The 57,671-nt window shown below is 73.1% G+C and carries 42 protein-coding genes and 1 pseudogene (2 of these 43 only partly in view); 21 read left to right on the top strand and 22 right to left on the bottom strand.

Features of this window, described 5'->3' with window-relative positions; all coding sequences use genetic code 11:
• Positions 1 to 442 carry the 5' end (the start) of a glycoside hydrolase family 3 protein gene (locus C6W10_RS25555; protein WP_107261160.1) on the bottom strand. The gene continues 2,606 nt to the left of window position 1, outside the view, so only the first 442 of its 3,048 coding nucleotides appear in the window; it begins with the start codon at positions 440 to 442; its stop codon lies off the left edge, out of view.
• 344 nt (positions 443 to 786) lie between these two features.
• On the bottom strand, positions 787 to 2,199 hold the full coding sequence (locus C6W10_RS25550) for an ROK family transcriptional regulator (RefSeq protein ID WP_234361424.1): 1,413 nt from the start codon (positions 2,197 to 2,199) through the stop codon (positions 787 to 789).
• Positions 2,200 to 2,473: 274 nt separating this feature from the next.
• On the opposite strand from C6W10_RS25550, the gene C6W10_RS25545 reads away from it, so the two are divergent.
• From C6W10_RS25545 to C6W10_RS25525, 5 genes are all read left to right on the top strand, one after another.
• Positions 2,474 to 4,153, top strand: coding sequence for an extracellular solute-binding protein (locus C6W10_RS25545; RefSeq protein WP_107261158.1), 1,680 nt, complete (start codon positions 2,474 to 2,476; stop codon positions 4,151 to 4,153).
• Complete coding sequence (locus tag C6W10_RS25540; RefSeq protein ID WP_234359043.1) at positions 4,150 to 5,361, top strand: sugar ABC transporter permease; 1,212 nt, start codon at positions 4,150 to 4,152, stop codon at positions 5,359 to 5,361. The genes C6W10_RS25545 and C6W10_RS25540 overlap by 4 nt, the downstream gene beginning before the upstream one ends.
• Before the next feature lie 2 nt (positions 5,362 to 5,363).
• Positions 5,364 to 6,293, top strand: a complete 930-nt coding sequence (locus C6W10_RS25535; RefSeq protein ID WP_369936945.1) for a carbohydrate ABC transporter permease — start codon at positions 5,364 to 5,366, stop codon at positions 6,291 to 6,293.
• An 84-nt stretch (positions 6,294 to 6,377) separates the two neighbouring features.
• Positions 6,378 to 6,866, top strand: coding sequence for a MarR family winged helix-turn-helix transcriptional regulator (locus C6W10_RS25530; protein WP_107261155.1), 489 nt, complete (start codon positions 6,378 to 6,380; stop codon positions 6,864 to 6,866).
• 75 nt (positions 6,867 to 6,941) lie between these two features.
• Complete coding sequence (locus C6W10_RS25525) at positions 6,942 to 8,414, top strand: DHA2 family efflux MFS transporter permease subunit (RefSeq protein ID WP_234361423.1); 1,473 nt, start codon at positions 6,942 to 6,944, stop codon at positions 8,412 to 8,414.
• 60 nt (positions 8,415 to 8,474) lie between these two features.
• On the opposite strand, the gene C6W10_RS25520 is transcribed toward C6W10_RS25525, so the two are convergent.
• Together C6W10_RS25520 and C6W10_RS25515 are read right to left on the bottom strand one after the other, a co-directional pair.
• Positions 8,475 to 10,820 (bottom strand): TIM-barrel domain-containing protein, encoded by a 2,346-nt coding sequence (locus tag C6W10_RS25520; RefSeq protein ID WP_107261153.1) that lies wholly within the window; start codon positions 10,818 to 10,820, stop codon positions 8,475 to 8,477.
• 99 nt (positions 10,821 to 10,919) lie between these two features.
• Positions 10,920 to 13,217, bottom strand: a complete 2,298-nt coding sequence (locus C6W10_RS25515; RefSeq protein WP_159104741.1) for a glycoside hydrolase N-terminal domain-containing protein — start codon at positions 13,215 to 13,217, stop codon at positions 10,920 to 10,922.
• A 75-nt stretch (positions 13,218 to 13,292) separates the two neighbouring features.
• Here C6W10_RS25515 and C6W10_RS25510 point away from each other — a divergent pair, with 75 nt between their 5' ends.
• Positions 13,293 to 15,368: a beta-galactosidase gene (locus C6W10_RS25510; RefSeq protein ID WP_234361422.1), complete on the top strand. Its 2,076-nt coding sequence runs from the start codon at positions 13,293 to 13,295 to the stop codon at positions 15,366 to 15,368.
• 32 nt (positions 15,369 to 15,400) lie between these two features.
• On the top strand, positions 15,401 to 15,874 hold the full coding sequence (locus tag C6W10_RS25505) for a hypothetical protein (RefSeq protein WP_234361421.1): 474 nt from the start codon (positions 15,401 to 15,403) through the stop codon (positions 15,872 to 15,874).
• A gap of 153 nt (positions 15,875 to 16,027) precedes the next feature.
• Here C6W10_RS25505 and eis read toward each other — a convergent pair whose 3' ends face one another.
• The gene (eis, locus tag C6W10_RS25500) at positions 16,028 to 17,227 is read right to left on the bottom strand and encodes an enhanced intracellular survival protein Eis (RefSeq protein WP_234361420.1); all 1,200 of its coding nucleotides are present in this window, start codon (positions 17,225 to 17,227) and stop codon (positions 16,028 to 16,030) included.
• Positions 17,228 to 17,550: 323 nt separating this feature from the next.
• Here eis and C6W10_RS25495 point away from each other — a divergent pair, with 323 nt between their 5' ends.
• On the top strand, positions 17,551 to 19,824 hold the full coding sequence (locus C6W10_RS25495) for a cellulose binding domain-containing protein (RefSeq protein WP_107264275.1): 2,274 nt from the start codon (positions 17,551 to 17,553) through the stop codon (positions 19,822 to 19,824).
• Between the two features lie 274 nt (positions 19,825 to 20,098).
• Here the strand turns inward: C6W10_RS25495 and C6W10_RS25490 are convergent, their stop codons facing one another.
• Positions 20,099 to 21,109 (bottom strand): LLM class flavin-dependent oxidoreductase, encoded by a 1,011-nt coding sequence (locus tag C6W10_RS25490; protein ID WP_304598402.1) that lies wholly within the window; start codon positions 21,107 to 21,109, stop codon positions 20,099 to 20,101.
• Positions 21,110 to 21,293: 184 nt separating this feature from the next.
• On the opposite strand from C6W10_RS25490, the gene C6W10_RS25485 reads away from it, so the two are divergent.
• Entirely contained in the window at positions 21,294 to 22,493 is a 1,200-nt protein-coding gene (locus C6W10_RS25485; RefSeq protein WP_107261146.1) for a low temperature requirement protein A, read from the top strand.
• Positions 22,494 to 22,508: 15 nt separating this feature from the next.
• Here C6W10_RS25485 and C6W10_RS25480 read toward each other — a convergent pair whose 3' ends face one another.
• Entirely contained in the window at positions 22,509 to 23,090 is a 582-nt protein-coding gene (locus C6W10_RS25480) for a helix-turn-helix domain-containing protein (RefSeq protein ID WP_107261144.1), read from the bottom strand.
• 75 nt (positions 23,091 to 23,165) lie between these two features.
• Between C6W10_RS25480 and C6W10_RS25475 the strand changes: the two genes are divergently transcribed.
• Complete coding sequence (locus C6W10_RS25475; RefSeq protein ID WP_107261142.1) at positions 23,166 to 24,752, top strand: bifunctional NAD(P)/FAD-dependent oxidoreductase/class I SAM-dependent methyltransferase; 1,587 nt, start codon at positions 23,166 to 23,168, stop codon at positions 24,750 to 24,752.
• Positions 24,753 to 24,830: 78 nt separating this feature from the next.
• Here C6W10_RS25475 and C6W10_RS25470 read toward each other — a convergent pair whose 3' ends face one another.
• The 4 genes from C6W10_RS25470 to C6W10_RS25455 are packed head-to-tail and all read right to left on the bottom strand — an operon-like array spanning position 24,831 to position 28,792.
• On the bottom strand, positions 24,831 to 25,916 hold the full coding sequence (locus C6W10_RS25470; RefSeq protein ID WP_107261140.1) for an ABC transporter ATP-binding protein: 1,086 nt from the start codon (positions 25,914 to 25,916) through the stop codon (positions 24,831 to 24,833).
• Positions 25,913 to 26,737, bottom strand: coding sequence for an ABC transporter permease (locus C6W10_RS25465; RefSeq protein WP_234361418.1), 825 nt, complete (start codon positions 26,735 to 26,737; stop codon positions 25,913 to 25,915). The genes C6W10_RS25470 and C6W10_RS25465 overlap by 4 nt, the downstream gene beginning before the upstream one ends.
• Positions 26,725 to 27,654, bottom strand: coding sequence for an ABC transporter permease subunit (locus C6W10_RS25460; RefSeq protein WP_234361417.1), 930 nt, complete (start codon positions 27,652 to 27,654; stop codon positions 26,725 to 26,727). The genes C6W10_RS25465 and C6W10_RS25460 overlap by 13 nt, the downstream gene beginning before the upstream one ends.
• 7 nt (positions 27,655 to 27,661) lie before the next feature.
• Positions 27,662 to 28,792 carry an ABC transporter substrate-binding protein gene (locus tag C6W10_RS25455; RefSeq protein ID WP_234361416.1) on the bottom strand — a complete coding sequence of 377 codons (1,131 nt, stop codon included), beginning with the start codon at positions 28,790 to 28,792 and terminating at the stop codon, positions 27,662 to 27,664.
• An 834-nt stretch (positions 28,793 to 29,626) separates the two neighbouring features.
• On the opposite strand from C6W10_RS25455, the gene C6W10_RS25450 reads away from it, so the two are divergent.
• The 3 genes from C6W10_RS25450 (at position 29,627) to C6W10_RS25440 (ending at position 36,289) form a co-directional block, all read left to right on the top strand.
• The gene (locus C6W10_RS25450; RefSeq protein ID WP_234359035.1) at positions 29,627 to 30,412 is read left to right on the top strand and encodes a transcriptional regulator; all 786 of its coding nucleotides are present in this window, start codon (positions 29,627 to 29,629) and stop codon (positions 30,410 to 30,412) included.
• 160 nt (positions 30,413 to 30,572) lie between these two features.
• Positions 30,573 to 35,132: a non-ribosomal peptide synthetase gene (locus tag C6W10_RS25445; protein WP_159104740.1), complete on the top strand. Its 4,560-nt coding sequence runs from the start codon at positions 30,573 to 30,575 to the stop codon at positions 35,130 to 35,132.
• Positions 35,133 to 35,431: 299 nt separating this feature from the next.
• Positions 35,432 to 36,289: an alpha/beta hydrolase gene (locus tag C6W10_RS25440; protein ID WP_107261136.1), complete on the top strand. Its 858-nt coding sequence runs from the start codon at positions 35,432 to 35,434 to the stop codon at positions 36,287 to 36,289.
• Positions 36,290 to 36,302: 13 nt separating this feature from the next.
• On the opposite strand, the gene C6W10_RS25435 is transcribed toward C6W10_RS25440, so the two are convergent.
• Positions 36,303 to 36,590: a YciI family protein gene (locus tag C6W10_RS25435; RefSeq protein ID WP_107261134.1), complete on the bottom strand. Its 288-nt coding sequence runs from the start codon at positions 36,588 to 36,590 to the stop codon at positions 36,303 to 36,305.
• A gap of 104 nt (positions 36,591 to 36,694) precedes the next feature.
• On the opposite strand from C6W10_RS25435, the gene C6W10_RS25430 reads away from it, so the two are divergent.
• On the top strand, positions 36,695 to 37,372 hold the full coding sequence (locus tag C6W10_RS25430; protein WP_107261132.1) for a Crp/Fnr family transcriptional regulator: 678 nt from the start codon (positions 36,695 to 36,697) through the stop codon (positions 37,370 to 37,372).
• A 211-nt stretch (positions 37,373 to 37,583) separates the two neighbouring features.
• On the opposite strand, the gene C6W10_RS25425 is transcribed toward C6W10_RS25430, so the two are convergent.
• The 4 genes and pseudogenes from C6W10_RS25425 to C6W10_RS25410 all read right to left on the bottom strand — a co-directional run bounded on the left by C6W10_RS25425 (position 37,584) and on the right by C6W10_RS25410 (position 41,600).
• On the bottom strand, positions 37,584 to 38,477 hold the full coding sequence (locus C6W10_RS25425) for an NADP-dependent oxidoreductase (protein WP_199853743.1): 894 nt from the start codon (positions 38,475 to 38,477) through the stop codon (positions 37,584 to 37,586).
• Between the two features lie 265 nt (positions 38,478 to 38,742).
• Positions 38,743 to 39,465, bottom strand: coding sequence for a methyltransferase domain-containing protein (locus C6W10_RS25420; RefSeq protein ID WP_107264270.1), 723 nt, complete (start codon positions 39,463 to 39,465; stop codon positions 38,743 to 38,745).
• A 143-nt stretch (positions 39,466 to 39,608) separates the two neighbouring features.
• Positions 39,609 to 39,857 (bottom strand): annotated as a pseudogene (locus C6W10_RS25415) (hypothetical protein); the annotation flags it as partial.
• A 69-nt stretch (positions 39,858 to 39,926) separates the two neighbouring features.
• Complete coding sequence (locus C6W10_RS25410; protein ID WP_107261126.1) at positions 39,927 to 41,600, bottom strand: ABC-F family ATP-binding cassette domain-containing protein; 1,674 nt, start codon at positions 41,598 to 41,600, stop codon at positions 39,927 to 39,929.
• 64 nt (positions 41,601 to 41,664) lie between these two features.
• Here C6W10_RS25410 and C6W10_RS25405 point away from each other — a divergent pair, with 64 nt between their 5' ends.
• The 3 genes from C6W10_RS25405 (at position 41,665) to C6W10_RS25395 (ending at position 43,447) form a co-directional block, all read left to right on the top strand.
• Positions 41,665 to 42,423, top strand: a complete 759-nt coding sequence (locus tag C6W10_RS25405) for an ROK family protein (RefSeq protein ID WP_107261124.1) — start codon at positions 41,665 to 41,667, stop codon at positions 42,421 to 42,423.
• 336 nt (positions 42,424 to 42,759) lie between these two features.
• Positions 42,760 to 43,128 (top strand): M48 family metallopeptidase, encoded by a 369-nt coding sequence (locus C6W10_RS25400; RefSeq protein ID WP_107261122.1) that lies wholly within the window; start codon positions 42,760 to 42,762, stop codon positions 43,126 to 43,128.
• Between the two features lie 64 nt (positions 43,129 to 43,192).
• Complete coding sequence (locus C6W10_RS25395; protein ID WP_101368268.1) at positions 43,193 to 43,447, top strand: Smr/MutS family protein; 255 nt, start codon at positions 43,193 to 43,195, stop codon at positions 43,445 to 43,447.
• A 53-nt stretch (positions 43,448 to 43,500) separates the two neighbouring features.
• Here C6W10_RS25395 and C6W10_RS25390 read toward each other — a convergent pair whose 3' ends face one another.
• Complete coding sequence (locus tag C6W10_RS25390) at positions 43,501 to 43,923, bottom strand: GNAT family N-acetyltransferase (RefSeq protein ID WP_199853742.1); 423 nt, start codon at positions 43,921 to 43,923, stop codon at positions 43,501 to 43,503.
• A 155-nt stretch (positions 43,924 to 44,078) separates the two neighbouring features.
• On the opposite strand from C6W10_RS25390, the gene C6W10_RS25385 reads away from it, so the two are divergent.
• Positions 44,079 to 44,648, top strand: a complete 570-nt coding sequence (locus tag C6W10_RS25385; protein WP_107261118.1) for a dihydrofolate reductase family protein — start codon at positions 44,079 to 44,081, stop codon at positions 44,646 to 44,648.
• 15 nt (positions 44,649 to 44,663) lie between these two features.
• Here the strand turns inward: C6W10_RS25385 and C6W10_RS25380 are convergent, their stop codons facing one another.
• The 4 genes from C6W10_RS25380 to C6W10_RS25365 all read right to left on the bottom strand — a co-directional run bounded on the left by C6W10_RS25380 (position 44,664) and on the right by C6W10_RS25365 (position 50,341).
• The gene (locus tag C6W10_RS25380; protein WP_107261116.1) at positions 44,664 to 47,876 is read right to left on the bottom strand and encodes a BTAD domain-containing putative transcriptional regulator; all 3,213 of its coding nucleotides are present in this window, start codon (positions 47,874 to 47,876) and stop codon (positions 44,664 to 44,666) included.
• 73 nt (positions 47,877 to 47,949) lie between these two features.
• A complete protein-coding gene (locus C6W10_RS25375) occupies positions 47,950 to 48,606 on the bottom strand; it encodes an HNH endonuclease family protein (RefSeq protein ID WP_107261114.1) in 657 nt (218 codons plus the stop codon).
• Positions 48,607 to 48,782: 176 nt separating this feature from the next.
• Positions 48,783 to 49,166, bottom strand: coding sequence for a hypothetical protein (locus C6W10_RS25370; RefSeq protein WP_107261112.1), 384 nt, complete (start codon positions 49,164 to 49,166; stop codon positions 48,783 to 48,785).
• Between the two features lie 218 nt (positions 49,167 to 49,384).
• On the bottom strand, positions 49,385 to 50,341 hold the full coding sequence (locus C6W10_RS25365) for an FAD-dependent oxidoreductase (RefSeq protein ID WP_107261110.1): 957 nt from the start codon (positions 50,339 to 50,341) through the stop codon (positions 49,385 to 49,387).
• A gap of 586 nt (positions 50,342 to 50,927) precedes the next feature.
• Here C6W10_RS25365 and C6W10_RS25355 point away from each other — a divergent pair.
• Positions 50,928 to 53,219 (top strand): glycoside hydrolase family 9 protein, encoded by a 2,292-nt coding sequence (locus C6W10_RS25355; RefSeq protein WP_107261106.1) that lies wholly within the window; start codon positions 50,928 to 50,930, stop codon positions 53,217 to 53,219.
• Positions 53,220 to 53,487: 268 nt separating this feature from the next.
• On the opposite strand, the gene C6W10_RS25350 is transcribed toward C6W10_RS25355, so the two are convergent.
• Positions 53,488 to 55,881: a M28 family peptidase gene (locus C6W10_RS25350; RefSeq protein ID WP_234361415.1), complete on the bottom strand. Its 2,394-nt coding sequence runs from the start codon at positions 55,879 to 55,881 to the stop codon at positions 53,488 to 53,490.
• A gap of 102 nt (positions 55,882 to 55,983) precedes the next feature.
• Between C6W10_RS25350 and C6W10_RS25345 the strand changes: the two genes are divergently transcribed.
• Complete coding sequence (locus tag C6W10_RS25345) at positions 55,984 to 56,343, top strand: hypothetical protein (protein ID WP_107261102.1); 360 nt, start codon at positions 55,984 to 55,986, stop codon at positions 56,341 to 56,343.
• A 190-nt stretch (positions 56,344 to 56,533) separates the two neighbouring features.
• Positions 56,534 to 57,671, top strand: partial view of a PP2C family protein-serine/threonine phosphatase gene (locus C6W10_RS25340; protein ID WP_369930567.1) — the 5' portion only. It continues 89 nt past the right edge of the window; only the first 1,138 of its 1,227 coding nucleotides appear in the window; it begins with the start codon at positions 56,534 to 56,536; the stop codon falls past the right edge of the window.

Here is a 57,671-nt window from a genome sequence, read left to right as displayed (position 1 = left end):
CGCGCAGCCCCCGGGCGTACGCCGTGCCGAGCCAACTGGTCAACCACGGGTCCTCGGCGTAGCCCTCCTCGTTGCGGCCCCAGCGGGGGTCGCGCAGCGGGTTGACCACCGGCGCCCAGACGTTCAGCCCGACCCGGGTCGGGTCCTTCTGGTGCAGGCCCCGCACCTCGTCGCCGACTGCCGCGCCGACGGCCCGGATCAGTTCGGGGTTCCAGGTGCTGCCGAGCCCGAGCGCCTGCGGGAAGACCGTGGCCGGGCCGAGCCAGGCCAGCCCGTGCAACGCCTCGGTGCCGGTGCGGAACGCCGGCAGCCCGAGTCGGGGCACCGGGGCCTGGTGCTGGTGCAGCAGCGCGATCTTCTCCGCCCGGCTGAGCCGGCCGAGCAGGTCGGCGACGCGTACGTCGAGCGGCTGGTCGGGGTCGCGGAACGTCGGGTCGGTCATGGTCGATCACCTTCCATGATCTTCGACTAGCGCGGCGGCGGTGGGAACCGGGGTGGTGGCGAGTCGAAGCGCTTCGAATCCGGCGGGGACGGGATGGAGCGGCGGGTGCCCGGCCGTCAGCCCGGGAAGCTCGAAGCGCTTCGACGGCCAGGGAAAAGATACTCCACCGTGGATAGCGGTTTCCCGCTGGTCACGAGGGAGCATTTCGAGGCTTCCACCAGCCGCCGTACCGGTCAAGGGGTTGCGCCGAACGGATTGGTGGGTATCGGTTTCCACGGCGGATTCCCGCAGTCGGATCTGCACGGAGTTCCCGCCGTGGACGCGCCGTCGGCGCTGGTGGGTGGTCAGCGCTGGGCGGCCGGTTGCCGTGGCGGGTCGGTGGGCTGCGGTTCCGGCGAGGCGGACGCCTGCGCGGCGGCGGCCGGATCCGCCTTCGCCTCCGGCTCCGGGTCGCCGGGTGCGGTACTGGACCGGGTGGGGGTCTTCCGGGAGACCCGGGCCGACGGGCCCGGCTCCCGGGCGGCGCCACGATCCGGGTCGCGCAGCGGCAGCCGGCCGGCGTCGACGGTCTCCAGCGTCCGGGCCGCCCCACCGGACGCCGCCGCGCCGGTGCCCAGGGCCGAGGCGAGCAGCCGGGCCCCGCCGGCCTCCGGAGCCAGCGTGTGGGCGTGCAGTTCGGCCTCGGCGGCGGGGAGCAGCCACGGTGCCAGCGTCGCGTAATAGCCGCCGAGCAGGACGACCTCGGGGTTGACCAGGTTCGCCAGCAGCGCGACGCCCCGGCCCAGGTGCCGGCCGATCTCGGCCAGCGCGTCGAGGGTGGCGCGGTCACCCCGGCGGGCCTTGGTGCGGATCCGGTCGACCTCGGGGGCGAAGTCGGTGACCGGGCCGTCCTCGGCCGCGTCCGGCAGCGCCCGGCGGATCAGCGCCGGGATGCCGGCCACCACCTCCAGGCAGCCGCGCCGGCCGCACGGACAGAGCGGACCGTCCGGTTCGACCGGTACGTGTCCCAGCTCGCCGGCGAAGCCGCGTCCGCCGCGCAGCAGCCGGCCGTCGGCGACCACGCCCGCGCCGAGCCCGGCGCCGCCGGTCAGGTGCACCAGGTTGGCGGTGCCGGCCTGCGGACCGTGCCGGAATTCGGCCAGGGCGGCGAGGTTGGCGTCGTTGTCCACCACCACCTCGTAGCCGGGGTCGCGCAGCGCACGGCGCAGGTCGGCGCCGAGCGGCAGGTCACGCCAGCCGAGGGTGGTGGCGAGCCGGACGGTGCCACCGGCGTCGACCAGGCCGGGGACCGCGACGGTGAGGCCGAGCACCTCCCGGCCCTGGCCGCCGACCCGGTTGACGGCCCGGCCGGCGAGCGCCGCGATCGCGCTGACCGCCCGGCCGGGGGAGGCGGACGAGCCGTCGAAGGCGCGTCGCCAGGAAAGGAGTTCGGTGCCGGCGAGGTCGACGGCGACCACCGTCAGCTCGTCGATGCTCACCTCGATGCCGATCGCCGCGTACGGGGCGCCGTCGACCACCAGCATGGTGGCGGGGCGGCCGATCCGGTTCTCGGCCAGGCCGGTCTCCCGGACCAGACGCCGGTCGAGCAACTCGGCGACCAGGCTGGAGACGGTCGCCTTGTTCAACCCGGTCGAGGCGGCGATGTCAGCGCGTGAGCAGGGCGCGTGCGTCCGGACGAAGCGCAGGACGACGGCGAGATTCGTGGCCCGTACGTCGGCGAGATCGGCCGGCTGTGGCCCGGTCTGCGTCGTGAACAAGATCAGCCCCGCTCCCCGCGTTTCGGTCTCCGGGCCCGGTGTCGCGCCGGTTGCCGACGGTGCGCCCATCATGCCGCACCGCCACGCGCCGGGCCACGCTCGCCCGCCGCGCCATGATTCCGGTGTCTTGTGGCACCGGTCACCGTCGATTACGTTTGTTTAGTCAACCGACGAACTAACTCTACCCCATATCCACCCAGCAACCGAACGGGTTACTTTCCCGCGTCCCACGCGGGTCCGCGACCCGGTCGGCGATATCGAAGGGAGCGCCCCCGTGCAACCATCCGGCCCGGGCAGCGCCACCAACCGTAGGAACTTCCTGAGCCTGGTGGGCCTCGGTGCCGCGGCGACCGTCGGCAGTGGCCTGCTCGCCGGCTGCGGCGGCGAGGTGGCCTCCACCAGCAACGCGCAGGACCTGGACAAGCTCGCCGGCCTGCTGCCCAACCAGAAGGACCTGCCGCCCGGCATCCCCAAGCCGAGCATCGTCGGCACCCGCCCGGTGCCGGACGGCTACACCGAGTTCCCGAGCACGCTGGTCGACGCCATCACCGACAAGCCCGGAACCAGCGGCCAGCGGATCAGCGCGATGACCCCGGCCTGGGGGCCGGCTCCGCCCGGACTCGGCCAGAGCCAGTACCTCGCGGCGGTGAACGCCGAGCTGGGCGTCGAGGTCAACTTCAGCGTCCAGGACGGCAACACGTACGCCGACAAGCTCAACGCCATGCTCGGCGCCCGCGACGTACCGGACCTGCTCTGCGTACCGGAGTGGGAGGTCTCCAAGCTGCCGCGGTTCGCCGACGCCACCGCCGCGCTCTTCGAGGACCTCACCGACCACCTCAAGGGCGCCGGGATCGACCCGTACCCGATGTTGGCCACCTTCCCGGCCGGGGCCTGGCGCAACGCGTTCTGGAACGAGCGGCTGATGGCGGTGCCCTGCCCCAAGGACGGGCCGTTCCCCTGGGCGCTCTTCTACCGCAAGGACCTGCTCGACGCCGCCGGGCTCGGCTATCCGAAGACGATCGAGGAACTCTTCGAGGTCGGCAAGAAGGTGACCGACCCCGGCAAGGGGGTCTGGGCGTTCAACGACATCTTCGCGATGGTCCAGATGTTCCACAAGGTGCCGGGCACCGACGACGGCTGGCGGCTGAAGTCGGACGGCACCCCGGAGTTCAAGTACGAGACGCCGGAATACAAGCAGTCCGTCGAGTTCATGGCCAAGGTCTACCAGGCCGGTCTGGTCCACCCCGACCTGGTGGCCAGCAAGGGCGCCGACTCCAAGCAGCTGATCCAGAGTGGCAGGATCATCTTCTTCCAGGACGGTCCGGGCGCCTGGCAGGCGATGCAGGCCGAGCAGCAGCGGATCACCCCCGGCTTCAACATCCAGCCCGTGCCGATCTTCTCGGCCACCGGCGGTGACCCGCTGGTCTGGGGCGACGACAACCCGATCTCGTACACCTTCATCAAGAAGGGGCTGGGCAAGGCCCGGGTGGAGGAACTGCTGCGGGTGATCAACTGGTGCTCGGCACCCTTCGGCACCAAGGAGTTCGACCTGCGCGAGTACGGGGTGGAGGGCAAGCACCACAACCGGACCGCGACCGGCCCGGTCAAGACCGACCTCGGCTTCAAGGAGATCGTCAACCAGTACTTCTTCATCAGCGGGCGCAGCCCGGTGGTGCAGCCGTTCCCGCAGACCCCGAACTACGTCCGGGACATGCTCACCTACTCCAACGAGATGGTGAAGTACCTGGAGAAGGACCCCTGGTCGGGACTGAAGCTGGAGATGCCGGCCCGGTTCAAGGCGAGCCTGTCGCCGACCGACGACAAGGTGACCGACCTGCTGCGCGGTCGCCGGCCGATGAGCGACCTCGACACGATCATCACCGAGTGGCGCAACGGCGGCGGTGACGAGGCCCGGGAGTTCCGCGCCAAGGCGTTGGCCGACGCCGGGCGATGAGTACCCGCGAAACAGCCCGGGCGGGTGGCACCGGCGACGACCGGAGCCGCCCGCCCGGCGGGTACGCCCCGACAACCCCGAAGGCCGGCGGCCGGCTCGACGAGCCGACCGCGCTCGCCGGTCCCACCGCCGCGCCGCCCCGCCCCGCCGAGAGTCCGCGAAGCCTGCCGCAGCAGTCCCGGGACGGCCGTGCGGCGGACCGGCCGGTCCCCGATCCGGCGGGCCGGCCGGGGCGGGAGCCGGTGCGGCACGGGCGGGCCCGGACGCGGCGGCGCGACCGGGCACCGCTGCGGGCCCGGCTGCGCCGGGACTGGCCGCTGCTGGTGATGGTGGCCCCGGCGGCCCTGCTGCTGCTGGTCTTCCACTACCTGCCGACGCTGGGCAACGTCGTCGCGTTCCAGGACTACAACCCGTACGCCGGGGACACCCCGCTGGCGGCCTTCCTGCACAGCCCGTGGATCGGCACGGCGCACTTCGAGACGCTCTTCGGCGACCCGGCGTTCTGGGACGCGCTGCGCAACACCCTGGCGATCACCGCGTTCCAGCTCGTCTTCTACTTCCCGCTGCCGATCATGTTGGCGATCATGCTGCACAACATCCTCTCGCCGAGGCTGCGGGGATTCGTGCAGACCGTGGTCTATCTGCCGCACTTCTTCAGCTGGGTACTGGTGGTCACGTTCTTCGTGCAGATGTTCGGCGGGGCGGGGCTGCTCGCCCAGGAGATGCGCGACGTCGGGCTGGAACCCTGGAACATCATGTCCAATCCGGACACCTTCATCGTGCTGGTCACCGCCGAGACGGTGTGGAAGGACGTCGGTTGGGGCACGATCGTCTTCCTGGCCGCGCTCTCCACCATCGACCCGCACCTCTACGAGGCGTCGGCGGTCGACGGGGCGAGCCGGTGGAAGCGGCTCTGGCACGTGACGCTGCCCGGGTTGCGGCCGGTGATCGTACTGCTGCTGATCCTGCGGCTCGGGGACGCGCTCTCGGTCGGCTTCGAGCAGTTCATGCTGCAACGCGACGCGGTGGGGCGGCAGGCGGCCGAGGTGCTGGACACCTTCGTCTACTACAACTCCATCACCACCGGCAACTACGGCTACGGGGCGGCGGCCGGGCTGTTCAAGGCCGTGGTCGGGCTGGTGCTGATCCTGGCGGCCAACCGGTTCGCCCACGCGCTCGGCGAGCGGGGAGTGTACTCAAGATCATGACTGTGACGGATTCCCTGCGAACGACTCCGCCGCAGCGGCGCCGGGATCGGAACCGGCGGCCGGCCTGGGAGGAGAAGCCGAGCACCGTCGGCCAGGTCTTCCGGGGCGGCGTACTCACCGGTGTGGTGCTGGCGGTGCTGATCCCGCTCTGGGTGGTGCTGGTGACCAGCCTGGCGTCCCGGGAGACGATCAACGCCACCGGGGGACTGGTGGTGGTGCCGAGGGAGATCGACTTCTCGGCGTACCGGGCGATCTTCGCCGGTGGACTGGTCACCCAGGCGCTCTGGATCAGCACCCTGGTCACCCTGGCCGGTACGGCGGTGAGCCTGGTGCTGACCGTGCTGGCCGCGTACGGGTTGTCCCGGCCCGGGTCGGTCGGGCACCGGGGGCTGCTCTTCTACTTCCTGCTGACCTTCCTGATCTATCCCGGCATGGTGCCGAGCTATCTGGTGGTCACCGGGCTCGGCCTGAAGGACCAGATCTGGGCGCTGATCCTGCCGACCGCGATCAGCGTCTTCAACCTGGTGGTGGTGCGGGCGTTCTTCCAGAACATCCCGGCGGAGCTGCTGGACAGTGCCCGGATCGACGGTGCCGGCGAGTTCCGGATCCTGGCCCGGATCGTGCTGCCGCTCTCCCGGGCGGTGATCGCGGTGGTCGGGCTCTTCTACGCGGTCGGCTACTGGAACGTCTGGTTCAACGCCCTGCTCTACATCGACGACAACTCGAAGTTCCCGATCCAGCGGGTGTTGCAGAGCTTCATCCTGGCCGGCCAGTCGCCGAACAACGCCGGTACGCTCGGCGTCTCGATGCCGCCGACGCTGGCGATCAAGATGGCGGTGGTGGTGGTCACGGTCTCGCCGATCGTCCTGGTCTATCCCTTCGTGCAGCGGCACTTCGTCAAGGGTGTGATCATCGGCGCCGTGAAGGGCTGAGCGCGGGCTCGGGGGGAGCGCCCGACGGGCGAGTGTGACTGTTGGTAGATAATCCGTAACGGAACGGATTGGTATGCTGGTGGCATGACCGCCATGGCACCGGCCCGGACCGTTCCGGACGTCTCCTTCCTGCTGGACCGCACCAGCCACGTGCTGCGTACCCGGATGGCCGCGGCGCTGGCCGAGATCGGGTTGACCGCCCGGATGCACTGCGTGCTGGTGCATGCCATCGGGGAGGAGCGGACCCAGGCCCAGCTCGCCGAGATCGGTGACATGGACAAGACCACCATGGTGGTCACGGTCGACGCGCTGGAGGCGGCCGGTCTGGCGCAGCGGCGGCCGTCGAGTACGGACCGGCGGGCCAGGATCATCGCGGTCACCGCCGAGGGGGCGCGGGTGGCGGCGGAGAGCCAGGCGATCGTGGACCGGGTGCACGCGGAGGTCCTGGCGGCGCTCGGCGAGCGGGACCGGCAGGTCTTCCTGCGGGTGATGGAGGGGCTGGTCGCGGGTCACCTGGCCGAGCCGGTCGAGACGCCCGGGCCGGTACGCCGGGCGCGCCAGCGCGAGAGCTAGATCGCAAACAGATAGTCTGTAACGGAACTATCTGTTACGGTCCTTCATGTCGGTGCCACCTGACAGGAGGACAGCGTGTCCGAGACTTCCGCTCCCACCACCCCCACGGCCGCCGCCCCGGCGACCGCCGAGCCGCCCGAACCCGGCGGATCCGCGTACCGGCAGCGCTGGCTCGCCCTCGGGGTGATCGCGTCCGGAACCCTGATGACCATCCTCGACGGCAGCATCGTGACCGTGGCGATGCCGGCCATCCAGCGGGACCTGGGCTTCTCCGCCGCCGGCCTGAGCTGGGTGGTCAACGCCTACCTGCTCGCCTTCGGCAGCCTGCTGCTGCTCGCCGGCCGGCTCGGCGACCTCTTCGGCCGCAAGCGGATGTTCCTGGCCGGCACGGCGGTCTTCACCGGCGCGTCGGTACTGGCCGGGATGGCCAACTCCCCGGCGGTGCTGATCATCGCCCGATTCGGCCAGGGCGTCGGCAGCGCGGCGGCGACCGCGGTCGCCCTGGGCATCCTGGTGACGCTCTTCGTCGAGCCCCGGGAGCGGGCCCGGGCCATCGCGGTCTTCGCCTTCACTGGTGCGGCCGGCGCCTCGCTCGGCTCGGTACTCGGCGGGGTCCTCACCGACCTGCTCAGTTGGCAGTGGATCTTCTTCGTCAACCTGCCGATCGGGCTGGCGGCGCTGGCGATCGCCCGACCCGTACTGCCGGCGGACCGGGGACTCGGCCGGGCGGCCGGCGCCGACGTCCTCGGCGCCCTGCTGGTCACCACCGGCCTCGGGCTGGGCCTGCACACCGTGGTCAGCGTCGAGTCGCGCGGCTGGACCTCGCCGGCCACCCTCGGCTTCGGCGGAATCGCCGTACTGCTGCTCGCCGCCTTCGTCGCCCGGCAGGCCACCGCGGCCAGCCCGCTGATGCCGCTGCGGATCCTCCGGTCCCGCAACGTCGCCGGAGCCAACCTGGTGCAGGTGCTGATGGTCGCGGCGTGCTTCGCGTTCCAGGTGCTGGTCGCGCTCTACCTCCAGCAGGTGCTCGACTACGGCGCCGCCGGGACGGGGCTGGCGATGCTGCCGGCCGCCGTGACGATCGGCGCGGTCTCGCTCGGCGTCTCGGCCCGGCTCAACACCCGGTTCGGGGAGCGGAACGTCCTGCTCGCCGGGCTGGTGCTGCTGGTCGGGGTGCTCGGGCTGCTGGCCCGGGTCCCGGTGCGGGCCGACTATCTCACCGACCTGCTGCCGGTGATGCTGCTGACCGCCGGTTTCGGGCTCGCCCTGCCGGCGCTGACCAGCCTCGGCATGTCCGGCTCCCGCTCCGACGACGCCGGGCTCGCCTCCGGACTCTTCAACACCACCCAGCAGCTCGGGATGGCGGTCGGCGTCGCGGTGCTCGCCACCCTCGCCGCCGGGCGTACCGAAGCACTGCTCGCGGCCGGTGCGAGCCAGCCGGCGGCGCTGACCGGCGGGTTCCGGCTGGCCTTCGCGGTCGCCACCGGGCTGCTGGTCGCCGCCTTCGTCGTGGCGTTCACGGTACTGCGCCAGCCCGCCCGGCGCTGACCTCGACGCTCACCTGAAGGGGGACGGGGCGCCCCCCACCTGGGCACCCCGCCCCGACCTTCAACCCCGCACGGTGGGTAGTCCGTCCAGCGGCACCGCGCTCGTCGCGGTACCGCCCAGCAGCAGCCGCCCGGGCAGCCGGGCACCCTCGACCGGGGCGAGGGCGACGCCGCTGACCCGCAGCGGTCCGTCGGCCTCCACCCGGAACTCGTCGCCCGACCGGCTCGCCCGGATCGTGGTGTCGCCGTCGATGTCGTGCACCACCGTGCTGCCGTCGGTGGCGCCGAAGCTCAGCACGGTGACGTCGGAGAAGGCCCCGTCCCCGACCCGGTCGGCCAGCGGCATCACCGGGATCAGCGCGCCGTACCGGACGAAGAGCGGGACCTGGTCCAGCGGCCGGTGCACCCGCAGGTGCCGGCCACCGGCGTGCACCTGGCCGGTCCAGAAGTCCACCCAGTCGCCGGCCGGCAGATAGACGTGCCGGCGGTTCTCCGGAGTGGTCATCGGCGCCACCAGCAGGTCCGGGCCGAGCCGGTATTCCAGCTCGGCCGTCCAGGCGGCCGGGTCGTCGGGGGAGTCGACCAGCAGGGCCCGCATCATCGGCGCACCGGTCCGGGCCGAGGTGACCGCCGCCGAGTAGAGGTACGGCATCAGCCGGTAGCGCAGCCGCAGCGCCTCGACCGCGAGCCGTTCCGCCTCGGCCGGGAAGTCCCAGGGCAGCCGGCTGGTGGTGCCGTGGAACCGGACCAGCGGGGAGAACGCCCCGAACTGCGCCCAGCGTACGTAGAGGTCCGGCGTCGGCGTGCCGTGGAAACCGCCGCTGTCGTGGCTCCAGAACGGCACCCCGGAGAGCCCGTGGCTCAGCCCGCCGCGCAACGTGCTCGCCAGCGCCGGGTACGTCGCGTTCACGTCGCCGCTCCACTGTGCCGAGTGCCGCTGCCCACCCAGGTACGACGAGCGGGCCCACACCGTGCCGTGCCCGGCCACCTCCCGGGTCACCTTGACCACCACGTCGTTGAAGAGCAGCGAGTAGACGTTGTGCAGCTCGACGCCGGTCATCCCGTTCTGTGCCACCGCGTCCGCCGGGACCCCCTCGGCGAAGTCGGTCTTGAAGACGCTGGCGCCCTGCTCCAGCAGCGGCCGGAGCAGCCCGGTGAACCAGTCGACCGCGGCCGGGTTGGTGAAGTCGACGATCCCGCCGGCCGGGTGGCTGCCGTGCCAGGTGTCGGCGACGTAGACCGAGCCGTCGGCCCGGCGCAGGAAGTAGCCGGCCTCGGCCGCCTCGGCGTAGAGCGGGCTGCCGGTCATCACGTACGGGTTCATCCAGAGGCTGACCTTGAAGCCCTGTCCGGCCAGCTCGGCCAGCATGCCGGCCGGGTCGGGGAACTGCTCGGCGTCCCAGCGCAGGTCGGACCAGGCCCCGGCGACCTGCCAGTAGCAGTCCAGGTGCAGCACGTCGCAGGGGATGCCGCGCTCGCGGATCTTCCGGGCCCGCTCCAGCACCCGCTGCTGGCTGTCCCGGAAGAAGCCGGAGGAGATCCAGGCGCCGAACGCCCACTTCGGCGGCAGCGCCGGCCGGCTGGTCAGCCGGTCGTAGCGGTCCAGGATCTGCGTCGGGGTGGGTCCGGCGATCACGTAGTAGTCGATCAGGTCGTCCGGCACCAGGATCTGCACGCAACTGTGCGTGGACTGGCAGATGTCGAACTCGACCGGCATGCCGCTGTCGACCAGCACTCCGTAGCCCCGGTTGGAGAGGTAGAGCGGGACGTTCTTGTGCGAGCGGTCCGACTCGCTGCCGAAGGCGTCGAAGTTCCACATCAGGGCGCGCTGGCCGCGCTTGTCCAGCGGGGTGAACTTCTCGCCGAGCCCGACGAACCGTTCGTCGCCGGGGGTCACGAAACTCTCGTGGTAGGCGGCGACCGCGCCGTCGACCAGCGACCGGCCGAACGGCAGGGTACGCAGCCGACCGCTGATGTCCTGCTCGCCCCGGCTCTGGCTGACCAGTACCGCGCCGGTCGGGTCGACGAAGCGCAGGTGCCACGGGTCGAGGCTCAGCTCGGCGACCACCGCCCCGGCGTCGACCCGGACCCGGTCGCCGTCGACGCGTACCTCGGCCCGGTGCGGCTGGGGGTGCACCAGGGGCAGCGCCCGGCTGGCCCGGCCCCGGGCGAGCGGGTCCTCGCTCAGCCGTACCCGGATGACGCCCTCGGCGGCGGCGGTGATCCGGACCGCGAGCGAGCCGCCGTCCGAGGTGGACGCCTTGAGGGTCACGCCCTGGCCGTCCGTGCTCAGCACCTCGGCCCGGTGCAGTGCGGAGAGCCCGTGCTCGCCCGGGGCCCGGACCGGCAGGTCGGGCGGGTCGGCGACGAACGTCTCGTGCGGCACCAGGGGCGGGCGGTACGGCATGCGGTCTCCTCGGCTCCCGGGACGCGGGTCCCGCGCACCGCCGACGGTGCCGGCCGGCGCATGGACTCCCCTTAGTTTCTTTGGTAACCCAACAAACTGTCAACGGCGCGACCGTAGTCGATGCGTCCGGCCGGCCCTCAGCCCGATCCGGACCGGCGCCGCGCCGGGCAGCTCGACGGTGACCGTCCGGTCGACCGGGGAGATCAGCAACGCCTCGACCTGTGTCGATGTCCAGGCCAGCCGGGCCACCGTCACCGGGCCCCGGGCGAGCAGGCCGGCGACGCTGCCCCGGGGCCAGGCCGACGGCAGCGCCGGCAGCAGGTCCAGCCGGACCGACTGGGCACCCGGCTCGTCGCCGGGACCGAGGGTGCTGCGCAGCAGCATGGCGGCGACCACGGCCGGCAGTCCGCCACAGAGGTCCAGGTTGAAGATCGCATCCCGGTTGTGCGTCGAGACCAGGTTCGGTCGCCAGTACCGGCCGGCCATCAGCAGCACCGTCCGGTACGCCTCCTCGGCCAGCCCGAGCCGGGCCGCCGCCAGGCCGAGCTGCGCCAGCCCGTACCCCATCTCGTCCGACTCCGCCCCCTGCCACCAGGCCAGCCGGCGGCGGATCGCCAGCGCGGCGGCCCGGCACAGCGCCGGATCGGCGGCGAACGCCGGATCGATCTCGTACCAGAGCGGATAGAGCTGCGAGGCGTGCCGGTGCGCGTGGTTGTCGACCAGTCCCGGGGCGATCCACTCGGCGAGTTTCCCGGTCGGCGCGATCCGGTACGGCGGCAGCGCCGCCAGCAAGGCCCGCCAGCGCGGCTCGGCCGGGTCGGGCTCGCCCAGCACCGCCGTCGCGGCCAGCAGGTTGCGCAGCAGGTCGGCGACGGCCGCGACGTCCATCGTGGCGTCCAGGCTGGCCTGCGCGCCGGTGTTCGCCGGGGCGTTCTCCGGGGAGTACGACGGCACGAACCGGGCCCGGCCGTCCGGGTCGACGGTCACGAAGTCGAGGTAGAACTCGGCGGCCCGGCGCAGGAACGGCAGCGCCCGCTCCCGCAGGAACGTCCGGTCCCCGGTGTGGCACCAGTGGTCGTGATAGAACCGGGCCAGCCAGGCCGCCCCGGCGGTCCAGAACGTCTGGCACCAGACCGGACCGAAGTGGTTCTGCCGGCCGTGACCGGTCAGGTGGGTCGGGGTGAGGATGCCGCCGGCACCGTAGAGCCGGCGGGCGTTCCCGGCCAGGTCGTCGGCGACCGAGTCGAGCAGGTCGAAGAGCGGGACGACCAGCTCCGGGGTGCCGGTGACCGCCAGCGCGGCCAGCGCGGCCGGCAGGTTGCCGTTCAGCGTGTAGCCGCCGCTCCAGGCCGGCCGGTAACTGCCGCTCCAGACGCCGAGCAGGGTCGGCGGCAGGTCGCCGCTGGCGGAGACGATCGCGTACCGGCCGGCCGCGAAGAGCCGTTCCACCAGGGCGTTGCCGACCGGCGCGGCGGGCTCGGCCGGGCCGTCGGTGCCGTCCGAGCCCTCCGGCCGGAACGGTCGCAGCAGCTCCTCGGAGGTGGCGGTCCGGGCGGCCGGCGACCCGTCGAGGTCCAGCCGGACCCGGCCGACCAGCTCACCGTGCACCGCGACGTGTGCGGCCAGCAGCGCGTCGAAGTCCGCCGGCAGCTCCGCCAGGTCCGGCCCCGGCGACGGTACGCCGTCCACGGTGGTCCGCAGCAGCAGGAGCGTGTCGTCGACCATCCGGCACCGGACCGTGTACCCGGTCACCTGCCGGCCGGTGGCGGCCGGGAACTCCACCCGCAGGCCCAGCCCGTCGGGGGCGATCCGCTGCTGCACCGGTACCGGCGGGTCCCCGTCGATCGGGGCGAGCGTGCTCCGCCAGCCGGTCGGCCCGGTCAGCCGGACGACCAGCGCGTCGTGCGGGCGGGACACGAAGGCGGCCACCTCGACCGGCCCGTCGGCCGACCGCCAGGACTGCCGCACCACCCCGGTGTCGAAGTCGGTGCTCCGCCGGTAGCCGGTCACCGGCCCGGCGCCGCCGGGTGGCGCGCCCGCCGCGTCGACCGGGACCGGTGTGCAGGTGAGGGTGGCCGCGCCGACCAGCGGGTCGACCCAGCGGGTCTCGGCGTACCCGGGATCGTGCGCGGCGGCGAACTCCGCCACCCGCTCGGCGGCCCGCCGGTGTTCGCCCGCGGTCAGCAGCGCGCGCAGTTCGGCGAGGATCCGCGCGGTCGGCGGCGGGTCCAGCGGCGGGGTCAGCGGCAGGAAGAGCCGCTCGTGCGAGACGGTGATCCGGACGGCGTCCGGCCCGCCGTAGCAGAGCGCCCCCTGCCGGCCGTTGCCGCTGACCAGCGCCGCCTCCCAGTCGTCGGTCCGGCTGGTCGAGACGAGGCCGTTGACAGGGGGATGCACCCCGCCTACTTTGGCGGGAGCCCAAACAAAGGTCAACGGCGACGGTTGCGGGTGTGCCGGGAGAGGCGGGGCGGGGTGCGCTGGCCGAAGGGTCTGACCGGGCTCTGCTACGGCGGTGACTACAACCCGGAGCAGTGGCCGGCGGAGGTCTGGGCCACCGACGTCGAGCTGATGCGGCGGGCCCGGGTCAACCTGGTCACCGTCGGGGTCTTCGCCTGGTCCCGACTCGAACCACAGCCCGGCCGGTACGACTTCGACTGGCTCGACCGGGTGCTCGACCTGCTGCACGACGGCGGCATCCGGGTGGCGCTGGCCACCCCGACCGCCTCCCCACCGCCGTGGTTCTCGCTCCGGCACCCGGACGCGCTGCCGGTCACCGCCGACGGGGTACGGCTCAGCCACGGCAGCCGGGACACCTACTGCGCCAGCGCCCCGGCGTACCGGGCGGCGGCCCGGGAGATCGCCGCCGCGCTCGCCGACCGCTACCGGGACCATCCGGCGCTGGCGCTCTGGCACGTGCACAACGAGTACGGCACCAGCTGCCACTGCGAGCACGCCGCCGTCGCGTTCCGGGCCTGGCTGCGGGCCCGCTACGGTGACCTCGACCGACTGAACGAGGCGTGGACCGGCAGCTTCTGGAGCCAGCACTACTCGGGTTGGGAACAGATCCGGCCGCCCCGGGCCACGCAATACCTGGGCAACCCGAGCCAGCTGCTGGACTTCCGCCGGTTCGTCTCCGACGAGCTGCTGGCGGCGTACGTCGAGCAGCGGGACCTGCTCCGGGCCGCCACCCCGGACGTACCGGTGACCACCAACTACGTCCTCGGCGGCTGGGTACCGGTGGACCACGCCCGGTGGTCCGCCGAGGTGGACCTGGTGGCGATCGACCACTATCCGGCCGAGGCCGGGCCGGGCGCCGAGGAGCAGACCGCGTTCGCCGCCGACCTGGCCCGGTCCTGGGCCCGGCGCGGGCAGCGGACCGGCCGGGCCGGTCGGAGCGCCGCCGGCCCGCCGGAGGGCCGGAACCCGCCCGGCGGTCCGGCCTGGCTGCTGATGGAGAGCGCGCCGAACCTGATCCTCACCCCCGGCCGGATGCACGCCAAGGAGCCGGGGCGGATGACCCGGCACAGCCTGGCGCACGTCGCCCGGGGGTCCCGGGGGGCGATGTTCTTCCAGTGGCGGGCCTCCCGGGGCGGCGCGGAGGTCTTCCACTCCGCACTCGTCCCGCACGCCGGCCCGGACAGCCGGGCGTTCCGCGAGGCGGTCTCGCTCGGCGCGCTGCTCGACCGGATCTCCGAAGTGGACGCCGGAACGGTACGGGCGCCGGTGGCGATCGCCTGGGACGTCGCCAGCTGGTGGGCGTTGCAGGCCACCATGCTGCCCTCGGCACAGCTCGACTACGCCGCCGAGGTGTCGGCGGCGCACCGGGCGCTGTTCCGGGCCGGCGTTCCGAGCGACTTCGTCACCGACGGCGACGACCTCTTCGGGTACGCCCTGCTGGTGCTTCCGGCGCTCTACCTGGTCTCCGACCGGTACGCCTCGCGGATCCGTGACTACGTGGCGGCCGGCGGTCACCTGCTGGTCGGCTACTTCAGCGGGATCGCCGACGAACACGCCCGGGTCCGGGTCGGCGGCTATCCGGGAGCGCTGCGCGACCTGCTCGGGATCCGGGTGGAGGAGTTCCATCCGCTCGACCCGGCCACCCGGCTGCCGCTCTCGGACGGCGGCACCGGCCGGCTCTGGGCCGAGACGGTACGCCTGACCGGTGCGACGCCGTCGGTCAGCTACGTCGGCGGAGCGCTCGACGGCCAGCCGGCGCTGACCCGGCACGGGTACGGCGACGGGGTGGCCTGGTATCTCTCCACCCGGCTCGACGACGACCCGTACCGCGACCTGCTGGCCCGGGTGACGGCGGCGGCCGGTGCGGAACCGACCTGCCCGGTCGCGCCGGCCGGGGTGGAGGCGGTCCGCCGCTGCGCCGCCGGGACGAGCTGGCTGTTCCTGCTGAACCACACCGACGCTGCGCAGACCGTCGAGGTGTCCGGATTGGACCTGCTCAGCGGCGAGTACGTCGACCCGGTGCGGCTGCCGGCCGGCGGCTGCGCGGTGCTCCGGGAAACCGCTGTCGAGCATGCCGTTGGGCAGGGCTGACCGCGGATCGCCGGCTGTGCCAGGATGCTCCGGTGTCCTACCCGTCGACTCCGCCGCCCGGCATGGCGCTGGCGGCCAGCCCGTACCCGGTGCCGCTGCCGCCGGGGTGGGGTGCGCTGGTCCTCTCGGCCAACCGGGGCCCCTACCTGGTCTCCGCGCCGAGCAGCTACAGGTTGAAGATCGACGGGCGCGACGTCCCCGGCATGGCCGAGGGCACCTTCCACATCCCGGTACCGGCCGGTGAGCACGACGTCCGGTTCACCGACCTGCTGGGAGTCCCGGCGATGACCACGAGGGTGGTGGTGCAGCCGGGCACCGGGCACCGGTTGTCGTTCCGGTTCGGAGGGTGGCGCAACCGGGTCTACGACGGTGCGGGTACGGACGTGACGAAGTTCGGCATGTGGTCGAACTACACCCTCCTGCTGATCACTTCCGCGGTGATCGGCGTCATCTGCTGCGGTGGACTGGGCCTGCTCGCGATGCTGGACAGCTCGGGCCCGAGCTGACCGCCCCACAGCTCGTCTCCCGGCTGTGCCACCATGCGGCGGTGTGGTAGCCGATGGTCCCACGCCCGGCTCCTGGTGCAGGCCGGTGAGGACGCGAGCCGGCCCCGGCCGGTCCGGGCGCGAGCTGACTCCCGGATCAGAAATGGTCGACCGTCAGAAATAGTCGAGCAGTTCCGCCCGGGGACCGGCGCCGAGCAGGTCGAGTGCGCCCGGGTCGGTGCCGGCGGGGCAGTGCAGCAGGCCGGCCTCGGCGACCGCGTACCCGTCGGCGGCGCCGGTGTAGAGCAGCGCGAAGCCGCGTACCGAGAGCCGGGCCGCCGGTTCGTCGGTGATCCGGTGCAGTTCGGCATCGCCGCCGTCCACCTCCAGCCGCCAGGCGCCGGTGTTCCACGGTGCGATCTCGTCGGTCAGCGCGAAGTCGACCCGACCTCGGACGTGTGCCGGCCAGCCCCGACCGCGTACCGCCCGGACCACGTCGACCGGTCGGTGCATCCAGATCCGCTGTTCGTGCTCCCGGGCCTGTTCCAGCGGCAGCTCTGCGGCGATCGCGTCGGAGCCGAGCGGCCAGAGCCGGACGGTCGGGGTGACGCTCTGCCAGCTGGCCAGCACCCCGACCAGCTCCCGGGCCGCCTCCGGGGTAGTGGCCAGCACCTCCTCGACGGTCAGTACGGCCCGCCGGTCGTAGCCGCGACCGCGCTGCCAGCTCGCGTACCCGACCAGCCGGCCGTCCTGCTCGACCAGGGTGAGCCCGTCCACCCCGTCCGGCAGCGCCGTCGGGGCCCCGTCCCGGTGAAAGGCGCCGCCCCGGCGGGTGAGCAGGCCGCAGCGGTGCCGGGCGATCCGCTCGTAGAGGTCGGTGGCGGCGTCGAGATCGGCGGGACCGCCGGGCCGGACCGTCAGCCCGGACGCCGGCCGGTGCCGGGGCAGCGCCACGGTCGGCAGGTCGACGGCGCGCAGCGCGCCGGTCACCTCCCAGCCGGCCCGCCGGTACGGCCCGGTCACCGTGGGATAGAGCGCGCTGATCGCGGCGCCCCGCTCCCGGGCGCCCCGGAGCAGTTCGCGGAGCAGCGCCAGTGCCACGCCCCGGCCGCGCGCCTCGGGCAGTACGGCGACTCCGGCGACGTCGGCGGCCGGCACCCGGCGGCCGGCCCACCACTGCTCGTGGTGCAGGTCGACGGCCTTGCCGACGAACCGGCCGTCCGGGTCGAAGGCGCCGTAGCCGGTGCGGCCGGGCGGGGGGTCCCGGGGTGGCGGCGCGGTGGGCGGGCCGCCGCCGAAGGCCAGCCGGCCCAGTTCACCCGCTGCGGTCAGGTCGTCGGCCTCGAGCTGCCGGATCACGGTGGTGGGGTGCACCGGCCGAGCCTAGCCAGCCGATCGGTGGCGTCTGCACCGAGTGGGTCCGACCCCGGGGCGGCGTCGGGAACCGGGCCGCGCCGGTCGACTGAAACCTTTAAACCCAGCGCCGTCGATGTTGTGTCGCGGAAAGCGGTTGCCCTAGCATTCAAGTGCGCAGGAAGCCGTACCCCCGTTGTCGGGTTGCCGTTGAACTGTTCCATTTCGGCCACCCTCCCGCGGTCCGCGTCCGGCCGACCCCGGGCAGGGTCGGTACGGCACCGCCAGTCCTGACGGGCTGTCGACATCCGGTACCGCGCTCCCCGCCCCCAACGGAGTTGATCATGCGTACCTCAGCACGTCGCCATACCCTGCTCGCCGCGACCACCGCGGCAGTACTGGCCGCGACCGGCACCTTCACGGTGATGGCCTCGGCCGCCGCCGCCGGTTGCCGGGTCGACTACCAGGTGACCAACGAATGGCAGGGCGGCTTCGGCGCCAGTGTCAGCCTCACCAACCTCGGCGACCCGGTCACCGGTTGGAGCCTGACCTGGACGTACGGCGCCGGCCAGCAGGTCGTGCAGGCCTGGAACGCCACGGTCAGCCAGAGCGGCAGCCAGGTGACCGCCGGCAACGTCAGCTACAACGGCGCGCTCGGCACCAACGCCAGCGTCACCTTCGGCTTCAACGGCTCGTGGACCTCCGGCAACCCGGTACCGACGAGCTTCGCGATGAACGGCACCACCTGCACCGGCGGGGTGGCGCCGACCGCGACCACGCCGGGCGGACCGCCGACCGGCACCCCTCCGGCCACCACCGCGCCACCCACCCCACCACCGACCACCCCGCCGCCGACCACCCCACCGCCGGCCGGGGCGAAGCAGGTGGAGAACCTCGACCGGGGCCTGGTCAGCGTCCGCTCCGGCAGCGCCAACCTGGTCTCCTGGCGACTGCTCGGCACCGAGACCTCCGGAGTGTCGTTCAACCTCTACCGGGGCTCGACCCGGGTCAACCCGACCCCGATCACCGGCGCCACCAACTACCTCGACTCCGGCGCCGCCGCCGGCTCGGCGTACACGGTGCGGGCGGTGGTGAACGGGACCGAGCAGGCGGCGTCCGCGCCGGCCCTCCAGTTCGGCAACGGCTATCTCGACGTACGGCTCCAGGTGCCGCCCGGCGGCACGACGCCCTCCGGGGAGGCGTACAGCTACGCGGCGAACGACGCCTCCGTCGGTGACCTCGACGGCGACGGCCGGTACGAGATCGTCCTCAAGTGGGATCCGTCGAACGCCAAGGACAACTCGCAGTCCGGCTACACCGGCAACGTCTACGTCGACGCGTACACCCTGACCGGCACCCGGCTGTGGCGGATCGACCTCGGCCGCAACATCCGGGCCGGCGCGCACTACACCCAGTTCCAGGTCTACGACTACGACGGCGACGGCCGGGCCGAGGTGGCGATGAAGACCGCCGACGGCAGCCGCTCCGGCACCGGTCAGGTGATCGGGTCCGCCTCGGCCGACCACCGCAACTCCAGCGGCTACGTGCTGGCCGGGCCGGAGTTCCTGACCATGTTCGACGGGCAGACCGGAGCGGTCCGCTCCACGGTCAACTACGAGCCGGCCCGGGGCACGGTCTCGTCCTGGGGCGACAACTACGGCAACCGGGTGGACCGGTTCCTCGCCGGCACGGCGTACCTGGACGGGCAGCGGCCCTCGCTGATCATGGCGCGCGGCTACTACACCCGGAGCGTCGTCGTCGCCTGGGACTTCCGGAACGGCTCGCTGACCCGGCGCTGGACCTTCGACTCCAACTCCGCCGGCTCGCAGTACGCCGGCCAGGGCAACCACTCGCTGACCGTCGGCGACGTGGACGCCGACGGCCGGGACGAGATCCTGTACGGGGCGATGGCGATCGACGACAACGGCTCCGCGCTCTGGAACACCGGGCACGGGCACGGCGACGCGGCCCACCTCGGCGACCTCGACCCGAGCCGGGCCGGCCTGGAGTACTTCAAGGTCAGCGAGGACTCGTCCAAGCCGTCGTCCTGGTTCGCCAACGCGCGTACCGGGCAGATCTACTGGTCGACGGCGGCGGCCGGGGACAACGGCCGGGGCGTGGCCGGGGACGTGCACGCCGGCAGCCCCGGGGCGGAGTCGTGGTCGTCGGCGGTCGACGGGCTGCGCAGCCCGAGCGGGTCGAACGTCGGCCGCAAGCCGTCGTCGGCGAACTTCCTGATCTGGTGGGACGGCGACCCGGTCCGGGAACTGCTCGACCAGACCCGGATCGACAAGTACGGCACCGGCTCCGACACCCGGCTGCTCACCGGCAGCGGGGTGGCGTCGAACAACGGCACCAAGGCCACGCCGGCGCTCTCGGCGGACATCCTCGGTGACTGGCGCGAGGAGGTGATCTGGCGGACCAGTGACAACAGCGCACTGCGGATCTACAGCACGCCGACCCAGACCAGCACCCGGATCCACACCCTGATGCACGACCCGATGTACCGGGTGGCGATCGCCTGGCAGAACACCGCCTACAACCAGCCGCCGCACCCGAGCTTCTTCATCGGCAACGGCATGTCCAGCCCGCCCGCCCCGTCGATCTATCTCCGCTAGGGCCCCGCAGAACCTTCGGCGGGTCCGGAAACGCGAAGCCGCACCGGCCCGTGGGGTCGCTCATCTCCCCACGTGCCGGTGCGGCACACACCGCGACATCACGCGACCCGTCCCGATCGCGCTTGTCGAACCACCACCGGTAAGAACATTAGGCCGCTTCCGGTGCGCGGCGATGACGGCACGGTGAAGAGTGTGTTTCACGACATCCGGAGGGCGTGACGCCGGTCACGGCCACCGCCGCGACCGGCGCCGCCAAGAGGTCACCGGACCGGCCTCAGTCCTGCCGGCGGAGCCCACCGGCGACCTTCTCCGCGATCAGCTCGTACGAGCGGACCCGGTCGGCGATGTCGTAGACCATGGTGGTGAGCATCAGCTCGTCGGCCTCGGTCCGGGCCAGCAGCTCGGCGAGCTGCCCGCGTACCGTCTCCGGCGAGCCGAGCGCCTGCCCCGCCCGCCGTTCGAGCACGAACTGCCGCTCCGCCTCGGTGTACGGGTACGCCGCCGCCTCCTCCGGGCTGGCCAGCGGGGCCGGCCGGCCGGTACGCAGCCGCAGGAAGGAGAGCGAGGCGGGCCCGGAGAGCCAGGCCGCCCGCTCGTCGTCCTCGGCGCAGACCGCGTTGACCGCCACCATCGCGTACGGCCGGTCCAGCCAGCGCGACGGCCGGAAACTCTGCCGGTAGAGGGCCAGCGCCGGCAGGGTGTTCGCGGCGCTGAAGTGGTGTGCGAAGGAGAACGGCAGGCCGAGCAGCCCGGCGAGCCGGGCGCTGAACCCGCTGGAGCCGAGCAGCCAGATCGCCGGCCGGTCGCCCAGGCCCGGGGTGGCGGTGATCGGACCGGGCCGTTCCCCGGTGAAGTAGTTCACCAGGTCGTCCAGTTCCTCCGGGAAGTTCTCGGCCGAGAGCCCGGCCATGGTGCGGCGCAGGGCCAGCGCGGTCGGCTGGTCCGTGCCGGGGGCCCGGCCGATGCCCAGGTCGATCCGGCCCGGGTGCAGCGCCTCCAGCGTGCCGAACTGCTCGGCCACCACCAGCGGCGCGTGGTTGGGCAGCATCACCCCGCCGGACCCGACCCGGATGGTCGAGGTGGCCGCCGCCACGTGGGCGATCAAGACCGCCGGGGCGGAGCTGGCGATCGCCGGCATGTTGTGATGTTCGGCCACCCAGAACCGGTGGTAGCCGAGCTCCTCGGTGCGCCGGGCGAGTTCGGTGGTGTGCCGCAGGGCCGCGCCGACGGTGGTGCCGGCGGCGACCGGTGCGAGGTCAAGGACAGACAACGGTACGTCGATCACACGTGCGGCAACCCGCCACGGCCCCGATTTCTTCCGGGCGGCGGCCCCGACCGGCGATTTTCCCGATCTTCCGGGCGGGTTTGTCCGGCACCGCTCCGGTAGCCGGCGCCGGCGTGGTATTCCTCGCTCAGGGACGTGGAGCATTCGGTAGCAGCGGCGCGCAGCGGGGGAAATCGGGCGGCGGATGGTACTCGGTGGCGGGGCGGAACTGCTGCGAAGAGAGGAAAGCTCGCCACGGGCGACCTTCCTGGAACTCTTCCTGGACCTGGTCTACGTCTTCGCGCTGACCCGGGTGTCGCAGCGGCTGGTGCACGACCTCACCGCACTCGACCAGGCGGTCTTCGTCGAGGCGCTCCGCGCACTGGTACTGCTGCTGACCCTCTGGCTGCTCTGGTCGATGACCACCCTGATGACCAGCCGCTTCGATCCGGAGCGGCCGCTGGTGCAGGCCGTCGTGGTGGTCACCATGTTCGGTTCGATGGTGATGGCGGTCGCCGTGCCCCGGGCGTTCGGCGAGCACGGGCTGATGTTCGCGCTGGCCTACGTCGGGCTCCAGTTCGGCCGGCCGTTCGTGCTGGGGCTCACCCTGCGCGGCGACCCCCGGCAGCGGATCTCCGTGCGGCTGGTCTTCTGGACACTCTGCACCGCCCCGCTCTGGATCGGCGGAGCCTTCGTCGTCGGCGACCTCCGGCTGCTGCTCTGGGGCGTGGCGCTGATCGCCGACTATCTGGGGCACCGGCTGCGCTGGCCCACCCCGAGACTGGGCTCGTCGGCGAGTCAGGAGTGGGTCTTCGCGGGCGAGCACATCGCCGAGCGGTACCAGCAGTTCTTCCTGATCGCCCTCGGCGAGTCGATCCTGGTCACCGGCTTCGCCTTCAGCGGCGGCGAGTTCACCACCGCCCAGTCGGCCGCGTTCCTGATCGCCTTCAGCACCACCGTGCTGCTCTGGCGGATCTACTTCTTCCAGGCCGGGTTCCAACTGGCCGAGGGGTTCGCCACCGCCCGGGACCCGACCCGGTTCGCCTGGTCGGCCACCTACACCCACCTGGTGATCGTGGCCGGCGTGGTCACCTCCGCGGTCGGGTACGAACTCGTGGTGGCCCGCCCGCTCGGGCACACCGACGGCGCCTGGGTCGGGGTCATCGTCGGCGGCCCGGCGCTCTTCCTGGCCGGCCGGGCCCGGTTCGGGTACGAGATCTTCGGCACGCTGCTCCCGTCCCGGCTGGTCGGCATCGCCGTGCTGGTGGCGGTGGCCCCCGGGATGCTCTTCGTGCCGCCGCTGGCCGTCGCCGGCACGGTGAGCACCATCCTGCTCGGCATCACCCTGCACGACCTGCTCCGAACCCGGGGCCGGCGGCCGAGATCACCCGCCTCGCCGCTCTGAGCGCGCCGGTCGAGATCATTTCGTGGTCGGGCGGGCCCGTACGTGCAGCCGTTCGCCCTGCGGTCCGAAGAGCGAGAGGACCTCGGTGACCCCCGGGCCGGGGTTGGAGACGCGGTGCGGGATCCGGGTGTCGAACTCGGCGACCTCACCCGGGGTGAGGATCAGGTCGTGTTCGCCGAGCCGCAGCCGCAGCCGACCGGAGAGCACGTAGAGCCACTCGTAGCCCTCGTGGGTCTGCTGTTCCCCGTCGCCGCTCGGGGTGTTCGGCGGGAGGATCTGCTTGAACGCCTGTAGACCGCCCGGCCGGCGGGTCAGCGGGAGGAACGTGACGCCGTGCCGGACGATCGGGCGCGGGTGCACCCGTGGGTCGGCCGTGGCGGGCGCGTCGACCAGCTCGTCGAGGGAGACCTGGAAGGCCCGGGCGAGCGGCAGCAACAGCTCCAGCGTCGGCTTGCGGCCGCCGGACTCCAGCCGGGACAGGGTACTCACCGAGATGCCGGTCACCTCGGCGAGCTGGGTCAGCGTGGTGCCCCGCTGGTTGCGCAGCGCGCGCAGCCGGGGGCCGACCGACGCCAGTGCGAACTCCTCGTTTGCCATACCGGCAAGGATAGTTGCCGTTCGACCGCCCGCACCGCACCGTGGAGGCGTACCACGGACGAAGGGGAGCGCGGCATGGACAGGACATACGACGTAGTGGTGGTGGGCGGTGGCGCCGCCGGGCTGGCCGGAGCCGTCGCGCTGGCCCGGGCCCGGCGCTCGGTGCTGGTGGTGGACGCCGGAGCACCCCGGAACGCACCGGCCGACGGGGTGCACAACTACCTCGGCCGGGAGGGGAGCCCACCGGCGGAACTGGTCGCGGACGGGCGTGCCGAGCTGGCCCGGTACGGCGGCGAGACCCTCGGCGGTCGGGTCGAGGCGGCCACCCGGGACGGCGACGGGTTCCGGCTGACCCTGGACGGCGGAGCCGAACTGCGGGCCCGGCGGCTGCTGGTGACGACCGGACTCGTCGACGAGCTGCCCGAGGTGCCGGGGCTGGCCCAGCGGTGGGGCCGCGACGTGCTGCACTGCCCGTACTGCCACGGCTGGGAGGTGCGCGACCGCCGGATCGGCGTACTCGTGGCCGGGCCGACGGCGCTGGCGCTGCACCAGGTGAACCTGTGGCGGCAGTTGAGCCCGCACGTGCTGCTGCTGACCCAGGACGCCCCGGCCCTGGAGCCGGCCGACGCCGAACTGCTGGCCGCGCGCACCATCCCGGTGGTACCCGGCCGGGTCACCGGCCTGGAGATCGCCGACGACACCCTCACCGGGGTACGCCTGGCCTCCGGCGAGGTCGTCGCGCTGGACGCCCTCGTGGTGGCGCCCCGGTTCACCGCCCGGGCCGGCGTGCTGGAGTCGCTCGGGATCAAGCCGGTCGACGTGGAGCTGGGCGGTCACGTCGTCGGCAGCCAGATCCCGGCCGACCCGGGCGGACTGGCCGCACCCGGGGTCTGGGTGGCCGGCAACGTGGCGGACGTACGCGCCCAGGTGATCTCGGCCGCCGCCTCCGGCCTGCTCGCCGGTGCGGGCATCAATGCCGACCTGGTCGCCGAGGAGACCCGGGAGGCCGTCGAGTCCTACCGGCACCAGGTGCGCACCATCTTCGAGCAGGAGGGCTGGGAGGAGCGTTACCGGGCCCGCCCGGCGATCTGGAGCGGGCGCCCCAACCCGCAACTCGTGGCCGAGGCGGCCGGGCTGGCACCGGGCCGGGCGCTCGACGTCGGCAGTGGAGAGGGCGCCGACGCCATCTGGCTGGCCGAGCGGGGCTGGCAGGTGACCGGGGTCGACATCTCGACCACGGCACTCGGCCGGGCCGCCGAGCACGCCGAGGCGGCCGGTGCCGAGGTCGCCGCCCGGATCGAGTGGCACCACGCCGACCTGCGCGAGCAGCCGCCGGCCGAGGGCCGGTACGACCTGGTGACGGCGCAGTACATGCACCTGCCCGGCGAGACCCGGCGGGAACTCTTCGCCCGGCTGGCCGCCTCGGTGGCGCCCGGCGGCACCCTGCTGATCGTCGGGCACCACCCGTCCGACCTGCACACCTCGGCGCACCGGATGCACTTCCCGGACATGATGTTCACCGCCGAGGAGGTGGCCGCCGCGCTCGACCCGACCGACTGGACGGTACTGGTCGCCGAGTCCCGGCCCAGGTCGGTGCTGGACCAGGAGGGGCGTGAGATCAACATCGCCGACGCGGTGGTGGTGGCACGCCGCCAGCGGTAGCGACGGCACCGGCGGCGGGAGACCGGCCGGGGGAGTCCTCCCGGGTGCGTCGGCCCGGGACGACTCCCCGGCGGCCGGTCAGCCGGCCAGCGCGACCGGGGCGGCGCGCAGGCGTACCCGGACCGGAGTGCCCGGGGCCAGCTCGGCCAGCCGGTCGCTGCCGACCTGCGCGACCAGCGGCGTGCCGTCCGGCAGCGAGACGGTGACCCGGCTGATCGGGCCGAGGAAGCTGGCCGCGAGCACCCGGGCGTCGCCGTCCGGGAGCAGTTCGACCGCCTCCGGGCGGACCAGGGCGGTGACCGGGGTGTCCGGGCCGACCGGTGCGGCGGCCGGTTCGACCAGCGGCAGTTCCTGGCCGAGCACCCGGACGGTCCCGCCCGGCCCGGCGTACCCGGAGATCCGGTTGCTCAGCCCGACGAAGTCGGCGACGAACGCACTCGCCGGGCGCAGGTAGATCTCCGCCGGGCTGGCCAACTGCTCCAGCCGGCCGGCGCGCATCACGCCGACCCGGTCGGCGACGGCGAGCGCCTCCTCCTGGTCGTGCGTGACGAAGAGCGTGGTGGTGCCGACCTCCAGTTGGATCCGCCGGATCTCGTCGCGCAACTGCACCCGCACCTTGGCGTCCAGCGCGGAGAGCGGCTCGTCGAGCAGGAGCACCCGGGGTTCGATCGCCAGCGCCCGGGCCAGCGCCACCCGCTGCTGCTGGCCGCCGGAGAGCTGGTGCGGATAGCGGCGGCTCTGCGAGCCGATGCCGACCAGTTCCAGCATCTCGTCGGCGCGCCGCCGCCGCTGCCCGCCGGGCCGGCCGCGCAGCCGCAGCCCGAACTCGACGTTCTCCCGGGCGGTCAGGTGCGGGAAGAGGCTGTACGCCTGGAACACCATCCCCATGCCGCGCCGGTTGACCGGCCGGTCGGTGACGTCCTCGCCGTCGACCAGTACCCGGCCGGAGTCGGCCTCCTCCAGGCCGGCGAGTACCCGCAGCGCGGTCGTCTTGCCGCAGCCGGAGGGGCCGAGCAGCGCGACCAGTTCGCCGGGTGCGAGTTCCAGGTCGAGCCCGGCCAGCGCGGGCGTGTCACCGAAGCTGCGGCGCAACGCCTCCAGGCGTACCGGAACGCCCCGGCGGGTGGGGCCGGCGGCCGGGGCGGCGACGGGGGAGGCGGTCACGAGATTCCCTTTCCGGGTGTGCGGCGCCGGCCCTCGCCGACGAGGGAGAGCAGCAGCAACAGCACGAAGGCGAGCAGCAGCGCCGCCAACGAGACCGCCACCGACATCGTCGCGCTGCTCTTGCCGAGCAGGTTGACCGCGACCTGGAGGTTGGTCCGGTTGAGCAGGGAGGCGACGGTGAACTCGCCGAGCACCAGGGCCACGGTGAGGAAGGCGGCGGAGAGCAGCGCCGAGCGGATGTTCGGCAGCACCACCCGCCAGACCACCGTCGGCCAGCCGGCGCCGAGACTCCGGGCCGCCTCGGCGAGGGTACGGACGTCGATCGCCGACAGCCCCGCGTCGATCGACCGGTACGCGTACGGCAGCACCAGCACCGTGTAGGCCAGGCTGAGCGTCAGCGGTGAACCGCCGAGCAGGTACGTCACCCAGGCGTAGACCGGGGCGAGCCCGACCACCAGCACGATCGCCGGAATGGTGAGCGGGAGCAGGCAGAGGAACTCGACCAGCCGGCGCAGCCGGGGCAGCCGCAGCCGGACCCAGATCACGGTCGGCACCAGCAGCAGCAGGGTGAGCGCCACGGTGAGCAGGACCAGCCCGGCCGAGGCGCGGATCCCGGTGGAGAGGTCGGGATGGGTCTGCCGCAGTTGCGGCCAGTCGACCAGCAGGCGCCAGGTCGCCAGGGTGAACCCGCCGCCCGCGCCCCGGGTGGTGAACTCGAACATCGCGACCAGCGGCAGCAGGAAGAAGATCCCGAGCACGGTCAACACGACCCGGCGGAACAGTCGCTGCCGACGCGCCCGGCGCCGGATCACCCCAGCCACTTCGCGCTCCGCTTCTGCACGACGGCGTAGAGCCACATCACCAGGGCGACCACCACGATCATGCCGAGCGCCATCGCCTTGCCGAGGTTCTGCTGCCCGAGCACCACCTCGCTGGTCAGCGCGCCCCGGATCTGCAACGGCACGATCGGGCTGCCCTGGCTGACCAGCGCCGCCGCGGTGGCGTACGCCGAGAAGGCGTTGGCGAAGAGCAGCAGCGTGGCGCCGAGGAACGGCGGGGCGAGCAGCGGCACACCGACCAGCCGCCAGTACTGCCACGTCGACCCGCCGAGGCTCGCCGCCGCCTCCCGCCACTGTGGACGAATGCCGTCCAGCGCCGGCAGGAAGACGATCACCATCAGCGGGATCTGGAAGTAGGCGTAGACCAGCGCCAGGCCGGGCAGTTCGAAGAGCCAGACGCCGGAGGCGTAGATGTCGACGCCGACCCGGTCCCGCAGGAACTCGGTGACGAACCCGCTCAGCCCGATCGTGGCGACGAAGGCGAAGGCCAGGGTCACCCCGCCGAACTGGGCGAGCACCCCGGCGGCGGCGGTCACCGCCCGGCGGAGCAGGCCGTCCGGCGGGGCGGTCACCAGGGCGTACCCGAGCAGGGCGCCGAAGACCGCCCCGAGCAGCGCGGTGACCGCGGAGAGCAGGATGCTGCGCCCGAAGGCCGCCAGGATGTACGGGTCGGCGAGCCGGGCGAGGTTCTCCAGCGTGAAGCCGCCGTCGTCGCCGGTCACCGCCCCGACCGCCACCACCAGGGTGGGGACGGCGAGGAAGATCCCGACGTACCCGAGGAACGGGACGACGCCGAGCAGCGCGCCGCCCCCGGAGAGTCTGACCCGGCGCCGGGCCGGGTGGGGCCGGACCCCGGGCGCGGGCGCCACGGGGTCCGGCGTGGAGGTGACGGCCGCCATCGTCGGGTCAGCCGACTGCCTTGGCCCAGTTGGCCGTGAGGATCTCCTTCGCCCTGGCGGTCTGCGCCTCGGTGAGGAAGACCGGCTCGCCGGTGGTGGCCGGCAGCGCCGCGTAGGCGGCCTGGTCGATCGTGCCGGCCTTCGCCATCGCCTCGGCCCGGACCGGCCGCGCCCCGCCCTTGAGCCAGAGGTTCTGGCCCTCGTCGGAGTAGAGGAACTCCTGCCAGAGCCGGGCCGCCGCCGGGTGCGGCGCGTCGGAGTTGATCGCCTGGACGTAGTACGAGCCGACCACCGCGCCCTGCGGGACCACCGTCTTCCAGTCCGCCTTGCCGGTGAGCTTGGCGCCCTGCGCGACGTTCAGGTAGTCCCAGTCGATCACCACCGGGGTCTGTCCGGACTCGATGGTGGCCGGGGTCGGGTCGACCGGCAGGAAGTTGCCGGCCTCCTTGAGCTGGCGGAAGAAGTCGACGCCCCGGCCGATGTCGTCGGCCGAGCCGCCGTTGCCGAGCGCCGCCATCACCACGCCGCTGAACGCCGCGCCGGCCTGGGTCGGGTCGCCGTTGAGCGCCACCTTCCCCCGGTACTCAGGCTTCAGCAGGTCGGTCAGGCTCTGCGGGGCCGGTACCTTCGCGGCGTCGAAGCCGATCGACATGTAGCCGCCGTAGTCGTTGACCCAGGCGCCGTCGGCCGCCTTGAGCGCGGCGGGGATCTCGTCGAACTTCTGCACCCTGTACGGGGCGAACATCGGCACGTTGGCCCGGGCCACCGCGTCACCGAGGTCGAAGACGTCCGGGGCGCCGCTCTGTCCCCTGAGCTGGTTCGCCGCGTTGATCTCGTCCTGGCTGGCGGCGTCCGGCTGCACCGAGTTGACCTTGATGCCGTACTTCTCGCCGAAGGTCTTGACGAGCTCGCCGTAGTTGGCCCAGTCCGGCGGCAGCGCGATGACGTTGAGCTGCCCCTCCTTCTTGGCCTCCTCGACGAGCCTGTCGAATCCGCCCAACTCGGCGGCGCTGGTGGCGGTGGCCGCGCCGCCCTCCGTCTGCGCACCGGCCTTCTCCGGCGGTGAGCAGGCGGCCATGCTTACCAGCCCGGCCGACGCCGCGAGTACCGCGACCGTACGGGCAACCGCGTAACGCACTTTTTCTCCTTAGCGACACCGTCGGCGTCGTACCGGTCGATCGGGACCCGCTGCGGGTCCTCCCCGGCCGCGCCCGGCGGCAATCATGCCCGGCGCAGCTGCCCTGACCAGCGGAAAAGACGACGCTCGGGTGAACGCTCGGAGATGTTCCGGCGAAGGGTCGCCCCGAATGCCGTACTCGGGCGGAGAGCGGGCCCGGGCGGCCGGCGGTGTGCAAGTGCGGATGGGTCCGGTTGAACGCCGGCCCGTTCGCGTCGTACCGCCGGTGGCGGCGTGAGCAGGGCTGGCAGGCGGGCTGACCGGGCCGGACGCCGCCCCGGACGAACCGCCATCGACGGGGATACTCCGCTACGCATTGATCCATTGCATTCTCTTCGTGCTGGGGGGTAGAGTCGATCACGGCGCAGTTGGAGACGGTTACAACAGCGATTGCACGGGGGCCTGCCGTCACGTAAACATCATTTCCTCTGAGCGGCGTGGGTCGTGTCGACGACCCCGTAACGGCGAGTTTCTCGTGCCGTCCAACTGGCTCTTGAATTGTGTGGTCGATGATTCATGTCGATCTGCTTCGGGGCCGGTTTGATCGAACGGAGGAAATGAGTGGCTGCCGACTTCGCAATTGACGAGCTATCATCCACCGAGGTCGAGCGCCCGGAGGTTGTCGAGGATTCCCGAAGCGCCCCCGTCGTCAAGGTGGCCGTCGCCGCGCTTCGGGTGGCCGACTCTCCGCGACTCAATGGAGTCGACTCCGACCACGTACGCGCACTCACCGAAGTGGAATCGGGACTCCCTGCTATTTTTGTGCACCGCCAGACGATGCGTGTGATCGACGGTATGCACCGATTGACGGCGGCTCGGCTGATGGGTCGGGACAGAATAGACGTACAGTTCTTCGACGGGGACGAGGCGGACGCGTTCCGGCTGGCGGTGAAGGCGAACGTCACCCATGGGCTACCCCTGACCCTGGCCGAACGCCAGGCCGCGGCGGCCCGCATCATCCACTCCCATCCGGAACTCTCCGACCGGGCCATCGCCTCGACCGCCGGCCTCGCCGCCAAGACCGTCGCGGCCATCCGGCTCAGGTCGGCCGTACAACCGTCGCCGGTGCGGATCGGCCGGGACGGCCGGGCCAGGCCGCTCAACGCCGCCGAGGGGCGGCGGCTGGCCAGCCAGGTGATCGCCGCCCGGCCCGGCCTGTCGCTGCGGGAGATCGCCAGGGCCGCCGGCATCTCGGTCGGGACGGCCCGGGACGTACGCGAGCGGATCCGTGCCGGTCAGGACCCGGTGCCGCCGCGTCAGCGCAACGCGTGCGACGCGGGAAGCGGCCGGGCAGTCCGGGCGGAACCCCGCGCCACCGGCCCGGTCGCGCTCGACCCGGTGGACACCCGCGCCCTCCTGGAGGGACTGCGGCGCGACCCCTCGCTCCGCTACACCGAGTCCGGCCGGCACCTGCTCCGCTGGCTGAGCACCCGCACCGTCGCCCCGGCGGAGTGGCGGCAGGCCGTGGACGCCGTCTCGCCGCACTGCGCCATCCTCATCGAGCGGATCGCCCGGGAGTGTGCCCGGGTGTGGATCGAACTCGCCGACGAACTCGACCAGCGCAGCGCGGACCGTGCGTGACCGTAGGTGCTGATCCGGCGCGGCGGGCCGAGCGGGCCGCCGCGCCGAACCCACCGACCCGGGCGGTACGGCTGCCTGGCGTCCATCCGGGGACCGGCCGCGACCGTCGGCTCCGCCCAGAGCCCGCCTTGCCGGCCCCGTCGAAAGGATGGTGCCCCCAGTGACCCTGCACGCCGATCCGCCGTTGCGTCCGGACGATCCGCCGGCGGCCGACTCCCCGGCCGGGGCGACCGGCGGCGCCACCGTCGCCCCCCGGCCACCGGCGCCGCCCGTCGACCCGGTCGTCGGGGAACTCGTCGACGCCCTTGCCGACCCCGGCGCCACCGTCTCGGCCGGTGGCGCCGACACGTCGTACCGGGAACTGGCCGGGTTCTCGGCCCGGCTGGCGACGGTGCTCGACCGGTACGGCATCGGTCCGGACGACCTGGTCGGGATCTGCCTGGACCGGTCCGCGCAGATGCTCGGAACGCTGCTCGGGGTGTGGCGGGCCGGCGGCGCCTTCGTGCCGCTCGATCCGCACTTCCCGGCCGAGCGGCTGCGGATGATGGTCGCCGACTCCGGCACCCGGGTGGTCCTCACCCAGACGTCGCTGCTGCCGCTCGTCGCCGGGCTGGCCGGGCCGGACGTGGCGGTGGTCTGCGTCGACTCCGACGAGGTGGCGCTCGCCCCGGCACAGCCGCGACCGGTGCGGGTGTACGGCGAGAACCTCGCCTACGTCATCTTCACCTCCGGCTCCACCGGCCGGCCCAAGGGGGTGCAGGTGCCGCACGCGCCGGTGGCCAACCTGCTGCGCTCGTTCCGGGACGAGTTGCGGCTCTCCCGGGACGACACCCTGGTCGCGGTCACCACGCTGTCGTTCGACATCGCGGTGCTGGAGCTGCTGCTGCCGCTCCTCTCCGGCGCCCGGCTGGTCATCGCCGGGCGGGACGAGGCCGCCGACCCCCGGTCGCTGCGCCGGCTCCTCGAAGCGGCCGGCGCGACCGCGATGCAGGCGACGCCGGCCACCTGGCGCATGCTGGTCGACAGCGGCGCGATCCCGGCCGGCCTGCGGTTGCGGCTCTGCGGCGGTGAGGCGCTGCCGCGCGACCTGGCCGACCGGCTGCGCGCACCCGGTGCGGTGCTGTGGAACCTGTACGGGCCGACCGAGACCACCGTCTGGTCCGCCGCCGGTCCGGTGCGGCCGGCGTCCGGGCCGGTGCCGATCGGACCGCCGATCGCCAACACCGTGATCCACCTGCTGGACGAGCTGCTGCGCCCGGTGCCGGACGGCGCCGTCGGCGAGATCTACCTCGGCGGGCTCGGGGTGGCCCGGGGCTACCACGACCGTCCCGGGCTGACCGCCACCCGCTTCCTGCCGGACCCGTACGCCGGCACGCCCGGTGCCCGGATGTACCGCACCGGGGACCTGGCCCGGCGGGGCGGCGACGGCGGGCTGGACTTCCTGGGGCGCAGCGACAACCAGGTGAAGATCCGGGGTTTCCGGGTCGAGACCGGCGAGGTGGAGGCGGCGCTCACCCGCCATCCGGCGGTACGGCAGGCGGTGGTGGTGCCGGACGGGCCGACCGGTGAGGCCCGGTTGACGGCGTACGTCGTCCCGGCCGGCGACCCCGGAGCCGACCCGTGGCCGGCGATCCGTGCCGAGCTACGCCGCTCGCTGCCCGAGTACATGGTGCCGGCCGCCCTGGTGACGGTGGCCGAGTTCCCGTTGACCCCGAACGGCAAGATCGACCGGGCCGCGCTCTCGGCGGCCCGACCCACGGCCGAACCCTCCGACGCGGAGGCGGCCGGGCTCTCCGACGGGGAGGCGGCCGGGCTCTCCGACGGGGAGGCGGCCGAACTCTCCGGCGCGGAGGCGGCGGGGTCGGCGAGGCCGCTGACGGAGACGGAACGGCTGCTCGCGGAGATCTGGTCCGACGTCCTCGGGGTACCGGCCGTCGCCGCCGACGACAACTTCGTCGACCTGGGCGGGCACTCGTTGCTGGCCATGCAGGTGCTCTGGCGGATCCAGGACGCCCGGGGGGTGGAACTGGCGCTGCGCAGCGTCTTCGACGCCGCGACGCTGGCCGAGCTGGCGGCCACGGTGGACCGGGCGGCGGGTACCACGGCGGATGCCGGGACCGGCCCGGACGAGTCCCGGCCGCTGCCGGTGCCCCGGGACCGCGAACTGCCGCCGTCGTACGCCCAGCGGCGGCTCTGGTTCCTGCACCGGCTCGTCCCGAGCAGCCCGGCGTACAACGTCTCGCTGGAGCTGTGGCTGGAGGGCGAGCTGGACCGGACCGCGCTCGGCCTGGCGCTGACCGACCTGGTACGCCGGCACGAGGTCCTGCGCACCAGGTACGCCGCCGCGGACGGCAGCCCGGCAGTGCTCGTCGACCCGCCCTATCCGGTCGAGCCGCACGTCGATGAACCCCTCGACGCCGAACCCCTCGACGCCGAATCCCTCGACGGGACGGAGCCGGGGCGGCTGGCCCGGGTCCGCGCACTCGCGGCGGAGCAGGCCGGCACGCCGTTCGACCTCGGCGCGGACCGGCTGCTGCGGGTGCGGCTGATCAGCCTGGACAGCCGCCGGCACCTGCTGCTGCTGACCATGCACCACATCGTCACCGACGGCTGGTCGCTGCGGGTGCTCACCCGTGACCTGGCCGTCCTCTACTCGTCCTACGTCGACGGGACCCCGTCGGCGCTGCCGCCGCTGCCGATCCAGTACGCCGACTACGCCGTGTGGCAGCAGGCGCACCTGTCGGGCGGGGCGCTCGGCCGGCACCTCGACTACTGGCGGGGCCGGCTGGCCGGCGCGGCACACGTGTTGGAGCTGCCCACCGACCGTCCACGGCCGCCGATGCCCACGTACCAGGGCGGGGTGGTGCCGGTGGTGGTCCCGCCGGAGATCACCGCCGGGCTGCGCGAGCTGGCCGCCCGGCACTCCGCGACGCTCTTCATGACCCTGCTGGCGGCCTTCCAGGTCCTGCTGTTCCGCTACACCGGGCAGACCGACGTCCTGGTGGGCTCGCCGGTGGCCGGCCGGGGCCGGTCCGAGACCGAGGGGCTGGTCGGCCCCTTCGTCAACACGCTGGTGCTGCGGTCGGACCTCTCCGGCGACCCGAGCTTCGTCGAGCTGCTGCGCCGGGTCCGGGCCGGGACGCTGGAGGCGTACGAGCACCAGGACCTGCCGTTCGAGATGCTGGTGGAGCAGCTCGGGGTAGCCCGGGACCTGAGCCGCAACCCGCTCGTCCAGACGCTCTTCTGGCTGCTGCCCGAGCAGCTCGGCGACGCCCCGACGCAGTGGTCCGGGTTGGCCGTCCGGGGTGCCGGCCCGGACGGCCGGCCGGCGCTCGCGGCCGGTGCCGGAGCCGGCACGGTGCACTGCGACCTGGAACTGCTGCTCCGCGAGGAGGGTCGGCAACTGGTCGGCTCGCTGCGCTACAGCACCGATTTGTTTGATGTGGGGTCGGTGGAGCGGTTGGTGGGTTCTTTTGTGGTGTTGTTGGGTTCGGTTGTTGGTGGTTCGGAGTTGGGGTTGTCGGAGTTGGGGTTGTTGTCGTCGGTGGAGCGGGGGCGGTTGTTGGGGTGGGGTTGGGGTGGGGTGGGTGTGTTTGGTGGTGGGTTGGTGCATGAGTTGTTCGAGGGTGTGGTGGGGCGGTGTCCGGGGGCGACTGCGGTGGTGTGTGAGGGGGTGTCGTTGTCGTTTGCGGAGTTGGATCGTCGGGCGGGTTTGGTGGCGGGGCGGTTGCGGGGTTTGGGTGTTGGTCCGGAGGTGTTGGTGGGGTTGTGTGTGGGGCGTGGGGTGGAGATGGTGGTGGGTTTGTTGGGGGTGTTGAAGGCGGGGGGTGGTTATGTGCCGTTGGATCCGGAGTATCCGGTGGAGCGGTTGGGTTTTGTGTTGGGGGATACGGGTGTGTCGGTGGTGTTGACGCAGGAGGGTTTGTTGGGGCGGTTGCCGGTGGGTGTGGGGGTGGAGGTGTTGTGTTTGGATCGTGATTGGGGTTGGTTCGAGTCTGGTGTGGGGTTGGTGTCGGGTGGTTCGGGGGCGGGTCCGGAGAATGTGGCGTATGTGATGTACACGTCGGGGTCGACGGGGCGACCCAAGGGTGTGGTCGTGCAACACGGCGGCCTGGCGAACCGCATTCTCTGGGCGCAGTCCGAATACCGGCTCGGCGAGCACGACGTGGTTCTGCAGAAGACGCCGTACTCGTTCGACGTGTCGGTCTGGGAACTGTTCTGGCCGCTGGCCGTCGGTGCCCGACTGGCGATCCTGCCACCGGAGGAGCACCGGGATCCGGAGCGCGTAGCCGCGGCCATCGACCGGTTCGGCGTGACCACCGTGCACTTCGTGCCCTCCATGCTGGACCAGTTCGTCCGGGCGGTGCCCGGCGGCTGCCCGACCCTGACCCGGGTGCTGGCCAGCGGTGAGACGCTGGCCGGCTCGACGGTGCGGGAGTTCCAGCACCGGTTCCGGGCCGAACTGCACAACCTCTACGGGCCGACCGAGGCGTCGATCGACGTCACCTCCTGGCCCTGCCCGCCCGGCGCCGACCCGTCCGCCCCGGTGCCGATCGGTCGGCCGATCGCGAATATGCGGGTGTTGATTTTGGATGAGTGGTGGGAGCCGGTGCCGGTGGGGGTGGCGGGTGAGGTGTTTTTGGGTGGGGTGGGTTTGGCGCGGGGTTATTGGGGTCGGCGTCAGCCGGGCGTTACGGTGGGCCATAGAGACCTCCGGTAGGTATGGGCGTCAGCACCTCACACCTCGCCGGAGGTCTCTCCATGGATCAAGCCGACACGCCGTCAACAACGCTCATGGTCACTACAACTAGCCGGTGGCCCGCCGGCCGTACGGTCCGCCGCGTGCGGTCGTACGGCCGGCTCGGCCGGGGTTGGGGCAGCCGGTCAGGGGTATCCGGCAGCGGACGGTCGAGCCGCGGCGAGATCGCGAACCGCCGTCACCGGACGGCAAGCGCCGAGATCGGAACAGGACCAGCCAGGCCGGAAGCGAAGCGGCCACCGAACGCGGAAGAGGACATCATGCCCCTTCTCCCCGCTGAACCGACCCGACCCGACACCGTCGTGCTGATCCACGGCCTCTGGCTGACCTCCCGGAGTTGGGAGCACTGGGCCGACCGGTACCGCGCCGCCGGGTTCCAGGTGCTGACGCCGGCCTGGCCCGGCATGGACTCCGACGTCGAGGCGTTGCGCCGCGACTCCGCGCCGATCGCCGAGTTGACCTCGGACCAGATCGTCGACCACTACGAGCGGATCATCCGGGACCTGCCCACCCCGCCGATCATCATGGGGCACTCGTTCGGCGGCGCGTTCGCTCAGATGCTGCTGGACCGGGGGCTGGGTGCGGCCGGAGTCGCGATCGACTCAGCGGCGGTCAAGGGAGTGGTCCGGCTGCCGCTCTCCACGCTCCGGGCCAGCCTGCCGGTGCTGCGCAACCCGGCGAACCGGCACCGGGCCGTACCGCTGAGTCTGGACGAGTTCCACTACGCCTTCACCAACACGATGTCCCGGGCCGAGGCGGAACGGGTCTACCGGCGCTACCACGTACCGGCCGCCGGACACGTGCTCTTCGAGGCGGCGCTGGCGAACCTGAACCCCCGGGCCGCGATGCGGGTGGACTTCGGCAACGAGCGGCGGGCGCCGTTGCTGCTGATCGCCGGCGGCGCCGACCGGGTGGTACCGCCGTCGGTCACCAAGGCGACCGCCGGCCGCTACCGGAAGTCCACCGCGGTCACCGGGTACAAGGAGTTTCCCGGCCGGCCGCACTACACGGTGGGTCAGCCCGGCTGGGAAGAGGTCGCCGACTACGCGCTCAACTGGGCCGTGTCGGCCGCGCAGCCGAGGCAGCCGCAGTCCGGCCAGCCGCAGTCCGGCCGGTAGCGGACGGCGTGGTTCAGGCGGCGCCCCCGAGGCTCGCCGGGCCGCCGACGACCGGCGTCCAGGGCCGCACCGCGACCACGCTGACCCCGGGTGCCCGGTAGTAGGGGTCGGCGTCCAGAGCCTCCCGTACCGCCGGTTCGTCCGCGTCGAAGAGCAGCAGTGCGCCGGAGTCGTCCGCCCACGGGCCGGCCGCCAGCAGGCCGCCCTCGGCGTGCAGCCGGGCCAGCAGTTCCCGGTGGGCCGGCCGGGCCGCCAGTCGGGCGGAGGGGTCGCCGGTGAAGCGCAGTTCCACAACGATCATGTGCAGACCCTACGGCCGCCCGAGGGGTGGCCGCAGTAACCGCTGATACAGCCGCTCCGCACCGGGCGCGGCGGCCGTCCCGGCCCGTCCGGAAGAATTCAGGGATGGAAGCGACGGACCTGCGACGACTCGCCGACGTACCCGTCTTCGCCGGGCTCGGGCCGGCGCGGCTACGCCGGCTGCTCGACCGTTCCGCGCCGCGAACCGTCCGGCCCGGCGTGGTACTGGCGGTACGCGGACAGCCCGCCGAGCACGTGATCGTGGTGGAGGCGGGCACCCTGACCGGGGTGCACGAGACGGCCGACGGGAAGCGGCTGCGGCTCGGCGACTTCGTCGGCCCGTGCGCGGTCGACAAGAGCGCGGTGCTGGACGGCGGCGGGTACACGGCGACCTGGCTGGCCGCCACCGTGTTGCGCTACCGGCTGGTGCCGGCCGGCGAGCTGCTCCGGCTGATCGACGACGTACCGGCGGTGCGGCGGCACGTACTCGGACACCTGGCCGGGCGGCTGCGGGACCGGCAGGCGGAGCTGGTGCGCACCTCGTACGCCGATGCCGGGACCCGGGTGGCGGCCTGGCTGGTCGCGGCGGCCGGCCGGAGCGGGCGCCGGGTGCCGCTCCCCGGCGCGCAGCAGGGGCTGGCGGAGTCGGTCGGGATGACCCGGGTGACGGTCAACCGGGCGCTGCGGACCCTCGCCGACGCCGGGCTGGTCCGGGTCGAGCCGGGTGCGGTGGTGGTGCTGGCACCCGAACTCCTGGCGGCGCGCGCCACGGCGGCGAGCTGACGGGCGTGCCGCGGCCGGCCCCGACCGACAGGCTGGCAGCGGGCCGCCTGGCGAGCGACGGGCCGGCGGTGGCGCGGCTGGCGGGCGCCAGGCCGGCGACGACGCGGCTGGCGAGCGACAGGCCGGTGGTGGCGTGCCCGGGAGGCGCACAGGCCGGTGCGACGGTGGCCGGCGCGGTGCGCGGCTGGCGGGTGCCGGGTCGGTCGGGCCGCTATCCGGCCGAGCCGATCGCCACGGCGAGCTTGCCGACGGTACCGCTGTTGTTGAAGTCGGCGAACGCCTGCGGAACCTCGTCCAGCAGATAGGTGCGGGCGATTGAGGGGCGCAGCCGGTCGGCGGCGGCCTCGGTGGCGAGGTGGTCGAGCACGATCCGGTCCGGCATCGCCTCGATCGCGGTGACGTTCAGCGGCCGGTCGCCGAGCTGCTCGGCACTCACCCCCAGGGTGGAGGAGAACTTGCCCTCCGGGGTGACCAGGTCGGCGATCAGCTCCGGGTCACCGGCCAGGTGCACGGCGCTGTCCACGCCGTTCGGAGCGAGCTGGCGGACCTGCGCGGCCAGGTCGGCCCGGTGGTCCACGGTGTGCGCGGCGCCGAGTTCGTGCAGCAGGTCGGCGGCGGGGCCGGCCTCGGCGGTGGCGATCACCGTCGCTCCCCGGGCGGCGGCGAGCTGGACGGCGTAGTGGCCCACCCCGCCGGTGGCCCCGGAGATCAGCACCGTCTCGCCGTGCCCCGGCGTGACCGCGTCCACGCTGGCCAGCGCGGCGACCCCGGCCAGGCCGAGCACCCCGGCGGCCCGGTAGTCGACCCCGGCGGGGAGCGGCGCGAGGCCGATCTCCTCCGGTACGACCACGTACTCGCCGAACGAGCCGTCGCCGAGGCCGGGCTTGGCCACCACCCCGAAGACCTTCTCGCCGGGCATGAACCCGCTGACGCCCGGACCGACCTCGGTCACGATGCCGGAGAAGTCCCGGCCGAGCACCACCGGAAACTGGTGCTCGATCTCGCCCGCCAGGAAGCCTCCGGCGAGCTTGGCGTCGAAGCCGTTCAGGGACGAGGCCTGTACCTCGATTTTCACCTCGCCGTCCCCGGGCGTCGGCTCTGGCATCTCCCGGACCTCCGGCATGGCCCCAAAGGACTCAGACATCACGGCACGCATCTACCGGCCCTCCCCCGAACGCTTCACCCGCTCCGACACCGGTGCTTTCCCGCCGGGCTCCGCTACATGCCTTCCGGCTCGCCCGGTACCTGCGCGCTGCTGGCCGGAGACGACGGCGGGCCAGGCCGCCCCGGCCCCGGCCAGCGACGACGTGGACCGCCTCGGCGACCGACGGGTACGAGATCCGCGACCGGCGGCCCTGGAGCCGGCCGGCTCAGTCGAAGAACCGGGCCAGGTGCCCGGGGTCCGGGCCGGGGTCGTCCGGGCCCAGCGGAGTCAGGTCAGCGAAGATCGACGCGCCGTCGCAGCCGGCGTGCAGCGGATACCACCGGGGCGCACCGGGATGGCGCTGGCAGATGTGCTTGATCGTCTGCACGTCCAGCAGGCGTACGTGGGTCGGGTCGGCGACCGCGTTGACATGCCCCCACCAGGGGCTCATCACGTGCAGTACGCCGCCGGGCCGGAGTACCCGATGGCACTCGTCGACCAGGGTCAGGAAGTCGATCAGGTGCTCCAGGATGTGCACCGTGAAGATCACGTCGACCGAGTCGCCGGCCAGCGGCAACGGGCCGGAGAGATCGGCCTGGGCGTCCACCCCCGGGGCCACCCGCAGGTCGAGACCGAGGTTGCCGGGGTACTGCTTCGCGGCGCCGCAGCCGAGATCCATCACCACCGGGTCCCGGCCGGCCACCCGTACCCGGGACCAGACGGCGAGTACGCCGTCGAGCCGGCCGACGAGTCGCCGGATCAGCGCCAGCTCGTCCCGGTCGGCCGCATCGCCGGTCAGGTGTGCGACGCCCCGGTCGAACCGTACCTCCACCGCCGTGCCGCGCAGCCGGTCGTCGTGCTTGACGAGGTCGGCGTAGGCCATGCCGAGGAACTCGTCGATCGCCCGCAACCGTTCCCCGGAGGGCGCCCTGTGCAGTTGCGCGACCATCACCACCTCCCGGACGCCGGCTACCCGGAATCGTCCGGTCTACGCCTCGCCTCACCCGGTGACGGCTGCACGCCTCACCCGGTGCTGGCACGTCGGCCGGCCCGCCCCAGGTTGCGCATCCTCGGCCGGGAGGCGACCGCCCGGAGTACCCGTTTGAGGTGGTAACGGTGCAGTTCGGCGCTGCCCTGCATGTTGCCGTCCTCGGTCACCGAGACCAGCTCCCAACCCTGGGCACCGGCCCGGTTGAGGTGGGCGAGCGCGGTGTCCCCGTACGGGGAGACGTCGAGCACGGCGCCATCCGGGCCGTACCAGGTGTAAGCGAGTTCCCAGCCGGTGTCGTCGAGCCGGGGCTGGCGCCGACGCACCAACAGGGCGTACTCCCATCTGAGCATGGAGTAGTTCTTGCCCAGCCGGGCGGCGGCAGAAACGGGGGTCGATGCGGCGCTCGCCGGGACTCTCGTTCAGCGGCGGCGCCGCCGTTCGGCGGTCGCGCGCCGGATCTCCTCGGTGACCCGGCCGCCGTCGACCCGGACGTGCCGGTCGGCCCGGACCGTCTCCAGCATCCGGCGGTCGTGGGTGACCAGCAACAGCGTTCCCGGGTACGACTCCAGCGCCGATTCGAGCTGCTCGATCGCCGGCAGGTCGAGGTGGTTGGTCGGCTCGTCCAGGACCAGGAGGTTCACTCCCCGGGCCTGGAGCAGGGCCAGCGCCGCCCGGGTCCGCTCGCCCGGCGAGAGGGTGTCGGCGGGCCGCAGCACGTGCGCGGCGCGCAGCCCGAACTTGGCCAGCAGGGTCCGCACGTCGGCCGGGTTCAGCTCCGGTACGGCGGCGCCGAAAGCGTCCAGCAGCGGCTCGCCGCCGACGAAGAGTCCCCGGGCCTGGTCGACCTCGCCGACCACCACCCCCGGGCCGAGCGAGCCGTGCCCGTCGTCCAGCGGCAGCCGGCCCAGCAGGGCGGCGAGCAGCGTCGACTTCCCCGAGCCGTTGGCGCCGGTGATCACCACCCGGTCGGCCCAGTCCACCTGGAGGTCGACCGGGCCGAGGGTGAAGTCGCCGCGCCGGACGAGGGCACCGCGCAGCGCCGCCACCACCGCACCGGCCCGGGGCGCGGCAGCGATCTCCATCTTGAGCTGCCACTCCTTGCGCGGCTCCTCGACCACGTCCAACCGCTCGATCAGCCGTTCGGTCTGCCGGGCCTTGGCGGCCTGCTTCTCGGTCGCCTCGGTCCGGAACTTCCGGCCGATCTTGTCGTTGTCGGTCGCCTTCCGCCGGGCGTTCTTGACGCCCTTCTCCATCCAGGCCCGCTGGGACCGGGCCCGGGCCTCCAGCGCGGCGCGGGTGTCGGCGTACTCCTCGTAGTCGGCACGGGCGTGCCGGCGCGCCACCTCGCGCTCCTCCAGGTAGGCCGCGTAGCCGCCGCCATAGTGCCGTACCTGCTGCTGGTGCAGGTCGAGTTCGAGGACCCGGGTCACCGTCCGGGTCAGGAACTCGCGGTCGTGGCTGACCAGTACCGTGCCGGCGCGCAGCCCGGTGACGAACTCCTCCAGCCGGTCCAGGCCGGCCAGGTCGAGATCGTTGGTCGGCTCGTCGAGCAGGAAGATGTCGTAGCGGCTGAGCAGCAGCGACGCCAGTCCCGCCCGGGCCGCCTGACCGCCGGAGAGCGCCGTCATCGGCTGCTCCAGGTCGACCGCCAGCCCCAGTTCGGCGGCGATCTGGTCGGCCCGCTCGGCCAGGTCGGCGCCGCCGAGGGCGAGCCAGCGCTCCAGCGCGGTCGCGTACCGGTCGTCGGCCCCGTGGACGCCGTCGGTCAGCGCCTCGGTCGCGGCGTCGAGTTCGGCCTGCGCGGCGGTCACCCCGGTACGCCGGCCGAGGAAGGCCCGGACCGTCTCGCCGGGGCGCCGGTCGGGTTCCTGCGGCAGGTGGCCGACGCTCGCCGACGGCGGGTTGAGGGCCAGGGTGCCGTGTTCGAGCGGTTGCAGCCCGGCCAGGGTACGCAGCAGCGTGGACTTGCCCGCGCCGTTGGCTCCGACGACCCCGATCACGTCACCGGGGGCGACGACGAGTTCGAGGTCGGCGAAGAGGACCCGGTCGCCGTGTCCGGCGGCGAGGTCCTTGGCGATCAGTGTGGCGCTCATGAGAGTTCAGATGCTATCCGCCCGGGCGGGTGCGACCCGGCGGTGGAGGAGCAGACTGATCCCTGTGATGACCACGTTGGCGATCGACTGCGGCGGTGGCGGCATCAAGGCGTCCGTACTCGACGACGCCGGCACGATGCGTACCCGGCCGCTGCGGGTGCCGACCCCGTACCCGTTGCCGACCGCGCTCTTCGTCAAGACCCTGCTCGCGCTCGGTGGCCGGCTGCCGGCGGCGGACCGGGTCACCGTCGGGATGCCCGGGATGCTCCGGCACGGCGTCGTGGTGGCCACCCCGCACTACGTCACCCGGGCCGGGCCGCGCACGAAGCCCGACCCGGAGTTGGTCGCCGAGTGGTCGGGCTTCGACGTGCGCAGTGCGCTCACCGACGCGTTCGGGCTGCCGACGCTGGTGCTCAACGACGCCGAGGTGCACGGCGCCGGGGTGGTCGCCGGGACCGGCCTGGAACTGGTGCTGACCCTCGGCACCGGGCTGGGCTGCGCGCTCTTCGACGGCGGGCAGCTCGCCCCGCACCTGGAGCTGTCGCAGGCGCCGGTGCGGTGGGGGATGAGCTACGACACCTACATCGGTGAGCACGAGCGGCGCCGGCTCGGCGACGCGTTCTGGTCCCGCCGGGTCCGGGGCGTGGTGGACGGGCTGCGCCCGGTCTTCCTCTGGGACCGGCTCTATCTGGGCGGCGGCAACTCCCGGCTGGTCCGGCCGGAGCAGGTGGCCCGGATGGGTGACGACGTGGTGGTGGTGCCGAACAGCGCCGGCATCATCGGCGGGGTACGCGCCTGGGAGCTGCGCCCCGGCTGGCGTTGACTATCTGCTGGCCGACTCGCACAGCCCCGATCGGTTCGGCAGGTGCCGGAGCTGACCTGGCCTTCCCCACGGGCAGCGCGGCGAAGGCGGGCTGCCGACGCGCCTAGACGATCACGACGCTCCGGCTGCCGCGTACCCGAGCCGCTGTCGACCTGGACAGCAAGGGCGTTATCCGGCGCGGATGACGCACCGGATGTCCAGGTCGACAGCGGGCGCCCGAGCGCGGCGGCGGGCAGGCCGCCGGCTTCACGATCTCGTGGATCGGAACAGTCGCGGTACTGGCGGTGTTGTGCCAGCGTCGGGGGAAAGTAGTCGCGACACGAGGAGGTGGGTCTAGTGGATCTTCTGGCCGAGTACCGGCGGGCGACCATGTACTTCGAGACCGGGGACCCGTCCGGGGCTGCCCGGTTGCTGGAGCCCATCGTCGAGGCCGAGCCGGACAACGCCTCCGTACGGCAGCTGCTGGCCCGGGCGTACTTCCAGACGGCCCAGCTCGCCCGGGCCGAGGAGCAGTTGCGCACCCTGGTGCAGCGCGACCCGAGCGACCACTACGCGCACCACGTGCTGGGCCGCACCCTGGAGCGGGTCGGCCGCCCGGAGGAGGCCCTCCGGCACCTCCGGATCGCCGCCGCGATGTACGCGGAGAACGACGACTACCGGATCGCCCTGGAGCGGGTCGAGACCCGGGTCGGCGGTCGACGGTGACCGCCGATCCACTGCTGCGCCTACGATCGGGTGCCATGGACGCTGCCCGGCCGGTGACCCGCCGATGAAACTCAAGCTCGACCTGCACGACATCTTCAACAAGGGTCACGACATCGACCGGGCGCTGCGCGGGATCATGGACGAGGCGGTGGCCAAGAAGGCGACCATGGTCGAGATCATCCCGGGCAAGGGGTCGGGGCAGCTCAAGAAGCGGGTGCTGCGCTTCCTCGACCAGAAGGAGATCAAGCAGCTCTACCACCGGGTCGAGAAGGACTCCAAGAACTTCGGCCGCCTCTTCGTGCACTTCCGCTGGAAGTAGGGGGCGGCGTTCTCGGATCGCCGGCACTCACAGTGGCTTGACATCACCGGCACTCACAGTGGCTTGACCCAGCGCGACCACTCGGCCTGCGGCTGGTAGCCCAGCGCCCGCCAGGCCCGGTGCGCCAGCGCGTTGTCGTCGAGCACCATCGCGTCGACCCGGCCCGTGCCGAGCTGCCGGAACCGTTCCTCCGCCGCCTCCACCAGCAGCCGCCCGACCCCCTGGCCACGGCACTCCGGCACCACCGCCAGCCGGTAGAGGTGACACCGCCACCCGTCGAATCCCGCGACGACCGAGCCGACCAGCGCCGGGCCGCGTACGGCGAGGATCAGCGCGTCGGGGTCGCGCGCGACGAGCCGGTGCACGGCCGCCGCCGTGTCGACCGGCCGGTGCGCGTCCTCGGCCGCCCTCCGCCACAGGTCGAGTACGGCCGGAACGTCGGCGGCATCCGCCGTCCGCAGGGTCACGTCAGCCACGGGAAGCACCGTAGGTCACGGCCTGCGGCACCGTAAGGGCGGCCTGCGGCACCGTAGGGCCGGCGGAAGGAAACCGTAAGGCGCCGGCGGCAGAGTGAGGTCATCGGGCGGGCGGCAACGGGAAACGCCGGCACGGACCACAGGGAGCAGAGACCATGCGCAAGATCATCGAGTCGACCTTCGTTTCGCTGGACGGGATCATCGACGACACCCGCCCCTCGACGGCGTCCCGGGCGCAGCCACAGCACTGGGGCCAGCCGTACTGGGACGCCGACCACGCCGGCTACGCCCAGAAGCTGATGGAGTCCGGCGACGCGATGCTGCTGGGCCGGGCGACGTACGAGGGGTTCGCCGAGGCGTGGTCGTCCCGGGCCGGCGACCCGCACGCCGACGTGATGAACGCGATGCCGAAGTACGTCGCCTCGCGCACCCTCACCGAGACCACCTGGAACGCCACCCTGCTGAAGGGTGACGTGGCCGAGGAGGTCGCCAAGCTGAAGGAGCAGCCGGGCCGAAACATCCTGAAGTGGGGCACCGGCGAGCTGGACCGCACGCTGGTGCAGCACGGCCTGGTCGACGAGTTCCACTTCTGGTATTTCCCGGTCATCGTCGGCGCCGGCAAGCACCTCTTCGAGGGCGCCGGGTTCGACACCACCCACCTGAAGCTCGCCGACGTCGAGCGGTTCGACTCCGGCATCGTCGTGCACATCTACGTACCCAAGTAGGCCCGGCAGCCGACGTCAGGCCCGGTCCCCGTCCACCAGGGACCGGGCCTGAGCCGTCGTGAGACCGCCACCGTCCGCGAAGAGCCTGTCGAAGTCCGGCCCGGTGGCGGCCCGGACCGCCGCCGTGAGCCGGTCCAGCTCGACCCGGTCCGGGTCGGCGAGCCGGTAGTCGGCCCCCCGGCGGGCGGCGTCGGCGGCGCCGAGCAGTTGTCCGGCCAGCTCGGCCCGCCCGGCCCGGACCAGCGCGTCGGCCATGCCGGCCAGCGCGGACGCCATCTCCGGCCCCGAATCCTGCGCCCGGGCGACGTCGAACGCCTCCCGGTGCCAGGCCAGCGCCGCCGCCGGATCACCGCGCTCGCCGGTCAACAGGCCGAGTTCGATCAGCACCATCGCCAGGTACGGCGGGTGCCCGTCCCCGCTCTGCTGTTGCCGGCCGGTGGCGAGCAGCCAACGCAGATGCTGGTCGGCCAGGTCGAGCCGGCCGTCGCGGCGGGCGGCGAAGGCCAGCGTGATGGTGGCGAAGACCTCGCCGGAGAGTTGCCCCTGCTCGGCGGAGAACCGCCGCGCCTGCTCGGCGTACTCGATCGCGCGCGGGTGGTCGCCGAGCCGCGTCGAGATCCAACCGAGCCAGCCGAGCCGACCGGCCACATCGGACCAGAGCCCCAGCTCCTCGGCGATCCGCAGGCCCTGCCGGCTCAGCCGGGCCGCCTCGGCCCGGTCGCCGGTCAGGTCGGCGAGGCCGATCAGCCAGTCGGTCGCTTGCAGCAACCCCCAGTCGTCGCCGATCTCGGTGAAGAGTTCGGCGCCGCGCCGGGCGTCGGCTTCCAGCGCGGCCGGGTCGGCCCGGATGTGCCCGAGCATCGCCCGGTTGCTCAGCACCGCCGCCTCGCCCCACCGGTCCCCGGCGGCCCGGAACGTCTCCAGCGCCCGGGCCAGCAGTTCGCCGGTGCCGGTCAGATCCCCGAAGTCGATCGTCGACATGGCGAGGAACCATTCCGCCCGGGCCCGGCCGAGCGGGTCCGGCACCTTGTCGTAGCCGCGGAGCACCTCCGCCGCCAGCTCCGGACCGGCCTGACCCTGCCGGATCGCCAGGCCGGCGTGCCACGCTTCGGCGCCGGCCCGGACCACGTCCGGCACCTCACCGGGTACGCCGAGCGCGCCGGCCAGCGCCCGACGGGCCTCGGTGAGCCGGCCGCGCAGGAACCGGTACCAGACCAGGGCGCTGGCCAGCCGCAGCGCCGGTTCGGCCGCACCCTCGCGCCGGAACGTCTCCCCGGCGGCCCGCAGGTTCGCGGCCTCGGCGTCCAGCCGGCGCAGCCACTCCCGCTGGCCGGGACCGCGCAGTTCCGGGTCGGCCCGCTCGGCCAGCGCCAGGTAGTGGTCGGCGTGCCGGCGTCGCAGCGACTCCTCCTCGCCGGCCTCCCTGAGCCGCACCAGGCAGTACGCGGAGACCGACTCCAGCAGCCGGAACCGGGGCCCGTCGCCGGCGGTCGGCGCGCTGGCGCGTACCACCAGCGAACGGTCGACCAGCCCGGCCAGCAGCTCCAGCACCTCACCGGCGGGCGTGCCGTCTCCGGCGCAGACCGCCTCGGCGGCGGTCAGCGTGCAGCCGCCGGAGTGCACGGCCAGCCCGCGCAGTACCGCCCGCTCCGGTTCGGTCAGCAGTTGCCAGCTCCAGTCGATCACCGCGGCCAGGGTGCGCTGCCGGGCCGGTGCGTCGCGCGGGCCGGTGGCGAGCAGCCCGAACCGGTCCTGCGGCACCTGCAACCGGGCCGCCAGCTCGGCCACGCCCAGCACCGGTACCCGGGTCGCGGCCAGCTCCAGCGCCAGCGGGATGCCGTCCAGCCGCCGGCACACCTCGGCCACCTCGGCGACCGTCTCCGGTGCCGGTTCCAGACCGGCGCGGGCCAGGAAGAGCCGCACGGCGGAGGACCCGGCCAGCCGGTCCGGGTCGTCGGTGTCGGGGAGGTCCAGCGGCGGCAGCTCCCAGCGGGTCTCGCCGCGCAGCCGCAGCGGTTCCCGGCTGGTGGCCAGCACCCGCAGCCCGGGTGCGGCCGGCAGCAGCTCGCCGACCAGCCCGGCCACCGGCTCGACGACGTGTTCGCAGTTGTCCAGCACCAGCAGCGTCCGCCGCTCCCGCAGGGCGGTCACCAGCCGTTCGCCCGGCGGCTCCGCACCGTCCGGACCGTCCGGAATGGCGAGTACGCCGAGGAGCGGCTCGGCCGGCTCGCCCGACCCGTCCCAGGTGGTCAGGTCGACCAGCCAGACCCCGTCCGGGTACGCCTCGGTCAGCGTCCGGGCGACCTCGGTCGCCACGCTGGTCTTGCCCACCCCGCCCGGCCCGGTCAGCGTGACCAGCCGGCCGGCGGTGAGCAGTTCGCGTACCCGCCGCACGGCGTGGTCGCGGCCGATCAGCTCGGTCACCGGTGCCGGCAGGGCAGTGCCGGCCCGCAACCGCCGCCGGGCCGGTGCGGGCGGGTCCTCGGCCGGGTCACCGGCGAGGATCGCCCGGTGCAGCGCCGCCAACTCCGGCCCCGGGTCGAGTCCCAGCTCATCGGCGAGGCCGCGCCGCAGCTCCTGGAAGCTCTCCAGCGCCTCGCCGGTGCGGCCGGAGCGGTGCAGCGCCCGGATCTGCGCCGCCCGCAGCCGTTCCCGGTACGGATGCCGGGCCACCTGCTCGGTCAGCTCGCCGACGAGTTCGGCGTGCTCGCCGAGTTCGAGCCGCGCCTCCGCGTACGCCTCCACGGCGGTGGCCCGCTGCTCCTCCCAGCGCGCCACCGCGGTACGGGCGAACTCCTCGTCGGCGAAGTCGGCCAGCGCGGGACCCCGCCACAGGGCCAGCGCGTCGGCGAGCAGCCCGGCCCGGGTACCCGGGCCGTCGGCCGCCTGCGCCTGTCCGAGCAGTGCGGTGAAGGTCGCCGCGTCGACCGCGTCGGGGCCGGCCCGCAGCTCGTACCCGGGTGCCCGCGAGACGACCAGGTCCCGGGCGTCCGGCTCGGCTCCGGCCAGTGCCCGGCGCAGTTGCGAGACCCGGACGTGCAGCGCGGCGGTGGGGTCGGCCGGCGCCGCCGTACCCCAGAGGTCCTCGACCAGCCGGTCCATCGAGACCGGGCGTCCCGGCGAGATCAGCAGGTCGGCCAGGAGGGCCCGCACCTTCCGGCCGGGGATGGTGACCGGCGCACCGTGGTCGGTCCAGACGGCCAGCGGCCCCAACACCCCGAATCGCACCGACCCAGGCTACGGAAGTCGCGGGCGAACGTCGCCGCCACGGCGGCGACGTTCGCCAACATCGTCAGGTCGGTCAGGAGGAGCAGGTGTTCAGCATGGTCTGGAGTGCGCTCTTCTCCGCCGACTGCAACCGCAGGCCCCAGTTGTACTTGGTCCGGATCCACATCTTGGCGTACGTGCAGTGGTAGGCGGTGCGGCTCGGCTTCCAGGTGGACGGGTCCTGGTCGCCCTTGGCCTGGTTCACGTTGTCGGTGACGGCGATCAGTTGTGGACCGTTCAGGTCGTTGGCAAAGGACTGCCGGCGGCTGGTGGTCCACGAGCTGGCCCCGGAGCGCCATGCCTCGGCGAGCGGCACGATGTGGTCGATGTCGACGTCGGCCGGGTCGCTCCAGGTCGCCCCGTCGTACGGGCTGTACCAGCTGCCCGAGGTCGGGTAGCAGGAGCTGTCCACACCCACCCCGCTGCCGTCGCGCCGCAGCACCGTCTCCCGGGTGTTGCAGGCCCCGCTGACGGTGCTCCAGTGTGGGAAGAGGTCGCGGCTGTAGCCGGTCATCGACCCCTGGGTGGCGACGGTGAGCGCGTTCAGGTTGGACTGGGCGGTGGCCTTGGCGGGGATGCCGGGCGGGGCGGCGCCGGCCGGGGTGGCGACCAGCAGGGACGCGGTGATCGCCGTGATGGCGGCGGTGGCGGTGAGGGTGCGCCGGATACGGCGACGTCGGATGAACGGCACGGATGCCTCCCGAAGGCTCTGGGGGTACGGGAGAGATCAACGTAACCGATCATCGTGACCGGACCGCCACGGTCGCGTGACGGACCGTCGACGCGGGCCGTAATCCCGGGCGATCGGTGCCGGGCGGCGGGCCCGTCCGGTCCAGGACGGGCCGCGCCCGGCGCCGACCTGGTCGGTCAGGCCGGCTGGCTGCTGGTGGGGGTGGGCTGGCGGGGCGTCGAGTTGCTGGTGCCGTTGTTGGAGACGGCCGGCGCCGCGCCGACACCGAGCACGGTCAGCGCGGCGAGCAGCAGCGCGATCCACTCGTTGGAGTCCAGTCCACCGAGGATCACCGTGGCCAGCACCTGGAGCACGCTCAGCACCACGGCGACGGCGGTCTTGCCCCACCGGTACTGCGGGGTCAGCGGCACCAGGTAGACACCGATCGCGGTCGCGGCGGCGATGGCGATCTGCACTGCCTCGTCCGGCTCGACGCGCTGGTCGCCGGAGAGCGCGCCGTACGCGACCGTGAGCGCCGCCCCGGCGACGGCGGCGAGGGCCTTTCCGTACTTGCGGATCATGGGTTTCTCACCGTGCCTCTCCCGTGGCGGACCGTGGCTCTGCGGCGGCGGGTCAACCGCGCGGACCCTACCGGCTGTCGTGCCGCCATCGTTTAACAGTCCGCCCTGCCTGTCAGTCGGATATCGGCGGCTCTGCGGTCGACTTCCCGCCCGGACGGCACGGGTGCGACCGGCATTTCCGCGGTCCATTCCGAACGGGGGCGATTTCGCGGCTCCGGTCAGGCCAACTCGCTCAGCGCCAGCACCTCGTCGGCGCATCCCCAGGAAAGGGCGAGCCCCGAGCCGCCGTGACCGTAGTTGTGGATGAGGACGGTGCCGTCGACCTGATCGCGTTCGATCCGTACGCTCGGCCGGCTCGGCCGGAGCCCGACCATGATGCGCCGGATCGGGGCGCCCCGGAGCAGCGGCTCGACGGCGGCGCAGCGTTCGACGATCGCCGCTGCCCGGGCCGGGTCCGGGGTGAGGTCCTCCGAGCCGGGCGTCGCGCTGCCGCCGAGTACGACGTGGTTGCCGTGCGGCAGGATGTAGGTCATGTCCTCGTGCTCGGCCCAGTCCTGGAAGAACGTCTCTATTCCCGGATTGTCGACGACCACCAATTGGCCCCGGGTGGGATAGACCTGGTCGTCCGGGACCAGATAGCGGGCACCGAGTCCGGTGCAATTCACCAGTACCTCGGCGGCCCCGGCGAGTTCCTTGAAAGAGCCGATGGCGCCGATTTCGATATCGCCGCCCTGACCGATCAGGCGCTCGGTGAGATATTCCAGATAGGTCGGCATGTTCACCAGTGGACTGGTGTAACGCCAGCCGTTGACGTAACCGGGTGGGAGTTCGTCGGGGGTGCACAGTTCGAAGTCGCTCAGGTCGCGGACGCAGGCCGGCGGCTCCAGCGGGAATGGTGCCACCTCCAGGCCACGGACGAGTCGTACCCCGGCCGTCGGGTCCTCGGCGATCTTCTCCAGGGTCAGCCGGGTCTGTTCGCTCCAGTGCAGGACGCGTTCGTCGGTCAGCTCGTACGGCCCCCAGCTCGCCCCGGCGGAGGCGGACGTGGTCTCCTGTGGCGGCCGGGCGGCCCGGATCTGGACCGAGAGCCCCGCGTCGGCGAGTCGGACCGCGGTGGACAGTCCGATGACGCCCGCGCCGATAACCAGAACGTCGGGCCGTCGGGATGTTGCCATTAGGCCATATTAACGGAGGTCTTACCCGTCGAGCGGCCGGCTGCTGGCGGATACCTGGTTGCGCGGGCGGCGCTCGACAGCTCGACGCGTCAATACGGATTCGCCGAGGCGCGCGGAAGCTGGAAATTGCGGGTGTGAATTACCGTCGGTGGTGGAACTCCGGGCGAGCGGGTCGGCCGAATTCGCGGAGACCAGGGAGTTCATTCGAGTGCGACCGCCCACGACTACCGTTAGTAGTCGTAGGGCTTCGTGTGGTTGTGGTGGCTGGCCCGGCCCGAGGTGCCGCGCGGGTCGGCCGGTACGCCGGTCGGCGCGGGTGCCGGCCCGCCGGTGCCGGTCGGTGGGCGGTCGGTCGGCCGATCGGTCGGTCGTCCGGGGTGGACGGAGCCGGGCTGTCCCGCTTCGGCGGGATTTATCGTGGTCATCCGCTGCGGTGGCGGTGGGGAGCCGGTTGACAGGCCGGAAACTCGATGTCAATCTCCCGGTATTCTCGGACTGGGAGCGCTTCCATAGATCTTGCTCCACGTCGTACCACCCCGCCCGGCGGTGCCGGCCACCGGTCACCGCGCCCACCGGAAGGAATGACGTGCTCAGACCCCGCTCGCCGCGTACCGTTCCGCTCGCCGCGGCCACCGTCGCGGCCCTCGCCGCCACCGTGTTGACCGCACCCGTCGCGTCCGTCGCCGCCCCGGCCGACGAGGCGCCGGAGCAGATCGTCAACGGCACCTTCGACGACGGCCACGCCCCCTGGTGGGGCACGGCCAACCTCACCCTCGACTCCAGCACCGGCCAGCTCTGCGCCGGGATACCGGGTGGCACCGTCAACCCCTGGGACGTGATCATCGGTCAGGACAACGTCGCGCTGGTCGCCGGTGAGTCGTACGAGTTCCGGTTCTTCGGCCAGGCCACCCCGAACAGGGTCGGCCGGGCGCTGGTCCAGCTGCCGGTCGACCCGTACACCCAGTACCTGTCGGCCAGCCCCGAGCTGAGCGTCTCCGGCAACGAGTACCGCTACACCTTCACCTCCCCGGTCGACCTGCCGAACGCCCAGGTCGTCTTCCAGCTCGGCGGCAGCGCCGAACCCTGGACGGTCTGCCTGGACAACGTCTCGCTGACCGGCGGCGCCGAGCCGGACGTCTACGTCCCGGACACCGGCCCGAGGGTCCGGGTCAACCAGGTCGGCTACCTGCCGAAGGGGCCGAAGAACGCCACAGTGGTCACCGAGGCGACCGGCCCGCTGCCCTACCAGCTCCGCGACGGCGCCGGCCGGCTCGTCAAGCAGGGCCGGACGACGCCGCGCGGCCTGGACCGCTCCTCCGGGCAGAACGTGCACAGCATCGACTTCGGCCACTTCACCCGCCCCGGCACCGGCTACACGCTGACCGCCGACGGCGAGACCAGCCGGCCCTTCGACATCGGTGCCGACTTCTACGAGCAGCTCCGCACCGACGCGCTGAAGTTCTACTACACCCAGCGCAGCGGCATCGAGATCTCCGACGCGCTCCGCCCCGGCTACGGCCGGCCGGCCGGACACGTCGGGGTGGCACCCAACCAGGGCGACACGGCCGTACCCTGCCAGCCCGGCGTCTGCGACTACACCCTGGACGTCTCCGGCGGCTGGTACGACGCCGGCGACCACGGCAAGTACGTGGTCAACGGCGGCATCTCGGTGCACCAGCTGATGAGCGAGTACGAGCGCTCGACCCGGGCCCGCACCGGGCAGCCGTGGCGGCTCGGCGACCGCACCCTGAACCTGCCGGAGAGCGGCAACCGGGTGCCGGACATCCTCGACGAGGCGCGCTGGGAGCAGGAGTTCCTGCTCAGCATGCAGGTGCCGGCCGGTAAGCCGCTGGCCGGGATGGCCCACCACAAGATCCACGACGACTCCTGGACCGGCCTGCCGCTGCTGCCGCACCTCGACGAGAAGCGGCGCGAACTGCACCCGCCGTCCACCGCCGCCACGCTCAACCTGGCCGCCACCGCCGCACAGGCGGCCCGGGTCTTCAAGCCGTACGACCGGAAGTTCGCCGAGCGGAACCTGGCCGCCGCCAAGACGGCCTGGGCGGCCGCGTTGGCCAACCCCGAGCGCTACGCCGACCCGGCCGACGCCAACGGCGGCGGCGCGTACAACGACGCGGACGTCACCGACGAGTTCTACTGGGCCGCCGCCGAGCTCTACCTGAGCACCGGGGCGAAGGAGTACCGCGACTTCGTGCTCGCCTCGCCGCACCACACCGGCGACGTCTGGCGGGAGCGGGGGATGGACTGGGGCAACACCGCCGCGCTCGGCCGGCTGCAACTGGCGACGGTGCCGAGCAACCTGCCGGACCGGGCCCGGGTACGCGCCTCGGTCGCCCAGGGCGCCGACCGCTACCTGGCCACCCTGCGGGCGCACCCGTACGGCATCCCGTACAGCCCGTCGGACAACCTCTTCGACTGGGGCTCCAACAACCTGATCGTCAACAACGCCATCGTGCTGGCCACCGCGTTCGACCTGACCGGGAAGGACCGCTACCGGGACGGCGTACTGGAGACGATGGACTACATCCTCGGCCGCAACGCCCTGAACCAGTCGTACGTGACCGGCTACGGCGAGGTGGCCTCGCGCAACCAGCACAGCCGCTGGTACGCCCGCCAGCTCAACCCCGACCTGCCCAACCCGCCCCGGGGCACCCTCTCCGGCGGCCCGAACTCGGCCATCCAGGACCCGGTCGCCCAGCAGAAGCTGCGCGGCTGCGCGCCGCAGTTCTGCTACATCGACGACATCGAGTCCTGGTCGACGAACGAGCTGACCATCAACTGGAACGCCCCGCTGGCCTGGATCGCGGCCTTCATCGCCGACCAGGACAACGGCGACGCCGGCAACCGCCGGCACTGACCGCCCGACGGGCGAAGCCCCCGGTCGGCGGGTGACCGCCGGCCGGGGACCGCCCCACCGCACCTGGCCCGTTGTGGGTCGGTGGGTCCTCGACCCGGCCGACCGGCGTTTCGCCGGCTCGGTCCGGGCCGCAAACCTGTGCGCGGCCGGAACCGCCCGCCGCAGGGCAGGCGTTCGTCGGTGGGCGGTTCCGGCCGCCGACTTTCCATCTCTCGGCTATTACAGCGCCGGACCCGCCTCCGGCGTCACATCCGCGCCGGGAATCGGCTCAGAGCGGATACGTCCGGGCCACCGCGACCAGTTCCGAGCTGTGCGATCCGACGATGCCGACGCCGGGCGGCCGCGGCCGGAAGCCAGGCAGTCCGGCCAGGCCGTCGCTGCCGTCCATCGCCCGCAGCCGCACCGGACCGCCGCCGGTCGGGCGCAACCGCAGCTCGATCTCGATCCCCTCGGCCGGTGGGGCGTGGAACACCACACCGAACGGCTCCGGACCGTCGACCCGGACCTCCCGGCCGGCGACCCGGGCCGAGACGACGTCGGCGGTCGCCGGATCGACGTGCAGCGCGGCGAACCGTACCGGGCGTTGCGGTACCAGCCGGACGCGCAGCGTACGCAGCCCGGCCTCGGTGACGTCGGCGAGCGGGTCGAGCCGGGGCGGGGGCAGGGTGGCCGGTTCGGCCGGGCCGGCGCGCAGCTCCTCGTCGCCGAAGAACGGGAAGCTGTCGTCGATCCGGGTCGGGCCGTCGACGTACCGGTCGGTCCAGGGCTGCGGGTCGGTCTCCTCGCTGAGCCAGCGGGCGGTGCCGGTGTCGGCGTCCAGCGCGTACATCAGGTGGGTCGGCACCGGGTGCCCGGCGTCGAACCGGTCGACGGCCAGGCCGGTGCCGGCGCAGAGCACGGCGCCGAGCAGCGCGGCCAGCGCGGGCAGCGCGCCGCGTCGCCGGGCCCGGAGCGCGGCCATCCCGCGCTGGCCGCCGGCCGCCGGGTGCAGCAGGTCGACCACCGGCAGCGCGGCCAGCCCGAGCAGCACCGCGAAGAGCGCCCCGACCCCGCCCATCGCCATCCCGAGCGCGGGGAAGAGCAGCACGACGGTGGGTAGCAGCACGAGTACCCCGACCGCCGCGCCGGCGGTCACCGCGACCACCGGCCACGGGCCGTTGCGGGGTACGGCCAGGGCCGCCAGCCCGGCCAGTACGCCGGCCAGCGCCGGCAGGGTGGCCAGGTACGCCCCGCCGGGCGCCACGGCCGCGAGCAGCACCCCGAGTACGGCCAGCCAGCCCAGCCCGCCGACGGCGAGTGCCGCCGGGCCGACGCGTCGGCGGGTCAGCGCGTACCAGCCGAACAGCACGGCGGCGGCGAGCGCCACCACCGCCAGTCGATACCACAGTGGACGGTACGGGTCGAGCAGCGTCGCGTAGCCCGGCCGGATCGCGGTGATCCCGGCCCAGAGCAGCTGCGCCCCGACCGGGGCGAGCACGATCGGCAGCAGCGCCAGCCCGAACCCGGCGGCCAGCCCGGGCCAGGTCGCGCGTCCGCGCCGCCGGACGGCCCAGCCGAGTACGCCGACCCCGGCCAGGGCCAGCAGCGCGAGCGGCAGCGTGAGCCAGCCGGGATACCGGGCCAGCACGCCGGGGAGCGGGAAGTAGGTGGCGTCCCCGTCGGCGTCCAGCCGGGTCAGGTCGACCGCGCCGAACTCCCGGGCCAGCCCGAGGGCGTTCGCACCGTGCTGTTGCAGGCTGCCCCGGTCGACGTTGGCCGGGGTGTCCAGCGGGGTGTGGTAGAGCGCGGCACCGTCGATGTAGGCGGCGTTCAGCCCGGTGAAGCCGTGGTCGAGGAAGGCGGTGAAGTCGGTGTCGTTCGGCAGCAGCCGGTAGACCTCGACCGCGAACGAGGTACCCACCGGGTACGGCGCGGCCCGGCCGAAGACCTCCACCAGCCCGGCGTTGCGCAGCGAGGTCTCGAACATGATCACCGGACCGGTGCTGCCCCGCGCCTCCAGGTTGAGCACCACGCCGCCGTCGGCGGCCAGCGGATGGTCGGCGGCGAACGCCGAGGCACCGCAGAGACACGCCTCCTCGGCGTCGGTGAAGACCAGTACGACGTCGTTGCGGGGGCGCTCGCCCACGGTCAGCGCGCGGGCCACCTCCAGCAGTGCCGAGGTGCCGGCCCCGTCGTCGTTGCCGCCCGGCCCGACCTGTACCGAGTCGTAGTGGGCGACCAGGAAGACCCGGCCGGTGGGATCGGTGCCGGGGATCCGGGCGACCACGTTGCGGACCCGGGCCAGCGTCGCGCCGCCCGACCCGCCGCTGAGCTGCCCCGCCTCCTCGGCGACGGTGTCCTGCGACTCCGGGGTGAGACCGAGGTCACGCAGGGTGCGCTCCAGGTGGCCCCGTACCCGCTCCGCGGCCGGGCTGCCGGCGGGATGCGTCTCCGCCGCGACGGTCCGCAGGTGCTGGTACGCCCGGTCCGCGCTGAACTCGTCGGCCGGCGCGTCCAGGCCGGCCGGGTCGGGCGTACCCACGCCGAGCACGGTGAGCACGCCGACCGCCGCCAGCGCGGCCACGGCGGCCAGCGCGGCCGTCAGCCGGCGCCGGGGCCGGGCCAGGGCCCGTTCGGCGGCGGGCAGACGGACGGGGGAGTGGGGGGTGTCGGGGCTGGGCACGGGTGCCTCCAGGGGTCGGCAGCGACTGCCATCATCGCGGTTCGGCCGCCGCCCGCCCGGCCGGGTCACCCTGCTGGCGGCCGGTCGCATAGCGTGATACCCATGTCCACGTACCGAGTGACCGATCCCGTCGCCGTACTGCGCGATTTCGTCGCCCGGGTGGCGCCGTACGACCCCGAGCCGGCGGCGGCACCGGTCGGCGTCGTCGACGTCCGCTCCGGCGGCGAGGCTGCGACGATCACGCTCACCCCGCATCTGGCCCGGGCCCTGGCCGAGGCGCTGGCCGGTTACCGGGACCGGGCCGACCGGGGCGGTTGCGCGAGTTGCGGGAGCCGGCGGCTGGACGAGAACCTGCACTGCCTCGACTGCGGCCGGCTACACGGTGTGCTCGGTCAGGTGATCGCGGAGCAGGCCGAACGGGTACGCCGGCGGGACGCCTCCGGAGCGGAAGCCCCGAGGTGACGTCCGGGCACCGTGTCGGCGCTACCTGTGTTGTGTGGCAGCGTTGGGTGGTACAGGATCGGCGCGGATCGTCGGCGTGGGCCGGGCACGACCGCACGGGGCACGCAGGACCCCGTGCCGGAGCGGGACGGTCGGGGCGGCGAGGAACGGAGCGAGGAGGCGTCGTGACCGGATGGGTGGGGGCGGCCCGGTGACCGGGTCGTCCGTCGTACCCGCACCGTCGTACCCGCACGGCGGGCTCGGGCGGCACGCCAAACTGCCGCCCCGGGAGCGGCTGCGGGTGCTGCTGATCGAGGACGACGACGCCGACGCCTTCCTGGTCGGCGAGCTGCTCGCCGAGACCGGCGAGGGGATCGACCTGCTCGTCGCGAACAGCCTGAACGGTGCCCGGTCCAAGATCTCCGGCGTCGACTGCGTACTGCTCGACCTCGGCCTGCCGGACGCGCAGGGCCTGGACGGGCTCCGCCAGGTGCTCGGAATGTCCAGCAACGCCGCCGTCTGCGTGCTCACCGGCCGCTCCGACGAGCACCTCGGCATCGGTGCGGTCGCCGAGGGCGCCCAGGACTACCTGGTCAAGGGCCAGGTCGACGGGGTTCTGCTGGCCCGGGCGCTGCGCTACGCGGTGGAGCGCAAGCGGGCCGACGAGAACACCCGCCGGCTGCGCGAGGTGGAGCTGCGCCAGGCCGAGTCCGCCCGGTTGGAGCGCGGCCTGCTGCCCCAGCCCCTGATCGACACCGACCTGGTGCAGGTGCACCCCTTCTACCGCCCCGGCCGGCACGAGGCCCTGATCGGCGGCGACTTCTACGACGTGGTGCAGACCTCCCCGGACCGGATCGACCTGATCGTCGGCGACGTCTGCGGGCACGGTGTCGACGAGGCGGCGCTCGGCGTCGAGCTGCGGGTCGCCTGGCGGGCCCTGGTGCTCGCCGGGGTGCCCGACGAGCAGGTGCTGCCGGCGCTGGAGCAGGTGCTGATGAGCGAGCGGTCGAGGCGGGAGATCTTCGCCACCGTCGCCGCCGTCCGGCTGGACCTGGCCGGCAACCGGGCCACCGTACGGCTCGCCGGGCATCCTCCGCCGCTGCTGCTCGCCGGGGGCCGGGTGGCGCCGGTACCGGCCCCGCACGGGCTGCTGCTCGGCGTACGGCCCCGGCCGCCGGTCGCCCACGAGTTGCGTTTCGACACCGAGGACTGGTCATTGTTGATGTACACGGACGGGCTCGTCGAGGGCCGGATCGGCGACGGCGACGAGCGGCTGGACGTACCCGGACTGAGCGGGCTGGTGGCTGATCCGCGGGCCCGTGGGGTGGGCCTGCCGGAGCTGCCCGGCT

Origin of the sequence: Plantactinospora sp. BB1 (assembly GCF_003030385.1) — a bacterium.
In the GTDB taxonomy this organism is placed as follows: domain Bacteria; phylum Actinomycetota; class Actinomycetes; order Mycobacteriales; family Micromonosporaceae; genus Plantactinospora.
Note: the sequence above shows the minus strand (reverse complement) of the source record. Positions and strands in the feature narration are given on the sequence as shown.

What these genes read in the sequence shown, in the direction of transcription:
- C6W10_RS25540 (WP_234359043.1), top strand. Translation starts at nt 4,150, where the DNA reads ATGAGTACCCGCGAAACAGCCCGGGCGGGTGGCACCGGCGACGACCGG.
- C6W10_RS25530 (WP_107261155.1), top strand. Translation starts at nt 6,378, where the DNA reads ATGACCGCCATGGCACCGGCCCGGACCGTTCCGGACGTCTCCTTCCTG.
- C6W10_RS25520 (WP_107261153.1), bottom strand. Translation starts at nt 10,820, where the DNA reads ATGCCGTACCGCCCGCCCCTGGTGCCGCACGAGACGTTCGTCGCCGAC.
- C6W10_RS25495 (WP_107264275.1), top strand. Translation starts at nt 17,551, where the DNA reads ATGCGTACCTCAGCACGTCGCCATACCCTGCTCGCCGCGACCACCGCG.
- C6W10_RS25485 (WP_107261146.1), top strand. Translation starts at nt 21,294, where the DNA reads ATGGTACTCGGTGGCGGGGCGGAACTGCTGCGAAGAGAGGAAAGCTCG.
- C6W10_RS25480 (WP_107261144.1), bottom strand. Translation starts at nt 23,090, where the DNA reads ATGGCAAACGAGGAGTTCGCACTGGCGTCGGTCGGCCCCCGGCTGCGC.
- C6W10_RS25475 (WP_107261142.1), top strand. Translation starts at nt 23,166, where the DNA reads ATGGACAGGACATACGACGTAGTGGTGGTGGGCGGTGGCGCCGCCGGG.
- C6W10_RS25460 (WP_234361417.1), bottom strand. Translation starts at nt 27,654, where the DNA reads ATGGCGGCCGTCACCTCCACGCCGGACCCCGTGGCGCCCGCGCCCGGG.
- C6W10_RS25450 (WP_234359035.1), top strand. Translation starts at nt 29,627, where the DNA reads ATGCACCGATTGACGGCGGCTCGGCTGATGGGTCGGGACAGAATAGAC.
- C6W10_RS25440 (WP_107261136.1), top strand. Translation starts at nt 35,432, where the DNA reads ATGCCCCTTCTCCCCGCTGAACCGACCCGACCCGACACCGTCGTGCTG.
- C6W10_RS25435 (WP_107261134.1), bottom strand. Translation starts at nt 36,590, where the DNA reads ATGATCGTTGTGGAACTGCGCTTCACCGGCGACCCCTCCGCCCGACTG.
- C6W10_RS25430 (WP_107261132.1), top strand. Translation starts at nt 36,695, where the DNA reads ATGGAAGCGACGGACCTGCGACGACTCGCCGACGTACCCGTCTTCGCC.
- C6W10_RS25425 (WP_199853743.1), bottom strand. Translation starts at nt 38,477, where the DNA reads ATGCCAGAGCCGACGCCCGGGGACGGCGAGGTGAAAATCGAGGTACAG.
- C6W10_RS25420 (WP_107264270.1), bottom strand. Translation starts at nt 39,465, where the DNA reads ATGGTCGCGCAACTGCACAGGGCGCCCTCCGGGGAACGGTTGCGGGCG.
- C6W10_RS25410 (WP_107261126.1), bottom strand. Translation starts at nt 41,600, where the DNA reads ATGAGCGCCACACTGATCGCCAAGGACCTCGCCGCCGGACACGGCGAC.
- C6W10_RS25395 (WP_101368268.1), top strand. Translation starts at nt 43,193, where the DNA reads ATGAAACTCAAGCTCGACCTGCACGACATCTTCAACAAGGGTCACGAC.
- C6W10_RS25385 (WP_107261118.1), top strand. Translation starts at nt 44,079, where the DNA reads ATGCGCAAGATCATCGAGTCGACCTTCGTTTCGCTGGACGGGATCATC.
- C6W10_RS25370 (WP_107261112.1), bottom strand. Translation starts at nt 49,166, where the DNA reads ATGATCCGCAAGTACGGAAAGGCCCTCGCCGCCGTCGCCGGGGCGGCG.
- C6W10_RS25365 (WP_107261110.1), bottom strand. Translation starts at nt 50,341, where the DNA reads ATGGCAACATCCCGACGGCCCGACGTTCTGGTTATCGGCGCGGGCGTC.
- C6W10_RS25345 (WP_107261102.1), top strand. Translation starts at nt 55,984, where the DNA reads ATGTCCACGTACCGAGTGACCGATCCCGTCGCCGTACTGCGCGATTTC.